At 61.5% G+C, this 48046-nt stretch carries 48 protein-coding genes; 18 read left to right on the top strand and 30 right to left on the bottom strand.

Features of this window, described 5'->3' with window-relative positions; all coding sequences use genetic code 11:
• Positions 1–228: AcvB/VirJ family lysyl-phosphatidylglycerol hydrolase (locus ACE04I_RS12950; RefSeq protein ID WP_487207163.1), on the top strand; the 228-nt coding region annotated here is incomplete at its 5' end.
• A 9-nt stretch (positions 229–237) separates the two neighbouring features.
• Here the strand turns inward: ACE04I_RS12950 and ACE04I_RS12955 are convergent.
• Entirely contained in the window at positions 238–750 is a 513-nt protein-coding gene (locus tag ACE04I_RS12955) for a GNAT family N-acetyltransferase (RefSeq protein ID WP_046792729.1), read from the bottom strand.
• A gap of 289 nt (positions 751–1039) precedes the next feature.
• Between ACE04I_RS12955 and ACE04I_RS12960 the strand changes: the two genes are divergently transcribed.
• On the top strand, positions 1040–1297 hold the full coding sequence (locus ACE04I_RS12960) for a YjhX family toxin (RefSeq protein WP_046792730.1): 258 nt from the start codon (positions 1040–1042) through the stop codon (positions 1295–1297).
• A 45-nt stretch (positions 1298–1342) separates the two neighbouring features.
• On the opposite strand, the gene ACE04I_RS12965 is transcribed toward ACE04I_RS12960, so the two are convergent.
• The 5 genes from ACE04I_RS12965 to ACE04I_RS12985 all read right to left on the bottom strand — a co-directional run bounded on the left by ACE04I_RS12965 (position 1343) and on the right by ACE04I_RS12985 (position 4864).
• Complete coding sequence (locus tag ACE04I_RS12965; protein ID WP_137326895.1) at positions 1343–1663, bottom strand: hypothetical protein; 321 nt, start codon at positions 1661–1663, stop codon at positions 1343–1345.
• Positions 1664–1763: 100 nt separating this feature from the next.
• The gene (locus ACE04I_RS12970) at positions 1764–2231 is read right to left on the bottom strand and encodes a GNAT family N-acetyltransferase (protein ID WP_046792732.1); all 468 of its coding nucleotides are present in this window, start codon (positions 2229–2231) and stop codon (positions 1764–1766) included.
• Positions 2232–2251: 20 nt separating this feature from the next.
• A complete protein-coding gene (gene gatA, locus ACE04I_RS12975) occupies positions 2252–3733 on the bottom strand; it encodes an Asp-tRNA(Asn)/Glu-tRNA(Gln) amidotransferase subunit GatA (RefSeq protein WP_046792733.1) in 1482 nt (493 codons plus the stop codon).
• Between the two features lie 61 nt (positions 3734–3794).
• The gene (gatC, locus tag ACE04I_RS12980; protein WP_046792734.1) at positions 3795–4082 is read right to left on the bottom strand and encodes an Asp-tRNA(Asn)/Glu-tRNA(Gln) amidotransferase subunit GatC; all 288 of its coding nucleotides are present in this window, start codon (positions 4080–4082) and stop codon (positions 3795–3797) included.
• Positions 4083–4159: 77 nt separating this feature from the next.
• The gene (locus tag ACE04I_RS12985) at positions 4160–4864 is read right to left on the bottom strand and encodes a metal-dependent hydrolase (protein WP_046792735.1); all 705 of its coding nucleotides are present in this window, start codon (positions 4862–4864) and stop codon (positions 4160–4162) included.
• Between the two features lie 224 nt (positions 4865–5088).
• On the opposite strand from ACE04I_RS12985, the gene ACE04I_RS12990 reads away from it, so the two are divergent.
• On the top strand, positions 5089–5394 hold the full coding sequence (locus ACE04I_RS12990) for an alkylphosphonate utilization protein (protein ID WP_046792736.1): 306 nt from the start codon (positions 5089–5091) through the stop codon (positions 5392–5394).
• 23 nt (positions 5395–5417) lie between these two features.
• Positions 5418–5915: a Holliday junction resolvase RuvX gene (ruvX, locus tag ACE04I_RS12995; protein WP_046792737.1), complete on the top strand. Its 498-nt coding sequence runs from the start codon at positions 5418–5420 to the stop codon at positions 5913–5915.
• On the opposite strand, the gene ACE04I_RS13000 is transcribed toward ruvX, so the two are convergent.
• The 4 genes from ACE04I_RS13000 to ACE04I_RS13015 form a co-directional block, all read right to left on the bottom strand.
• A complete protein-coding gene (locus ACE04I_RS13000) occupies positions 5849–6184 on the bottom strand; it encodes a DUF6105 family protein (RefSeq protein WP_046792738.1) in 336 nt (111 codons plus the stop codon). The genes ruvX and ACE04I_RS13000 overlap by 67 nt on opposite strands.
• A complete protein-coding gene (locus ACE04I_RS13005) occupies positions 6181–6351 on the bottom strand; it encodes a hypothetical protein (RefSeq protein WP_046792739.1) in 171 nt (56 codons plus the stop codon). The genes ACE04I_RS13000 and ACE04I_RS13005 overlap by 4 nt, the downstream gene beginning before the upstream one ends.
• Positions 6352–6484: 133 nt before the next feature.
• Positions 6485–7129 (bottom strand): TetR/AcrR family transcriptional regulator, encoded by a 645-nt coding sequence (locus ACE04I_RS13010; RefSeq protein WP_046792740.1) that lies wholly within the window; start codon positions 7127–7129, stop codon positions 6485–6487.
• Positions 7130–7223: 94 nt separating this feature from the next.
• Complete coding sequence (locus tag ACE04I_RS13015; protein WP_046792741.1) at positions 7224–8876, bottom strand: acyl-CoA dehydrogenase family protein; 1653 nt, start codon at positions 8874–8876, stop codon at positions 7224–7226.
• Positions 8877–8997: 121 nt separating this feature from the next.
• Between ACE04I_RS13015 and ACE04I_RS13020 the strand changes: the two genes are divergently transcribed.
• The 5 genes from ACE04I_RS13020 (at position 8998) to ACE04I_RS13040 (ending at position 13665) form a co-directional block, all read left to right on the top strand.
• Positions 8998–9939 carry an aspartate carbamoyltransferase catalytic subunit gene (locus ACE04I_RS13020; protein ID WP_046792742.1) on the top strand — a complete coding sequence of 314 codons (942 nt, stop codon included), beginning with the start codon at positions 8998–9000 and terminating at the stop codon, positions 9937–9939.
• The gene (locus ACE04I_RS13025; RefSeq protein WP_046792743.1) at positions 9936–11225 is read left to right on the top strand and encodes a dihydroorotase; all 1290 of its coding nucleotides are present in this window, start codon (positions 9936–9938) and stop codon (positions 11223–11225) included. Before ACE04I_RS13020 ends, ACE04I_RS13025 begins: the two co-directional genes overlap by 4 nt.
• A 12-nt stretch (positions 11226–11237) precedes the next feature.
• Positions 11238–11855, top strand: a complete 618-nt coding sequence (gene plsY, locus ACE04I_RS13030; RefSeq protein ID WP_046792744.1) for a glycerol-3-phosphate 1-O-acyltransferase PlsY — start codon at positions 11238–11240, stop codon at positions 11853–11855.
• Between the two features lie 3 nt (positions 11856–11858).
• Entirely contained in the window at positions 11859–13007 is a 1149-nt protein-coding gene (gene dprA / locus ACE04I_RS13035; protein WP_046792745.1) for a DNA-processing protein DprA, read from the top strand.
• 67 nt (positions 13008–13074) lie between these two features.
• Positions 13075–13665, top strand: a complete 591-nt coding sequence (locus ACE04I_RS13040) for an SCO family protein (protein WP_052760335.1) — start codon at positions 13075–13077, stop codon at positions 13663–13665.
• Positions 13666–13713: 48 nt separating this feature from the next.
• Here ACE04I_RS13040 and ACE04I_RS13045 read toward each other — a convergent pair whose 3' ends face one another.
• Complete coding sequence (locus tag ACE04I_RS13045) at positions 13714–13944, bottom strand: hypothetical protein (protein WP_046792746.1); 231 nt, start codon at positions 13942–13944, stop codon at positions 13714–13716.
• Positions 13945–14188: 244 nt separating this feature from the next.
• Here ACE04I_RS13045 and topA point away from each other — a divergent pair, with 244 nt between their 5' ends.
• The 6 genes from topA (at position 14189) to rpmG (ending at position 21782) form a co-directional block, all read left to right on the top strand.
• Complete coding sequence (gene topA, locus ACE04I_RS13050) at positions 14189–16840, top strand: type I DNA topoisomerase (RefSeq protein WP_046792747.1); 2652 nt, start codon at positions 14189–14191, stop codon at positions 16838–16840.
• Positions 16837–19185: a ribonuclease R gene (rnr, locus tag ACE04I_RS13055; protein ID WP_046792748.1), complete on the top strand. Its 2349-nt coding sequence runs from the start codon at positions 16837–16839 to the stop codon at positions 19183–19185. The genes topA and rnr overlap by 4 nt, the downstream gene beginning before the upstream one ends.
• 2 nt (positions 19186–19187) lie before the next feature.
• Positions 19188–19637, top strand: a complete 450-nt coding sequence (locus ACE04I_RS13060) for a DUF983 domain-containing protein (RefSeq protein ID WP_046792749.1) — start codon at positions 19188–19190, stop codon at positions 19635–19637.
• On the top strand, positions 19634–20326 hold the full coding sequence (locus ACE04I_RS13065) for an NUDIX hydrolase (protein ID WP_082118220.1): 693 nt from the start codon (positions 19634–19636) through the stop codon (positions 20324–20326). Before ACE04I_RS13060 ends, ACE04I_RS13065 begins: the two co-directional genes overlap by 4 nt.
• 10 nt (positions 20327–20336) lie before the next feature.
• Complete coding sequence (locus ACE04I_RS13070; RefSeq protein ID WP_046792750.1) at positions 20337–21521, top strand: MFS transporter; 1185 nt, start codon at positions 20337–20339, stop codon at positions 21519–21521.
• 93 nt (positions 21522–21614) lie between these two features.
• Positions 21615–21782, top strand: coding sequence for a 50S ribosomal protein L33 (rpmG, locus tag ACE04I_RS13075; RefSeq protein WP_046792751.1), 168 nt, complete (start codon positions 21615–21617; stop codon positions 21780–21782).
• Positions 21783–22512: 730 nt separating this feature from the next.
• Here the strand turns inward: rpmG and ACE04I_RS13080 are convergent.
• Positions 22513–23883, bottom strand: a complete 1371-nt coding sequence (locus ACE04I_RS13080) for a PleD family two-component system response regulator (protein WP_046792752.1) — start codon at positions 23881–23883, stop codon at positions 22513–22515.
• 16 nt (positions 23884–23899) lie between these two features.
• On the bottom strand, positions 23900–24271 hold the full coding sequence (locus ACE04I_RS13085; protein WP_046792753.1) for a response regulator: 372 nt from the start codon (positions 24269–24271) through the stop codon (positions 23900–23902).
• Between the two features lie 133 nt (positions 24272–24404).
• Between ACE04I_RS13085 and ACE04I_RS13090 the strand changes: the two genes are divergently transcribed.
• From ACE04I_RS13090 to ACE04I_RS13100, 3 genes are all read left to right on the top strand, one after another.
• Positions 24405–24713: a DUF3572 domain-containing protein gene (locus ACE04I_RS13090; RefSeq protein ID WP_046792754.1), complete on the top strand. Its 309-nt coding sequence runs from the start codon at positions 24405–24407 to the stop codon at positions 24711–24713.
• A 126-nt stretch (positions 24714–24839) separates the two neighbouring features.
• On the top strand, positions 24840–26132 hold the full coding sequence (locus tag ACE04I_RS13095; protein WP_487207164.1) for a DNA polymerase IV: 1293 nt from the start codon (positions 24840–24842) through the stop codon (positions 26130–26132).
• Between the two features lie 109 nt (positions 26133–26241).
• Entirely contained in the window at positions 26242–27540 is a 1299-nt protein-coding gene (locus ACE04I_RS13100) for a L,D-transpeptidase family protein (protein ID WP_046793027.1), read from the top strand.
• Positions 27541–27613: 73 nt separating this feature from the next.
• Here the strand turns inward: ACE04I_RS13100 and dnaE are convergent, their stop codons facing one another.
• The 17 genes from dnaE to ACE04I_RS13185 all read right to left on the bottom strand — a co-directional run.
• Positions 27614–31111, bottom strand: coding sequence for a DNA polymerase III subunit alpha (gene dnaE, locus ACE04I_RS13105; RefSeq protein ID WP_046792756.1), 3498 nt, complete (start codon positions 31109–31111; stop codon positions 27614–27616).
• Between the two features lie 371 nt (positions 31112–31482).
• Entirely contained in the window at positions 31483–32172 is a 690-nt protein-coding gene (locus ACE04I_RS13110; protein ID WP_487207167.1) for a phosphatase PAP2 family protein, read from the bottom strand.
• Positions 32173–32369: 197 nt separating this feature from the next.
• Positions 32370–33053 (bottom strand): ABC transporter ATP-binding protein, encoded by a 684-nt coding sequence (locus tag ACE04I_RS13115; protein ID WP_046792758.1) that lies wholly within the window; start codon positions 33051–33053, stop codon positions 32370–32372.
• Positions 33054–33062: 9 nt separating this feature from the next.
• Positions 33063–34370: a lipoprotein-releasing ABC transporter permease subunit gene (locus ACE04I_RS13120; protein WP_046792759.1), complete on the bottom strand. Its 1308-nt coding sequence runs from the start codon at positions 34368–34370 to the stop codon at positions 33063–33065.
• A 70-nt stretch (positions 34371–34440) separates the two neighbouring features.
• Positions 34441–35763, bottom strand: coding sequence for a proline--tRNA ligase (gene proS, locus ACE04I_RS13125; RefSeq protein WP_046792760.1), 1323 nt, complete (start codon positions 35761–35763; stop codon positions 34441–34443).
• A 497-nt stretch (positions 35764–36260) separates the two neighbouring features.
• Positions 36261–36530, bottom strand: a complete 270-nt coding sequence (locus ACE04I_RS13130) for a DUF1467 family protein (RefSeq protein WP_046793028.1) — start codon at positions 36528–36530, stop codon at positions 36261–36263.
• Between the two features lie 156 nt (positions 36531–36686).
• Positions 36687–37091 carry a methylmalonyl-CoA epimerase gene (gene mce, locus ACE04I_RS13135; protein ID WP_046792761.1) on the bottom strand — a complete coding sequence of 135 codons (405 nt, stop codon included), beginning with the start codon at positions 37089–37091 and terminating at the stop codon, positions 36687–36689.
• 175 nt (positions 37092–37266) lie between these two features.
• Positions 37267–38934 carry a ribonuclease J gene (locus tag ACE04I_RS13140; protein WP_046792762.1) on the bottom strand — a complete coding sequence of 556 codons (1668 nt, stop codon included), beginning with the start codon at positions 38932–38934 and terminating at the stop codon, positions 37267–37269.
• Positions 38935–38942: 8 nt separating this feature from the next.
• Positions 38943–39713: a biotin--[acetyl-CoA-carboxylase] ligase gene (locus tag ACE04I_RS13145; protein ID WP_046792763.1), complete on the bottom strand. Its 771-nt coding sequence runs from the start codon at positions 39711–39713 to the stop codon at positions 38943–38945.
• Between the two features lie 11 nt (positions 39714–39724).
• On the bottom strand, positions 39725–41167 hold the full coding sequence (nuoN, locus tag ACE04I_RS13150) for an NADH-quinone oxidoreductase subunit NuoN (RefSeq protein ID WP_046792764.1): 1443 nt from the start codon (positions 41165–41167) through the stop codon (positions 39725–39727).
• A gap of 18 nt (positions 41168–41185) precedes the next feature.
• Positions 41186–42697 (bottom strand): NADH-quinone oxidoreductase subunit M, encoded by a 1512-nt coding sequence (locus tag ACE04I_RS13155; protein ID WP_046792765.1) that lies wholly within the window; start codon positions 42695–42697, stop codon positions 41186–41188.
• A complete protein-coding gene (nuoL, locus tag ACE04I_RS13160; protein ID WP_046792766.1) occupies positions 42697–44697 on the bottom strand; it encodes an NADH-quinone oxidoreductase subunit L in 2001 nt (666 codons plus the stop codon). Before nuoL ends, ACE04I_RS13155 begins: the two co-directional genes overlap by 1 nt.
• Before the next feature lie 7 nt (positions 44698–44704).
• Complete coding sequence (gene nuoK / locus ACE04I_RS13165; RefSeq protein WP_046792767.1) at positions 44705–45013, bottom strand: NADH-quinone oxidoreductase subunit NuoK; 309 nt, start codon at positions 45011–45013, stop codon at positions 44705–44707.
• Positions 45014–45039: 26 nt separating this feature from the next.
• Positions 45040–45654: an NADH-quinone oxidoreductase subunit J gene (locus ACE04I_RS13170; RefSeq protein ID WP_046792768.1), complete on the bottom strand. Its 615-nt coding sequence runs from the start codon at positions 45652–45654 to the stop codon at positions 45040–45042.
• Positions 45655–45786: 132 nt separating this feature from the next.
• On the bottom strand, positions 45787–46278 hold the full coding sequence (gene nuoI, locus ACE04I_RS13175) for an NADH-quinone oxidoreductase subunit NuoI (RefSeq protein WP_046792769.1): 492 nt from the start codon (positions 46276–46278) through the stop codon (positions 45787–45789).
• 40 nt (positions 46279–46318) lie between these two features.
• On the bottom strand, positions 46319–47362 hold the full coding sequence (gene nuoH / locus ACE04I_RS13180) for an NADH-quinone oxidoreductase subunit NuoH (protein ID WP_046792770.1): 1044 nt from the start codon (positions 47360–47362) through the stop codon (positions 46319–46321).
• A 7-nt stretch (positions 47363–47369) separates the two neighbouring features.
• Positions 47370–48046, bottom strand: a 677-nt coding sequence (locus tag ACE04I_RS13185) for a molybdopterin-dependent oxidoreductase (RefSeq protein ID WP_487207165.1), incomplete at its 5' end; no start/stop codon positions are given.

Raw genomic sequence — 48046 nt, forward strand, 5'->3', positions numbered from 1 at the left:
GCCGGCGACGGGTCGGCGGGCGACCCGGCCAGCGATATCCGCAAGATCGATCCCGCGCTCGTCCAATGCTTTTACGGCACCGATGATGACGACGACGACGCCTGCCCCACGCTCAAGGACACACCCGTCGAGATCATTCCGGTCGATGGCGGGCACCATTTCGACGGGGACTACGAAGCTCTCGCCAAACGCATCACGGACGGATTGACGAAACGCCTGGGCCGATAGAGCATCCCTCTAAAATCCGGCCCCGTAGGCATCTTCCTCCGCCTCGACGACAAGCTGCTTCAAAAGGCCGACCGACTGAACATCATTGTCGATCTTCGGAGAGTAGGCGACCGAAAGCCAGTTCACCGTATAACCGTTCTTCTGAAAAAAGCCGATCGCCTCGGCATTCCGGGCATGGGTCGCGACGCGGGCGACTTCGAACCCCTGCTGCACGATCTGGCGCTCGATCTCCTGCAAGAGGGTTCTTCCGATCCCCCGTCCCTTGAGGGCCGGCTCGATCCAGAAATCGCTGATCAATTCATCCAGGCCTTCGCGCGCCGCCCAGCCGGCGAGGCTTCCGCCCTGCTCGACGACGGTGATGGTCAGCCAGGAGGAACGGGTGAAATTCCGGAAGGCGGCGCGGGCGTTTTCCCGCATCGCATCCGTTCCGCCGATCGGAGACATGGCCTTTTCCCAGGCCCTCAACCCGATCGTCGCCAATATCTCCGCTTCATCCCCGCGCGCGTTGCGAATGGTGATCATGACCGCCCCTACTCGCGCCCAGTACACCATCGAGTTCAAGCTTTTGCCAGCCCCGAATTCCGCGCTCCCGGAAGGGCTCGGCTTGACGATTGTGGAAAACCGCCTTAGTTGCAAGCCCGTACTCATGGAGTTTTGATGTTCTCTCTCGCTGAGACCCGGTAAGGGGCCAGCCCGCAGATTTCCTGCCGCTGGCCCAGGCAAAAACGGCAAACCCCGACGTCATGCGACGCCGGCGACGTTTTTGTATGCCCTTCCGCAAGCCGGAAGAGCTTATCCGGACATCGAAACAATGGATATTTCCCGCGCCGAACAGCGCATCCTTCACCTGCTCGCTCAGGGCGGCAGGATCGAACTTACCCGAGACGACAACAGGAAGATCGAGAAGATCCAGCTCCTCACCCGCGAAGGCTGGGCCTTCAATGGTCTCGACCTGACAACCTTCCGCAAGCTCAAGCAGAAGCGGGCGATCAAATCCTCGGGCGGCAAGCCCTACCGTATCACCGAACGGGGCCTGCAACTGGTGAGATCGCAACTGGACAACAGATGATACGAACGGCGGCGCTCGCGAGGGCGCCGCCTTTTTCCTCCGGCGCTATCTCCTGAGGTATTCCGCCGTCATTGCAAGCTCCTTGCGAAGCAGCTCGGCCGCCGAATCGTCGAACTGAACGTCTTCGCAAAGGCGAATGATCAGCTCCCTGTATTCCGGATATTTCCGCAATTCGTAGGCCGCGGCCATTTTGGAGGCTGTGGAATTGCCTTCCATTCCCAGGTGCTCGGTGATCTGGAAGAACCGTTCATAGCGCTCGTGCACGTTCCTGCTTCTGAGAGCTACAACATAAGCTGCCGCGGACCAGGCCAGGACACAGAACGGAAGCGCCAGGCCAAGATAGGCAATCCATTCCATAAAGGTCAAAGGCATCTCGTCACCACTGTTTCGCGTCGCAATCCATGGTCGTTTCAACGACCATGCGGTTCATAGCACGTGAAAGTGGGCCTTCGAAGAGGAAAGCAACCTAGCGGGACAACACCTTCTCGAGGTGTACTTTTTCGAGCTCGATGCCCATGCTTTTGGAATATTCGCGACCGCGCCAGGCGATATCGAAGCCGCAGCGTTCGTAAAGCCGAATACCACCAGCGTTACGCGCTTGCGTATCCAGCCTTGCGGTCTGGTATCCTTCAGCACGAATGTCATCGCAGAGGCTCAGCAAGAGCGCCTTGCCAATTCCTCTGCCCTGCAGGCTCGGGAGAACCCATAGATCGGAAATGTAGTTCGGCGCGCCATCGCGCGCACCCCAGCCGACCACAGCTCCATCCAGTTCGCCCACATGAACCAGCGCATTCGTTTGGCTGGCAAAGATCTCAAAAGCGTGCCGCGTGCGCTCGACCACGTCGAGAGCCAATTCGCAGCCTTTGAACGCGTCGCTGGATTTCCAGGCGGTAAAGCCAACCTCGCCGACCACATGGTGATCGGCGACGGTCATTTTCCTGATTATGAGCCCGCTTACCACCACTTGGCCGGGGTGAAGCGGCCGGCGGCCTGTTCGATGACATGGGCGGTGCGGAACAGCGTCTCCTCATCGAAGGGCTTGCCGATGAGTTGCAGGCCGAGCGGCAGCCCCTTGTGGTCGAGGCCGGCAGGAACCGCGATGCCGGGCAGGCCGGCCATGTTCACAGTCACCGTGAAGATGTCGTTCAGATACATCTTCACGGGATCGGAAGCGAGGTCCTCATCGGCGACGCCGAAGGCGGAGGACGGCGTGGCGGGCGTCAGGATTGCATCGACGCCGGCGTCGAAGACCTGCTCGAAATCGCGCTTGATGAGCGTGCGAACCTTCTGCGCCTGCAAGTAATAGGCATCGTAGTAACCGGCCGACAGCACATAGGTGCCGATCATGATACGGCGCTTGACCTCCTTGCCGAAGCCGGCAGCACGGGTCTTCTCGTACATGTCGATGATGTCCTTGCCGTCGACGCGCAGGCCGTAACGAACGCCGTCGTAACGGGCAAGGTTGGAGGAGGCTTCCGCCGGGGCCACGATGTAATAGGCCGGCAGGGCGTATTTCGTGTGCGGCAGGGAAATATCGACGATCTCGGCGCCTGCATCCTTGAGGAAGGCGATGCCCTGTTGCCAGAGCGCCTCGATTTCCTCCGGCATGCCGTCGACGCGGTATTCTTTCGGGATGCCGATCTTCATGCCCTTGACCGACTGGCCGAGGGCGGCTTCGTAATCCGGAACCGGCAGATCGACGGAGGTCGTGTCCTTGGCGTCCACGCTTGCCATGGATTTCAAGAGGATCGCGGCATCGCGCACATCGCGCGCGATCGGGCCGGCCTGATCCAGCGACGAGGCGAAGGCGACCGTGCCCCAGCGCGAGCAGCGGCCATAGGTCGGCTTGATGCCGACCGTGCCGGTGAAGGCGGCCGGCTGACGGATGGAGCCGCCGGTGTCGGTAGCGGTGGCGCCGGCGCACAGATGGGCGGCAACGGCTGCGGCCGATCCGCCGGAGGAGCCTCCCGGCACGAGCTGCTGATTGGAGCCCTTGGCCCGCCACGGATTGATGACCGCGCCGTAATGAGAGGTCTCATTGGAGGAGCCCATGGCGAACTCATCCATGTTGAGCTTGCCGAGCATCACCGCGCCGTCATCCCAGAGGTTCTGGGTAACGGTCGATTCGTATTTCGGCTTGAACCCGTCGAGGATATGCGAGCAGGCTTGGGTATGGATGTCCTGCGTGGCAAAGAGATCCTTGATGCCAAGCGGAATGCCTTCCAGCGCGCCAGCCTTGCCGGACGCGAGCCGCGCGTCGGAAGCCTTGGCCATTTCCAGCGCCTTTTCAGATGTCACCGCGATATAGGCGTTCAGCGCTCCGTTCGCCGCATCGATCGCCTTGAGATAGGCGTCCGTCAGTTCGACGGCGGAAAATTCCTTGGCCTTCAGCTTTTCGCGGGCTTCGGCAATGGTCAGGCTGGTCAATTCGGTCATGATATCGTTCTTCGAAAGAGCTTGAGGACGTGGCGGAAGGTCAGCGGCAGCCCGGAGGCGCTCACTCGACCACTTTCGGCACGAGGAAGAAATTCCGGTCGCTATTCGGCGCATTGGCGATCACGTCGTCGGCCTTGTCGCCATCGGTCACCGCATCGTGGCGCCGGCGCATCGCCATGGGCATTACGGAAGTCATCGGCTCCACGCCGGTGACGTCGACTTCGGAAAGTTGCTCGACGAAGCCGAGGATACCATTCAGTTCGCCCACCATGCGATTGGCCTCATCCTCGGAAACCGCGATGCGGGCGAGATGAGCGACGCGCTTGACGGTGGCGAGATCGACGGACATGGCATGAACTCCGGGCAAGAAATTTCCTACCGCTATAATGGCCATGTCCGCCCTTCGCAACGGGGGATGCGGTAATATCAGAAGGTGAGCGCCGCGCCAGGCGCGGGCGCTTCGACCCGCGTGCGCGTTCCTTCCATGCCCTTGACGAATTTTTCCGGCGTCTGATCGATGATCGGGAAGGAGCCGTAATGGCAGGGAATGGCGTGCTTGAAATCGAAGAAGCGCTGGCAGGCGAGCGCCGCCACGGCACCGCCCATGGTGAAACGGTCGCCGATCGGCACGAGGCCGATATCGGGTTGGTGCAATTCGTTGATGAGGCCCATGTCGGTGAAGATGTCGGTATCGCCCATGTGCAGGAGCGACGGCTCGTCATCGATATGCAGCATCAGGCCGTTGGCGCTGCCGAGCGAATGGGAAACGCCGTCCTCGGTGACCTGAGCCGAGGAATGCAGCGCCTGCGTGAACGTGACGGTGAAGCCGTCGAAGGCGACCGTGCCACCGGTATTGCCCATGTCGAGCTTTTCGACGCCCTTCGTGCCGAGCCAGGCGGCGAGATCGGCATTGCCGAAGACCACCGCGCCGGTTTCCCTGGCGAGTGCGACAGTATCGCCCACATGATCGCCATGGCCGTGCGTGAGCAGGATATGGGTAATCCCCTCGGCGGCTTCCTTGCGGTCAAGACCGGAAAAACCGGGATTGCCGGTGAAAAACGGATCAATGAGGATTTTTGCCCTTGCCGTCTCGATGCGGAAGGCGGCGTGGCCGAGCCAGGTGATCTTCATGGATAACTCCTTGGATATAAGGGTGGAAGTATAAGGGAGGCCGACGCGGTGGCAACATAGCAGGGCGACTTCCATCTCATCACATGGCCAATGCGGCAGACCTGCGGTGGAGCGGTCGAGACCAGCAGTTGCAAGCTATCATCGCCTAGGCTAAGCGACCGGAAGGGGCCGCGCGCTCAATAGAATGCGCGAAAACTTCATCCTGCTCACCCAAGGAAACCAACATGGCCGGCAATGGTGACGAATACGTCTACGACGAGGTGACGGGTGAATGGCTGCCCGCCTCCGAGATGGCCGCCAAAGCTGCGGAAGAGAATGCCGTACGCGACGCGACCGGCAACGTGCTGGCCGATGGCGACGCAGTCACGCTCATTAAGGACCTCAAGGTCAAGGGCGCCGGCCAGACTCTGAAACAGGGGACCGTTATCCGCTCGATACGTCTTACCGACAATCCCGAAGAAATCGATTGCCGCCACGATACGATCAAGGGTCTTGTACTCAGGACGGAATTCGTCCGCAAAAAGAACTGAGACCGCAACAGGGATGCTATGCCATGGCAACGCTGACCATCGAGGAACTCGCAGGTCACCTCGCCCCGAACCAGCCGATCGCCGGCCTTGACCTCGGCACCAAGACGATCGGTCTTGCCGTTTCGGATCTCGGGCGGCGTTTTGCGACACCTCGCCCCGTCATCAAGCGTGTGAAATTCACCAAGGACGCGGAGGTGCTGCTCGCCTTTGCTGAAAAGGAAAAGATCGGCGGCTTCGTCATCGGCTTGCCGATGAACATGGACGGCTCCTCAGGGCCCCGGGTGCAGGCCACCCGCGCCTTCGTGCGCACCATGGGCGAGAAGACTGCCCTGCCCTTCGTCTTCTGGGACGAACGGCTCTCGACAGTCGCGGCCGAGCGCGCGCTTCTGGAAATGGACGTGTCGCGGGCGAAGCGCGCGGAGCGGATCGATTCGGCTGCCGCGAGCTTCATCCTTCAGGGAGCGCTCGACAGGCTCTCCTCGCTTGCCAGGGCCTCGCGAGATCCGGACCGCGCAGACTGACGCCTCCGCCACCAGGCGGCGATCTGCTTGCGCTTGCGGAAAGCGATGATCGCGAAGACGATCAGGCTGTCGACGACGATGGCGCGGGCAACGAGCGGCGGGATGGTTTCGGGCGGAATGCCCAGAACCTGACCGTAGATCTGGAACACAAGATCATGGGTCTGCCTGGTCAGCATAAAGAAGCCGAAGCTCATGTCGTAGTAGGATAGCCCGTACCAGCTCGTCAGCAGCAGGACGGGACCCGCCCACAGGATCAGGAACCACTTCATGTGGTCACCCCCTTCGGTTGAGCCGGATCGAACTCCAGCAACACGATCCACCTGGCCAGAGCCATGATGCTCAGCACCATCGCAGGCACCGCGATATTGAGCGCCAGCACCGCGAAGAACATCGTCATGATGCCCAGCAATGCTCCGTTCTGGAGTGTCGTTCCCATGACCGGTGCCCGACGAAGGATCGTGGTTAATGATATGTTAACGACACACTAGCCGCGGAGGCGGCCGGCGCAATGCAAAGTCATGCCTATGGTTAACGGGCGGCCGCCGGCCTGTGGACAAACAGGAACCGGCTCAGCCGTAGATGGCGCGCACCAGGCGGCGGACCGATACGGCGACCTTCTCCCAATCTTTTTCCGTACGAAGCGGCAGGCCTGCGAACTGGCCGGTAGCGGAGGCAGAGATCACCAGATGCTGGATGGAGGCGAAGAGCAACGCATTCACGGTCGGGGCATCCACGCCCTTCGGCGGAACAAGCGAGCCGCGCATCCGGTCGAGCCATCTGGCGAGCGCCTTGGCGCGAGCTTCGGAAAGCTTGCGAACCTGCGGGGTATCCTTGGATACCTCCCAGGCGACAATCTTGCAGACCAGCGGATCGTCTCGCAGCGCTTCCATGAAGAGAAGCGCCAGCCGCTCCATAAGATCGCCATAAGTGAGCACGAACGCGCCGCCCGTATCTTCCGGAATGCGATCCTTGACCCAGTTACCCAGATCGGCGCCGATCGCCTCGATCAATCCGTCGAGCCCGCCATAGTAGCGATAGATGAGCTGCTTGTCGCAGCCCGCGCGCCTGGCGATGGCGTTGATGCCGAAGCCCTGAAACCCCTTCTCTGCAAGCAGATCGCGCGCCGCGGCGAGGATCGCCTGTTCGGTGCCCGCACGGTTTTTCACCCGTTTTTCCGGCACCGATGATCCTGTGAGTTCCTGGATTTGCAGCATGTTCCAACTTCCGGTGTTTTCAGGCGCATAGTGTGCCGCGCGACGACCGGCAAGCGGTTTCGGACAACATGCACAGGATTGGAGGTAATGCGCGTCAGCTCGCGGGCGGGTAGAGCAGGTCCACGATATAGCCGGCATCGAAGCGCGAATCGAGCATCCCGTAAGTCGAGCGCCAACCTCCGGCAAGCCGGGTTTCCAGGAAGGCGTCGGCGATCTTGCCGGCACCGAGCCGGACGAGTTCGCATGCTGCAGCCGCCAACGCGAGCTGCTCCACCAGCAGGCGGGCCGCCCCCTCGTCGCTCTCGCAGAGCGCCATGGCCGCCCGCAGCACTTCCACCGTCTTCTTGCCGGATGCGCCGAGATCCCGCTCGAACCCTTGCAGCACCGTATCGAAGAGATCCTTGCCGCGCGAAAGCACGCGCAGCACATCGAGCGCCATCACATTGCCCGAGCCTTCCCAGATCGCATTGACCGGAGCTTCCCGGTAGTGCCGCGCGATCGGGCGTTCTTCGATGTAGCCATTGCCGCCGAGGCATTCCATCGCCTCGTAGATCAGCGAAGGCGCGATCTTGCAGTTCCAATATTTGATGACCGGCGTCATGACGCGCGCGAAGGCGGCATCGGCCGGATTGCCGGCCGCACGGTCGAAGGCATCCGCCAACCGGAAGGCCAGCGCCGTCGCAGCGGCAACGTCGAGCGCCATGTCGGCAAGCACGCGGGTCATCAGCGGCTGGTCGATCAACATCTTGCCGAAGACGCTACGGCCGCGGCAATGATGCACGGCTTCCGCAAGCGAGGCGCGCATGATACCCGCCGATGCCAGGGCGCAATCGAGCCGTGTCAGCGTCACCATGTCGAGAATGGTGCGGATACCGCCGCCCGGCTGCCCGAGGAGATAGCCGAACGCAGCGGTGAACTCCACCTCGGTCGATGCGTTGGAACGGTTGCCGAGCTTGTCCTTCAGGCGCTGGAACTGCAGGCCGTTCGCCGATCCGTCCTCCAAAAGGCGCGGCACCAGGAAGCAGCCGACGCCCTCCCCCGTTTTCGCCAGCATGACGAAACCGTCGCTCATCGGCGCCGACATGAACCATTTATGGCCGGAAAGCCGATAGACGCCGTCGCTCACGCGCTCCGCCGTGGAGCGGTTGGCGCGTACGTCCGTTCCGCCCTGCTTTTCGGTCATGCCCATGCCGAGCGTGATCGCGTTCTTCTGCAACGCGGGCCGGTTGGACGAATCATATTTGCGCGAGAGTATCTTCGGCGCCCATTCCTTCTGCACCCGAGGCGAAGCCATGAGCGCGGCGATCGAGGCGCTTGTCATGGTGAGCGGGCAGAGATGTCCGCATTCGAGCTGCGCCGTCAGGTAGAAGCGCATGGCGCGCGCCATGTGCTCATGGCCCTTGGCTTCCGGGATGTTTTCCCAGATCGAGGAATGCAGCCCGGTCTGCATCGAGCGGCGCATCAGCGCATGCCAGGCGGGGTGGAACTCCACCTGATCGAGACGTTCGCCGCGCGGCCCGTGCGTCTTCAGCTTCGGCGGGTTCTCGTTCGCCATGCGCGCCAGTTCCTGCGCCTCCGGCGAGGTGACGTAACGGCCGAGGGCATCGTATTCCTCGCGAAGCGTGCGATGCAATCCGGAGGTCAGGTCCACCACGAGCGGATCGGAACGATAGGCATTGATACCGGACCAGGGATGAGGCTGGTTCAGTTCGGCAAATTTTTCTTCGGCACGCGATATCTGGTTCATGATTGGGTTCTAGCGGGTTTCTTTGGAAATTGCAGCGGGATGCGGGAAATTTCCCGTGCATTCGCTTGCCCCCCATTTCGCGAGACCTTATAGACCGCCGAACGCAAGCGGAGACGTGTCCATGGTCTTCTTCCCTCACCGCCACCTTCTCGGCATCAAGGGTCTCACCGAACAGGATATCACCTTCCTTCTCGATAAAGCCGACGAAGCGGTCAAGATCAGCCGCCAGCGCGAGAAGAAAACCTCCACCCTTCGGGGCCTCACGCAGATCAATCTGTTCTTCGAAGCCTCGACTCGCACCCAATCCTCGTTCGAGCTCGCTGGAAAACGCCTCGGCGCCGATGTGATGAACATGTCGGTCGGCAATTCCTCGGTGAAGAAGGGCGAGACGCTGATCGACACGGCGATGACGCTGAACGCCATGCGGCCGGACGTGCTGGTACTGCGCCACTCCTCGGCCGGCGCGGCCGCCCTGCTCGCGCAGAAGGTTACCTGCTCGGTGGTGAACGCCGGTGACGGCCAGCACGAGCATCCGACCCAGGCGCTGCTCGATGCGCTGACGATCCGCCGCGCCAAGGGCAAGCTCTCGCGCATCATCGTGGCGATCTGCGGCGACGTGCTGCATTCGCGCGTCGCGCGCTCCAACATCCTGCTTCTCAACGCCATGGGCGCGCGGGTCCGCGTCGTGGCGCCCGCGACGCTGCTGCCTTCCGGCATCGCGCAGATGGGCGTCGAAGTCTTCCATTCGATGGAGGAAGGCCTGAAGGACGCCGACGTGGTGATGATGCTGCGCCTGCAGCGCGAGCGCATGTCGGGCGCCTTCGTGCCTTCGGTGCGCGAGTATTTCCACTTCTACGGCCTGGATGCCGAGAAGCTGAAGGTTGCCAAAGACGATGCCCTGGTCATGCATCCCGGTCCTATGAACCGGGGTGTCGAGATCGCCTCGGACGTCGCGGACGGCCCGCAGAGCGTGATTGCCGAACAGGTGGAAATGGGGGTCGCGGTGCGCATGGCGGTGATGGAAACCCTGCTTCTCTCCCACAACCAGGGAGAACGCGCATGACCGGTCCGACAGTCCTCAAGAACCTTAGGATCATCGATCCCTCCCGCAATCTCGACGAGACCGGCACGATCGTCATCGGCGCCGACGGGCGCATTCTCGCAGCCGGCAGGCAAGCGCAGAACCAGGGTGCTCCGGAAGGGGCGACGGTGAAGGACTGCAGAGGCCTCCTCGCCGTTCCCGGCCTTGTCGATGCGCGCGTCTATGTCGGAGAACCGGGCGCCGAACATCGCGAAACGATCGAATCGGCAAGCCGCGCGGCGGCGGCCGGCGGCGTCACCTCCTTCATCATGATGCCGGATACCGATCCGGTGCTCGACGACATCGCGCTGGTGGAGTTCGTGCAGAACACCGCGCGCAACAAGGCGCTCGTCAACGTCCACCCCGCAGCGGCGCTCACCAAGGGGCTTGCCGGCGAGGAGATGACGGAGATCGGCCTGCTGCAGGAAGCCGGAGCAGTCGCCTTCACCAATGGACGAAGCGGCCTTTCCGATACGCTGATCCTACGCCGCGCGATGACCTATGCGCGCGAATTCGACACCGTCATCTCGCTGGAGCTGCGCGAAAAATACCTCGGCAACGGTGTGATGAACGAAGGCCTGTTCGCGAGCTGGCTCGGCTTGTCCGGCGTCCCCAGGGAGGCCGAGGTCATCCCGCTCGAAAGGGACCTGCGCATTGCCGGGCTGACGCGCGGCAAGTATCACGCAGCGAAGATCTCGGTGCCGGAATCGGCGGAAGCCATGCGCGTTGCCCGTTCGCGTGGCGCCAACGTCACCTGCGGCATCTCGATCAACCACCTGTCGCTCAACGAGAACGACATTGGCGAATACCGCACCTTCTTCAAGCTCTCGCCGCCGCTGCGCACCGAAGACGACCGCGTGGCCATGGTCGATGCGCTTGCCGATGGCACGATCGACATCATCGTCTCCTCGCACGATCCCCAGGACGTCGACACCAAGCGGCTCCCCTTCGCGGATGCCGCCGACGGAGCGATCGGGCTGGAGACCATGCTGGCGGCCGCCCTTCGCCTGCATCACAGCGGACAGGTGCCGCTCATGCGGCTGATCGATGCCATGTCGACACGTCCCGCACAGATATTCGGGCTTGACGCCGGCACGCTGAAACCCGGCGCGAAGGCGGATATCACGCTGATCGATCTGGACGAGCCTTGGATCGTTTCGAAGGATATGCTTCTGTCGCGCTCGAAGAACACGCCCTTCGAGGATGCTCGTTTTTCGGGCCGCGCGGTGGCGACCTACGTGGCCGGCAGGTGCGTCTACTCTGTTTAAGAGGGAAAAAGCGTGAGTGAGCTTTTCAACTGGCAGATCACCCTGCCTATCGCACTTGCAGCGCTCGTGCTGGGCTACTTGCTGGGCTCCATTCCCTTCGGCCTGATCCTCACCCGCATGGCGGGCCTCGGCGATATCCGCTCGATCGGCTCGGGCAATATCGGCGCCACCAATGTGCTTCGAACCGGCAACAGGAAGCTCGCCGCGGCGACCTTGCTGCTCGACGCCCTGAAGGCGACCGCCGCGGCGCTCATCGGTACCTACATCTGGGGCCCCGAGGGCGGATTGCTCGCCGGCTTCGCCGCCTTCCTCGGCCATCTCTTCCCCGTCTGGCTCGCTTTCAAGGGCGGAAAGGGTGTCGCCACCTATATCGGCATGCTTCTAGGCGTCGCACCGCTGATGGTCCTCGTCTTCGCCGCCGTGTGGTTGGCGGTTGCCAAGATCAGCAAGTATTCGTCGTTATCCGCCCTGGTTGCGACACTTGTCATTCCGGTTGCATTGTGGTTTGTAGACGACCATAAGGTTGCGCTCGTCATGGCAGTCATGACCGCAATCTCCTGGTGGAAACACGAAGCCAACATCAAGCGGCTGATCGCCGGCACGGAAAGCAAGATCGGCCAAAAAGGATAGGCAATGCCGGACGGCGGCGCGAGGCGGGCGGGAATTGCGCTGACGGAAAGGCAAAGGATCGCCTGGCTCAGGCTGATCCGCTCCGACAATGTCGGCCCGGTCACTTTCAGGGAACTCATCAATCACTGCGGCTCGGCCGAGAATGCCCTTGCCATGCTGCCGGAGCTATCCGCACGCGGCGGCGCATCGCGCGCCATCCGCATCGCAACGGTCGAGGAGGCCGAGCGCGAGCTGGAGAGGGCTGCCCGGCACGGCGCGCGCTTCATCGGCATCGGAGAACCGGATTATCCGCCGGCGCTCCGCCAGATCGAAGGTGCGCCGCCGCTGATTGCCGCGAAAGGCGATCTAGGCATCGCGACAAGGCCTTCGGTCGGCATCGTCGGTTCCCGCAATGCATCGATCAGCGGTTCGAAATTCGCGGCCATGATCGCGCGAGACGCAGGCCGCGCGGGCTATACGGTGACGTCAGGGCTGGCCCGAGGCATCGACACCGCGGCCCATCGCGCCAGCCTGGAGACCGGCACCATCGCGGTTCTTGCCGGCGGGCTCGACCAGCCCTACCCGCCCGAGAACGTTCCTCTTCTCGAGGAGATCACGTCAGGCGCAGGCCTCGCCGTCAGCGAAATGCCCTTCGGCTGGGAACCACGCGCCCGCGATTTCCCGCGCCGCAACCGGCTGATCGCCGGCATTTCACTAGGCGTTGTGGTCGTCGAAGCCGCCGATCGATCCGGCTCTCTCATCACGGCGCGCCTGGCAGGCGATTTCGGCCGCCTCGTCTTCGCCGTGCCGGGATCGCCACTCGATCCACGCTGCCAGGGTACCAACGGACTTTTGAAGAACGGAGCGATCGTCACCACAGGTTCGGCGGATGTGCTCGAAGCGCTGGCGCCGCTTGCTCAAATCGATCTCTTTTTCGATCCCGCCGTCGAGGAACCGCTGGGTGAAGGAGGCAGCGACATGTTGCCGCCGCCCGACGATGATGTGCGGGCGCTCATCGCTTCCGCGCTCGGTCCGACACCGGTCGAAATCGACGATATCATCCGCCATACCGGGCTTCCGGCCGCTTCCGTCTATCTGGTTCTGCTGGAATTGGACCTTGCGGGACGGCTGCACCGCCACCCCGGCGGTATGGTCTCGCTGGCGATGGGTTGAATTGCCGCATTGAGCAGCTTCCAGTCACTCGCTTAGTTGATGGTGGTCAATTCAGCGAGGAAAAACGATGTTCGCCAACCGACTTGCAACCGCTGCCACGATCGCCGCCGCGACTGTCGTTTTCGCACTTTCGGCGCTCATGATGTGGATCTATGCGAGCGAACCTCGCACCGGCAGTTTCAGCGCAAAGTTTCATCTGACCGATCATCTTGGCCGTCCGGCAGACCAGGGTCTTTTCAAGGGCCAACCTTCTCTCGTCTATTTCGGCTATACCCATTGCCCGGTCGCATGCCCCACCACGCTCTATGAAATGGCAGGATTCTTCGAAAAACTCGGCGACGAAGGAAAGAACCTCAAGGGCTATTTCTTCACCATCGACCCCGAGCGCGACAGCCAGGAGGTGGTGAATGGCTATGTAACCGCTTTCACCGATCGCATCACCGGGTTCACCGGCGAGCCCGAGGAAATGCGCAAGGTCGTCGACGGCTGGCGGGTTCACGCGGAGAAAGTGCCGGACGGCAGCGGCGGTTACAGTATGGATCATACGCTTACGCTTTTCCTCGTCGGCGCGGACGGGAGATTGAAGGGCGTCCTTCCCTATGGAACCGATCAGGACGGAGCCCTCGATAAAATTCGCACGACGCTCCTGAAGTCCTGACACCAGCCAGATGCCAGGGCGCTCCTCCTCACCGGAGCGAATTGCGGTTCATCCGGAATGGAAGCGCCCACCCGCGTGCAGATCTCCAGCTTCGACATATGCCATCTCGATGAGATAGCACAGCATGTCTTCTCCCTCTGCGAGATTCCGAAGCTGTCTCAGCATATCGCGGATATAGGTGATGTTTTCCCGCGTCCGCTCCTTACTTTCGCCTCCGTCTTCCTTATTTTCCCGCGTCTGCTCCTGGCGATAGCCCTTTTTCTTCGCGTCGGGAATCATGCCTCACTCCTCTCGGACATTGCGCGGCCGGACTCGTTACCGCTCGAGTGCGTCACAACGAGAATATTCCATTTATCCTAGATTGCAATAATCTAAAAATACACTAATAAGATGCAACTCGTTGCATCTTATAATTTGGCAAGGCCTCTTGACCGCGACGAAAACGCCCTCCATGTCGGGAGGTCAGATTTTTGCTCGGGCGCACAAGCACTTCGGGCGAGGCCTCTTTATGCAGAGAAGCAGAATGAAAGTTGTCGTCGTAGAATCCCCCGGGAAAATTAAGAGCATCAACAAGTATCTCGGCTCGGGCTACAAGGTTCTCGCCTCCTTTGGTCACGTCCGCGATCTGCCAGCCAAGGACGGCTCGGTTCTGCCCGACCAGGATTTCGAAATGTTTTGGGAGGTGGACAGCGCGTCGCAGAAGCGCATCAAGGACATTGCCGACGCAGTGAAAAGCTCAGACGGCCTTATCCTCGCAACCGACCCGGATCGCGAAGGTGAAGCTATTTCCTGGCACGTGCTCGACGTTCTCAAGAAGAAGCGCGTGCTGGGCGACAAGCCGGTGGAGCGCGTCGTCTTCAATGCCATCACCAAGAAGGCTGTGCTCGATGCGATAGCGAGCCCGCGCGATATCGACGTGCCGCTGGTCGATGCCTATCTGGCACGCCGAGCGCTGGATTATCTTGTCGGCTTCAATCTGTCGCCGGTCCTCTGGCGCAAGCTGCCGGGAGCCCGCTCCGCCGGCCGGGTGCAGTCGGTCGCGCTCAGGCTCGTCTGCGACCGCGAGTCGGAAATCGAGCGGTTCGTTTCGGAGGAATACTGGAACCTTTCCGCGCTCCTGCGCACGCCCCGCGGCGACGATTTCGAGGCCCGCCTCGTCTCGGCCGACGGCAAGCGGCTGCAGAGCCGTTCGATCAAGAACGGCGATGAAGCCAACCGCCTGAAGGCGCTGCTCGAGGGAGCCGCCTATATGGTGGAATCGGTCGAGGCGAAGCCGGTCAAGCGTAATCCCGGCCCGCCCTTCACCACATCGACCCTGCAGCAGGCGGCCTCATCCAATCTCGGCTTCAATGCCTCGCGCACCATGCAGGTGGCGCAGAAGCTCTATGAGGGCGTCGATATCGGCGGAGAGACGGTTGGTCTCATCACCTATATGCGTACCGACGGCGTGCAGATGGCGCCGGAGGCGATCGACGGCGCCCGCCATGCAATCGGCGAGCAGTTCGGCAATCGCTACCTGCCGGAAAAGGCACGCTTCTATTCCACCAAGGCGAAGAATGCCCAGGAAGCCCACGAGGCAATCCGGCCGACCGATTTCAACCGCTCGCCGGATAAGGTGCGTCGCCATCTCGACGCCGATCAGGCGCGGCTCTACGAACTCATCTGGAAGCGTGGCATCGCGAGCCAGATGGCGTCTGCCGAAATGGAGCGCACCACGGTCGAAATCCTCGCCGATAACGCCGGCCAGACGGCCGGCTTGCGGGCCGTGGGTTCGGTCATCCGCTTCGACGGTTTCCTTGCCGCCTATGTCGACAGCCGCGATGATGCCGACAAGAACGAAGACGACGAGGAAGATGGCCGCCTTCCCGAGATTAACACGCGCGAAAAACTCGACAAGCAGAAGGTCGATGCGAGCCAGCATTTCACAGAGCCGCCGCCACGCTACTCGGAAGCCTCGCTGATCAAGAAGATGGAAGAGCTCGGCATCGGCCGTCCCTCCACCTATGCCGCCACGCTGAAGACACTCAGCGACCGCGAATACGTGACGATGGAGAAGCGCAAGCTGATCCCGGAGGCGAAGGGACGGCTGGTCACGGCTTTCCTCGAAAGCTTCTTCACCAAATATGTCGAATACGACTTCACGGCCGATCTCGAGGAGAAGCTGGACAAGATTTCCGCGGGCGAGCTGGACTGGAAGCAGGTGCTTCGCGAATTCTGGCAGGATTTCTTCGCTCAGATCGAGGATACCAAGGAGCTGCGCGTCACCAACGTGCTCGATGCGCTCAACGAAGCACTGGCGCCGCTGGTTTTCCCGAAGCGCGAGGACGGCAGCGACCCGCGCATCTGCCAGGTCTGCGGCACCGGCAACCTGTCGCTCAAGCTCGGCAAGTACGGCGCCTTCGTCGGCTGCTCGAACTATCCGGAATGCAACTATACCCGCCAGCTTTCTTCGGAGGGCGGCGCGGAGGCGGAAGCAAACGGGCTCAACGAGCCGAAAGCGCTCGGCGCCGACCCGCATACGGGCGAGCAGCTTACCCTGCGCTCCGGGCGCTTCGGCCCCTATATCCAGCGCGGCGAAGGCAAGGATGCCAAGCGCTCGTCGCTGCCCAAGGGCTGGAAGCCGGAAGATATCGACCACGAGAAGGCGTTGGCGTTGATCAACCTGCCGCGCGACGTCGGCAAGCATCCGGAAAGCGGCAAGATGATCTCTGCCGGGCTGGGCCGGTATGGCCCGTTCCTGCTGCATGACGGCACCTATGCCAATCTCGAAAGCATCGAAGACGTCTTTTCCATCGGCCTCAACCGTGCCGTGACCGTGCTTGCCGAAAAGCTGAGCAAAGGTCCGGGTGGCCGTACACGCGGAACGCCGGCCGCGCTCAAGGAGTTGGGCGACCATCCGGACGGCGGCACCATCACCGTTCGAGACGGGCGATACGGCCCCTATGTCAACTGGGGCAAGGTCAACGCCACGCTGCCGAAAGGCATGGACCCGCAATCGGTGACGATGGAGCAGGCGCTTGCCCTGATTGTCGAAAAGGGCGGCAAGGCCTCCTCCGGTAAGGCCAAGCCGAAGAAGGCGGCCGCGAAGGCCGGTAGCGACACCAAGAAAGCCGCGGCCAAGCCCAAGACCGCAGCGAAGAAAACCACGGCCAAGGCAAAGAAGACAGGAACGTGAGAGAACCGCGCGAGAGAACAAAACCGACAGACAGGCGCGGGAAGAACGCTCCTCCCGCAGAAAAGCCCGTCATCATCCATGGCGCCGTTCCACCGCGTGAAGTCCTCCTCGAGTTCATCGCCGACAATCCGGATCGGGCTTCCAAGCGCGAGATCGCCAAGGCCTTCGGCCTGAAAGGTGAAGCGCGCGTGGAGCTGAAAGATCTCCTACGTACGCTGGAAGGTGAAGGACTTCTCACCAAAAGCCGCAAATCGCTCGCCCGGCCGGGCGCCCTTCCCCCTGTGGCCGTGCTCGACATCACCACCCGCGACAAGGATGGCGAACTGATCGGGCGGCCGGCGGAATGGCCGGAAGATCAGGGTGCGGCACCGGCCGTCCTTATCCGCCAATCCTCGGAGAACCGGGGCAAGGGCAAGACGCCTGCCGCCGGTCTCAACGACCGGATCCTTGCGAAGATATTCACGAACAAGGACCGGACAGGCCCCGCCTATACAGCGCGGGTCATCAAGATCATCGATCGCCGCCGCGGCGCTTCGCTGGGCGTGGTGCGCAAGCTCGAACACGAAATCCGGCTGCTTCCCATCGATCGCCGTGGCGAGGAGATGGTAATCGAAGCGGATGGACTGGGCGAAGCCAAGGACGGCGATCTCGTCGAGGCGGAAACCATCCGCTCCAGCCGTTACGGCCTGCAGCGCGCACGCGTACTTTCGGTTATCGGCTCGGTCGCCTCGGAGAAGGCGATCTCGATGATCGCGATCTACGCCCACGGCATTCCGCATGTCTTCCCGAAGGCGGTGCTCGACGAGGCGGAGGCAGCAAAGCCGGCCAGCATGTCCAAGCGCGAGGACTGGCGCGACCTGCCGCTCATCACCATCGATCCGGCGGATGCCAAGGATCATGACGACGCGGTCTATGCGGAGCTCGACCCCTCGCCCGACAATCCGGACGGTGTGATCGTCACGGTCGCCATTGCCGATGTCTCCTGGTATATCCGGCCCGGAGCCCCCCTCGACCGCGAGGCGCTGAAGCGCGGCAATTCCGTCTATTTCCCCGATCGCGTCGTGCCGATGCTGCCGGAGCGCATATCGAACGACCTCTGCTCGCTGCGCGAAGGCGAGGACCGCCCGGCGCTCGCCGTGCGCATGGTCTTCTCGAAGGACGGGCGCAAGGCCGGCCACACTTTCCATCGCGTGATGATGAAGAGCGCGGCCAAGCTTTCCTATCAACAGGCCCAGGCGGCGATCGACGGCAAGCCGGACGACAAGGCGGGGCCTCTGCTCGAGCCTATCCTGAAGCCGCTATGGCACGCCTATTCCGTTCTCAAGCGCGGCCGCGACCGACGCCAGCCGCTCGAACTCGACATGCCGGAGCGCAAGATCATCCTGAAGCCGGACGGCACGGTCGACCGGGTCCACATTCCGGAGCGGCTCGACGCCCACAAGCTCATCGAAGAGATGATGATCCAGGCGAACGTGGCGGCCGCCGAGACGCTGGAGAAGAAGCGCCAGCCACTGGTCTACCGCGTGCATGACGCGCCGGCGCTTTCCAAGCAGGAAACGCTGCGCGAATTCCTCGCCACCATCGGAATTCCCATGGTGAAGGGCGGACAGCTTCGCGCCAATTCCTTCAACGGGATTCTTGCCAAGGCGCTCGATACGCCGCACCAGACCATGGTCAACGAGATGGTGCTCCGCTCCCAGAGCCAGGCGATCTACAGTCCCGAGAATATCGGGCATTTCGGCCTCAACCTGATGAAGTACGCGCACTTCACTTCGCCCATTCGCCGTTATGCCGACCTGATCGTGCACCGCGCGCTCGTCGGTTCGCTCGGTCTCGGCGAAGGCGGCATCACGCCGGACGAGGAAGCGGCGCTCGACGACATAGCGGCGGAAATCTCCACCTTCGAGCGCAGGGCCATGGCCGCCGAGCGGGACACCATCAACCGGCTGATCGCCCATCATCTTTCCGAACGGATCGGGGAAGAGTTCGAGGGCCGCGTGTCGGGTGTCACGAAGGCCGGCCTTTTTGTCACATTGCCGGTCTATGGTGCCGATGGCTTCGTGCCCATCTCCACGCTCGGACAGGATTATTTCATTTATGACGAAGCCCATCAGGCTCTATCCGGCGAAAAAACCGGCCTGGGCTACCAGCTCGGAGACAGCGTCGATGTCAGGCTGGCGGAGGCCGTGCCGCTTGCCGGCGCGCTGCGCTTCGAAATGCTGAGCGAGGGCCGCAAGATGCCGACGGCGACGCGCTCCTTCCACAAGTCCGGCAGGCGCGACCGTTCCAGGGGCCGGCCGTCGCAACCCGGCACGCGGCCGCCACGCCGCGGCCGCGGGAGATAGGAATGCAGGGACAGCGCCAGCAGCCGATACGCTATGGCGGAACGCAGGCAAGCGATCGGCCTCTCGGACGCTCGATCAAGCGGGGCCTGCTGAACACCTGTCCGAATTGCGGGACAGGCAAGCTTTTCCGCGCCTTCCTCAAGCCCGTGGACCGTTGCGCGGCATGCGGAGAAGAACTCCACCATCAGCGCGCCGACGACCTGCCGCCCTATCTCGTCATCTTCGTCGTCGGCCATGTGCTGCTCGGCGGCTACATGATGACCGACCTCATATTCCCTCTCTCCATGTGGCTTCACCTCGCCATATGGGCACCGCTTTCCGTGCTTGCCGCGCTCGCCACCATCCAGCCGATCAAGGGTGGCGTCATCGGTCTGCAATGGGCACTCCGGATGCACGGCTTCGGCGGTGAGGACGACAGCGCCGATCCCGGCCGCGGCGGACCGATTGCATGAAGACTTCGCAGGAGGAAGCCACGGTTTTCGCAGCGACGCGGAAAGAAAGCGCGCATGTTGCCGGGGTTCGTCCGCGTGACGCGGCATCGATTCTTCTGATCGACCGCTCATCCAATACGCCGAAAGTGCTGATGGGACGGCGCGGCAGGGGCCATGTCTTCATGCCCGATCTCTACGTCTTTCCCGGCGGGCGGCGCGATCCGCGCGACCATGCCCTGCCCTATCGCCGCGACCTGCATCCGCTGGTCATCGAAAAGCTGATGGCCGGCAGCCGCAGCGGCATGGGCGTCAAAGGCGCAAGGGCTCTGGCGCTCGCCGCTATCCGCGAACTTTGCGAGGAGACGGGTGCCGCGATCATCGATGCGCCGGCGGCTGACCTTTCCACGCTTCGCTATGTCGCCCGCGCGATCACACCGCCCGGAAACGTGCGGCGTTTCGATACCCGCTTTTTTCTCGGCTTTTGCGACGAGATGTCCCTCGATCTTTCCAATCTGGGGGCTTCCAGCGAACTCGTGGACCTGCGCTGGCTTGACATGACCGATCTTTCCAGCCTGAACATGCCGCTGATCACGCGCACGGTGCTAAGCGAGGTGAAGGAATTGATGGCGGCAAATCCCTCACCATCGTTTGGCAGCCCAGTGCCCTTCTATTCCGCGCGGCATGGGCAACTCGTCCGCACCCGATTGTAAGGATTTCTGAATGTCCCAGCCGACGACCGACGCCAACGGCCATGTCGAGGAAATCCATTGGCCTTCGCTGATCGCCGCGATTTCGGCCATCAGCGCCGTCGGTATAGCGATCGGCCTGGGCCTGCCCCTTCTCAGCATCATTCTCGAAAAGCGCGGCATACCCTCGACCTTGATCGGCCTGAACGCCGCGATGGCCGGCGTAGCTTCAATGGTGGCGGCGCCGATCACGACCAAGCTCGCGCATGACCACGGCGTCGCCAAGATCATGATGCTCGCCGTTGTTCTGGCGGCGTTGAGCGCGCTCGGCTTCTATTACGCCGAAGCCTTCTGGATGTGGTTTCCGCTGCGTTTCGCATTCCACGGCGCAACGACCACCCTTTTCATCTTGTCGGAGTTCTGGATCAACGACGCCGCGCCACCGCGGCGCAGGGGCCTGGTGCTCGGCATCTATGCCACGGTGCTCGCCATCGGCTTTGCGGTCGGGCCCCTCCTCTTCTCACTCCTCGGCAGCGAGGGCATTCTTCCCTTCCTGGTGGGTGCCGGCGTCATCTTGCTCGCCATCATTCCGATCTTCATCGCCAGGCACGAAAGCCCGGTGCTGAACACGAAACCCGAACGGCATTTCCTACACTACATATTCCTCGTTCCGACGGCGACGGCCGCTGTTTTCGCCTTCGGAGCCGTTTCTGCGGGCGGTCTCTCCCTGTTTCCGATCTATGCCCTGCGTTCGGCGCTCAGCGAATCGCATGCAGCGCTGCTGCTGACCGTCATGGGTGTCGGGAACATGGCCTTTCAGATCCCGCTCGGCATGTATTCCGACCGGCTGCGCGACCGCCGACCGCTTCTGACCGCCATGGCGGCGCTGGGGCTGGTCGGTTCGCTTGCCCTGCCCTTCCTGATCGAGAACTGGCTTTTGATGGCGGTGGTCCTGTTCTTCTGGGGCGGCTGCGTCTCCGGGCTCTATACGGTCGGGCTTGCCCATCTCGGATCGAGACTCACCGGCCCGGACCTGGTGGCGGCGAACGCAGCCTTCATCTTCTGCTATGCGGTGGGCACGGTCGCCGGTCCGCAGGCCATCGGGGCGGCGATCGATGTCACCGGAAAAGACGGTTTTGCCTGGACATTGGCCGCTTTCTTCGGCTTCTATGTGCTTGTTTCCGTTGGCCGGGCGATTTTAAGGCCAAAACGGAGTTGACTTTTCGGGCGCGATTTGTAATTTCGCGCCAGATTTTGCCGTGGACACCATCCGGCCGTCCGCGGCTTCATTTTTCTTAAAGGCAGAACGACCATGGCGAAAGCTACGACCATCAAGATCAAGCTGCTGTCGACGGCCGATACAGGTTTCTTCTACGTCACGACGAAGAACAGCCGTACGATGACGGACAAGATGACGAAGACCAAGTACGACCCGATCGTCAAGAAGCACGTCGAGTTCAAGGAAACCAAGATCAAGTAATCATTGATCTTGGGCATACCTCGGGCGCAGGCTGCAAGGCCGGGCGCCCTTTCTTTTGCCGTCAGGGCGGAGCCTTCGGGCGACAGTCTTCTGCAGGAAGTCCCTCAAAAGAAAAGCGCCGCTCCTTGAGGAAGCGGCGCTTTGATCGGGGGTCGACCGGCATGCAATCACGGCACGAGGAACCGCTTTTATTATGCCTGCCAGTCGACCGACCCCACGACCCAGGAGATGCGGCGGACCTGAGCATCATGGGGTATGGCTGACCCTGTTTGGGTACCATTTTTGCGTTGCGGCCAAAATTGCTCAGAAATGGAAGAAAATCAACACATTCTTAATGCGGAGGGCGATTTGCCTCCAGAGTTGGTTAAAATTGGGGCTAATGACTAGCCGCATTTCCATCTTGCTTTGCCGGAAGACCTAAGTAGCTTTGGCGATAGTGTAGTTTTACTACGATAGAATTTTCCAGCCCAATTCCAATTCGAAAGAAAATTCGGAAAAAATATTCAGCTTAAGGCTACTATCGACAGAAAAAGCGAGGAATCCAGAATATATCTGCAGTTAAAATTTGTATTTATTTCGTATTTACTGAGAAATTCTTAGAAAAATTGTCAATTATAGAAATCTCGAACGACAATCGGAATAAAACATCGCGCTTTTATTCGTTATCACAATCGTTACCAAATTCGTACGATCGCACCGCAACATGCCTTATCCACAGGCTTGCCGAAAGTCAGGCGGCGGCGGCAACGACTCTATTGCGGCCGCTGGTCTTCGCCTCGTACAGCGCGCGGTCGGCCTGCTTCAGCAGCCACTCCGGCGTCTCGGCGCCCGATGTGTTGCATGCCACCCCGACGGAAGCGGTAATGTTCAGCACCGCGCCGGAGCTGCGCAGAACGAAGGGCTCGTTCTCGATGATATGACGCAGACGCTCGGCGATGATCGCCGCAGCGGCAGCGTCGGTATCCGGCATCACGACAACGAATTCCTCGCCGCCGTAGCGGCAGGCCAGGTCAGCGCCGCGCACGGTCGAGCGCAGGCGTGAAGCGAATTCCCTCAGCACCTCGTCGCCCGCATCGTGGCCGAAGGTGTCATTGACGTGCTTGAACCGGTCTATATCGGTGATGCACACCGAAAGCGGCCTCGCCCGCGCCACGGCCCGGTTGAACACGACCTTCAGATGATTATCGAGATAGCGGCGGTTGGCGAGGCCCGTCAGCCCGTCGGTGACGGCGAGTTCTATGGTCTGGCGCACGCTCTGGCGCAGGCGGTCGTTGTAACGCTTGCGCCTGATCTGCGTGACGGTGCGCGCCAGGAGCTCGTTCGGATCGACCGGCCGAACGATATAGTCGTTGACGCCGAGATCGAGCGCGCGGGCAATCATATCCTCGGCGCCGAGATCGGTGACCAGCAGGACGGGAAGGAAGCGCGTGCGCTCGAGTAAGCGGAGCTGAGAGCAAAGCCGCAGCGGATCGTAGTCTTCGAAATTGGCGTTGACGATGACCAGATCGACCGGGTTCTCTGCAGCCTCGAACAACGCGGCCTGGGGATCGGACATGGCCATGACGTTCGCCACCGGCTTCAACGCCTTGATGATGCGCTCCTGGGAACTGGCGCGGCCATCCACCAACAGTACCTGGCCGGGCTCGTCCCGCCCGTCGCCTGCTTTCAGCATCTCTTCCATGCCCATGTTCTGCGCCGTTTCGGCGCGAACACGCAGCTCGTCGCTGAGCGTCTTGAGGCGCACCAGGCTCTTCACGCGGGAGACAAGCTGAAGATCGTTGACCGGTTTGGTCAGGAAGTCGTCGGCGCCTGCCTTCAGTCCTCGAACGCGATCCGAGGGCTGGTCGAGCGCAGTCACCATCACGACCGGAATGTGTGCGGTGCGGGCATTGTTCTTCAGCCGTTCGCAGACCTCGAAACCGCTGATGCCCGGCATCATGATATCCAAGAGGACGAGATCGACATGGGTATTCTCGCAGATATCGAGCGCCTTCTGTCCATCGGCCGCAGTCAGCACATCGAAATATTCAGCGAGCAGCCGGGCTTCCAGAAGCTTCACGTTTGCGGGAACATCATCGACCACCAATATTCGCGCCGTCATGCCCTACGCCCCGATCTCACGCGTCGCCCAGATAGGTTTTGATAGTCTCGATGAATTTCGGCACCGAAATCGGCTTGGAGACATAGGCTTCACAGCCCCCCTGCCGAATGCGTTCCTCATCGCCCTTCATGGCGAAGGCGGTGACCGCGATCACCGGAATGAGGTGAAGCTCGTCGTCTTCCTTGAGCCACTTGGTCACCTCCAGGCCCGAGACCTCGGGGAGCTGGATATCCATGAGGATAAGATCCGGACGATGCTTGCGCGCAAGGTCGAGCGCTTCCATGCCGTTGCGGGTCTGGATCGTGTCGTATCCCGACGCTTCGATCAGATCGCGGAAGAGCTTCATGTTCAGCTCGTTGTCCTCGACAATCATGACCCGTTTGGGCATGGCGATCCGTTCCTTAAATCCAGCCTTGCACGCCTGCATTCAGCATATATGGTCGCGCGAGGCCGATTCCATATGTCCTGTCGCGGACAGATTAACGCCATTTGGTTGAAAAAGAGGTAATTCGATCAAGGCAATGCAAAGCGATTCCGGAAACACCCGAAGCAATGCGGCCGGCGCGGAGGCAACGGCGGCGGCGATACTTGGCTGGCTCGCCGGCGAACCGGAGATGCTCGGGCGCTTCCTTGCGCTTTCCGGCCTGCTGGCGACGCAATTGCGCACCGCGGTGAACGATCCCGGTTTTCTCAGCGGCTTGATCGACTTCGTGATGAGCCACGAGCCGACGCTGCTTGCGTTCTGCGAGGCGACCGGCACCAAGCCCGAGGCGGTCGCCGCCGCCTGGCGGCATTATTCGCGACCGGGGCTCGATTCGGGAGAATATTGAGATTTCGACGACCGCCGATTTCGGCCTGCCCATTAGCAAGTGATATCCCCAGCACATGGCTGCCGCCGCCCTTGAGACTTGCGGGCTTTGGGCGTAACGTGCCGACGTTCAACCTTTGTTCCCCGTATGACGAGCGCGCCCGACAAGACACCCGGCTTCTGTCGCGACTGCCTTGCCGAGCAGAAGGCGGAGGCGCGCCGCTGCCGCACATGCGGCAGCCCTCGCCTCGTCTATCATCGCGAACTCTACGAGCTCAGCCTCGCCCATATCGATTGCGATGCCTTCTATGCGACGATCGAAAAACGCGACGATCCGACGCTTGCCGACAAACCGGTGATTATCGGCGGCGGAAAGCGTGGGGTGGTTTCCACGGCATGCTATATCGCACGCATCAACGGCGTGCGATCGGCCATGCCGATGTTCAAGGCGCTGGAGCTGTGCCCGGACGCTGTCGTCATCCGGCCCAATATGGAAAAATACGTGAAAGTCGGGCGCGAGGTGCGCGCGATGATGCAGGACCTGACCCCGCTCGTACAGCCGCTTTCGATCGATGAAGCCTTTCTGGATCTTTCCGGCACCGAACGCTTTCACCACGATCCGCCGGCGCGCATTCTCGCGAAGTTCGCAAAGCGTGTGGAAAACGAAGTGGGAATCACCATTTCGGCGGGGCTCTCCTACTGCAAGTTCCTGGCGAAAGTCGCTTCCGACCTCATGAAACCGCGCGGTTTTTCCGTCGTCGGCAAGGCCGAGGCGCTCGAATTTCTCGCGCCACGCCCGGTGACCACCATCTGGGGCGTCGGCCGCGCCTTCAACGCGACGCTCGAAGCGGACGGCATCCGTACCATCGGGCAGTTGCAGACGATGGAAGAGAGTGACCTCATGCGCCGCTACGGCTCCATGGGCCAGCGCCTCTTCCGCCTCTCCCGCGGAATCGATGATCGCGACGTGCATCCCAACGAGGCCGCGAAAAGCGTTTCGGCCGAGACGACCTTTTTCGAGGACATCTCCCGCTATGACGACCTCGTGCCCATTCTGCGCGGCCTTTCGGAAAAAGTCTCGACGCGGCTGAAGAAGCACTCGATCGCCGGCCAGACGGTCGTGCTGAAGCTCAAGAGCGCCGATTTCAAGTCTCGCACGCGCAACCGCCGCCTCGAAGATCCCACTCAGCTCGCAGACCGGATATTCCGCACGGGGCTCGCCCTTCTGGAACGGGAGACCGATGGCACGAAGTTCCGACTGATCGGCATCGGCGTCACCGATCTCGGCGACCCTGTCCGCGCCGATCCTCCGGACCTCGTGGATCGGCAGGCAGGACGTCGGGCCGCTGCGGAAGCCGTCATGGACAAGCTGCGCGACAAATTCGGGAAGGCGGCGGTGGAGACCGGATACACATTCGGCAAGCATCGGCGCGATCAATGAAATGTGATGGGAAACCTCACCACCCGCTGATTTTGATCACCTGTCGGAAAACATTCCTTTAACCAGATCAGCTAATATACACGCAAAAGTTTTGATCTGGGTGTGGGACATGTTGCGTCAAATCGCCTTCGGGATAGGCCTCCTTTCGGCGGCCATGTTGCCACATGCGGCGTGGGCGGAAGGCGCCCGCACGCTGCAGATCATCATTTCCAAGAACACGCAGTCGATGACCGTCTATGACGGGGACATGGTCGTGGCGACGTCACGCGTTTCCACCGGAAAGAACGGACATGAGACGCCCGGCGGCATCTTCTCCATTCTCGAGAAGCGCAAATATCACGAATCCAACATCTATTCGAACGCCCCGATGCCCTTCATGCAGAGGCTGACCTGGTCCGGAATCGCACTACACGAATCCGACTCGGTCCCCTCCTACCCCGCCTCGCATGGCTGCATCCGCATGCCGGGCATGTTCGCCAAGTCGCTTTACAAAATGACTCGGCGCGGCGTGCATGTCATCGTTTCCGATGCCCCGGTTACGCCAGCCCGCATCGATCATCCGGCACTCTTTGCGCCGCGCAAGCCGCTGCCGGATGGCGCGCTTGTTTCCGATCTCGAATTGCGGCCAACGAGGATCGACGATCCATCCAGGCCGGTAGAGGTCGCGATGCACGTCATGCCGCCCTCTCCCAGCAAGCAAGCAAAGCAGGCTGAAACCAAGGGGGAAAACGCTCCGTTGCGCATCCTCATTCATCGCCGTGGCGAAAAGGAAATCCTGCGCGACGCGCAAGCTCTGCTGACGGAACTCGGTTTCGATGCGGGCATACCGGACGGCGTTGCCGGGCCTAAAACGCGTTCCGCGATTGCGGGTTTCAAGCGCTGGAAGGAACTGCCGCAAAAGGATCCGCTTCTGTCGCCGGTATTCCTGGCGGCCCTCTATCGATCCGCAGGCAAGGCCGAGCCACCTTCGGGACAGCTCATGGTGCGGCAGAATTTCAAGCCGCTCTTCGAGGCTCCGATCGGCATTCGGCAGCCGGAACGTGCGCTCGGCACGCATTTCCTCATCGCCGACAAAGTGGACCGCGAAACGGAAAGCGCCGAATGGCGGGCGGTTACACTGGCCAATAGCATGGCGCCGCGGACGATGAAGCGGCTCGGCGTCACCGCCGAAGCCGATCCATATGATCCGAATGCGGCAGCCCGCGCGCTCGACCGGATCGATATCCCCGAGGACGTACGCGAGCGGATCGATGCGCTTTTGAGCGACGGCACCTCGCTGACGATCACCGACGACGGCTATAGCCCCGAGACCGGTAAGGGGACGGATTTCATCACCATAACCCAGCCTGCGACCACGGCGACGACCGATCCAAAACCCGTCAAACAAAGCGGAAAACGGAAAGGCTGAGGGCTGCGGCCAAGCACCGCTCTCAAAAAGATTCACCGAACGCGGCCAAGCGCTTGTTGCACCTGGTGTTTTCCTAAACCAGCTCTACGTCCAAAACGCCGGGCGCTGCTCGCAGAGCGGCGGCGATCTCCGGCGAGATGCGATACTTCTCGGTCAGTTCAACCTCGATCTCGCGCCGCCCGTCATCCTTGATGACCACGAAAGAGACGAGCCCATCCCCCTTCGCATTCAGATGCCGCGCAACCGTCTTGAGAGGGCCTGAATCCCGGACATAGACGCGCAGCGCCTTCTGCATGCGGACCGATTGCTCTTCCAGCGATTGCGCCGTTTGAATCCGAAGCCCGATGCCCTCCGGGCGTTCATCCGCCTGCACGGTGATGACCAGCGACTTGCCCGGCTCCAGGAGATCGCGATACTGCGCGAGCGCCTCGGAAAACAGCACCGCCTCGAACTGGCCCGACGCGTCGGAAAACGTCACGATGCCCATCTTGTTGCCGGTGCGCGTCTTGCGCTCCTGGCGCCCGGTAACGGTCCCCGCGAGGCGGCCCACGGTCGCGCCCTGCTTTACCGCCGCCGAGAAATCCGCAAAATTCTGAACCCGCATCTTGGCAAGCACTTCCGCATAGGAATCCAGCGGATGGGCTGAAAGGTAGAAGCCGAGGACCTGATACTCGCGCATCAGCATTTCGGATGGCATCCACGGCATGAACGGGGGCAGGATCAGCTTTTCAGGACCGGTGGCAGCCGACGAGCCGAAGAAATCCGACTGGCCGCTGACCTTCTCCTCCTGGGCGCGCTGGGCATAACCGATGACGCGGTCGAGACCGCCGATCAGCTCCGCCCTGTCCTTACCGAAACAATCGAAGGCCCCGGCGGAAATGAGGCTTTCCAGAACCCGCCGGTTGACCTGCTTCGGATCGATCCGCAGGCAGAAATCCTCAAGGCTCGCGAACGGGCGATCCCCCCTCACCTCGACGATGTGATCGGCAGCCGATTCGCCGACGCCCTTGATCGCGGCCAATGCGTAATAGATCCGGTTCTCGCCCGTCTCGAAACGTCGGAACGAGGTCTGCACCGAAGGCGGGATCACCGAAATGCCGAGCCGGCCGGCATCCTGCCGGAAGTCGTTCAGCTTTTCGCTGTTCGCCATATCGTAAGTCATCGAGGCGGCGAGGAATTCGACCGGATAGTGCGCCTTCATATAGGCGGTCTGGTAGGAGACGATCGCGTAAGCCGCTGCGTGGGACTTGTTGAAGCCGTAGTTCGCGAACTTGGCGAGCAGTTCGAAAATGTTTTTCGCCTGCGGCTTGGAGACGCCGTTCTTGACGGCGCCGTCGACGAAGCGCTCGCTCTGCTTGTCCATCTCCTCCTTGATCTTCTTGCCCATGGCGCGGCGCAAAAGATCGGCTTCACCAAGGGAGTAACCGGACAGGACCTGGGCGATCTGCATCACCTGCTCCTGGTAGACGATGACGCCCTGCGTTTCCTTCAATAGGTAATCGATGGACGGATGAACCGACTCGATCTCCTCCTCGCCGTGCTTGCGGGCGTTGTAGGTCGGAATGTTCTCCATCGGTCCGGGACGATAGAGCGCCACGAGCGCGATAATGTCCTCGATACAGTCCGGCCGCATGCCGATCAGCGCCTTGCGCATGCCGGCACTTTCCACCTGGAACACGCCGACCGTCTCGCCGCGCGAGAGCATCTCGTAGGTCTTGGTGTCGTCCAGCGGGATCTTGGAGAGATCGATCTCGATGCCGCGCTTTCGGCAGAAATCGACGGCGGTCTTCAGCACCGTCAGCGTCTTCAGGCCGAGGAAGTCGAACTTCACCAGGCCCGCCTGCTCCACCCATTTCATGTTGAACTGGGTGACCGGCATGTCCGAGCGCGGGTCGCGATACATCGGCACGAGCTTCGACAGCGGACGGTCGCCGATGACGATGCCGGCGGCGTGGGTCGAGGCGTGGCGGTAGAGGCCTTCGATCTTCTGGGCTATATCGAGAAGGCGGGCGACGACCGGTTCCTTGTCGGCCTCCTCCTGGAATTTCGGATCCTCCTCGATGGCCTTCGAAAGCGGTGTTGGATTGGCCGGGTTGTTCGGCACGAGCTTGCAGATGCGGTCCACCTGGCCATAGGGCATTTCGAGCACGCGACCGACGTCGCGCAGCGCCGCGCGGGCCTGCAGCGAACCGAAGGTGATGATCTGCGCCACCTGTTCGCGGCCGTATTTCTGCTGCACGTAGCGGATCACCTCTTCGCGGCGATCCTGGCAGAAGTCGATATCGAAGTCGGGCATCGAGACGCGATCCGGGTTGAGGAAGCGTTCGAAGAGCAGCGAAAAACGCAGCGGATCGACGTCGGTGATCGTCAGCGCATAGGCAACCAGCGAGCCCGCACCGGAACCGCGGCCGGGGCCAACCGGGATATTCTGCTGCTTCGCCCATTTGATGAAGTCCGCAACGATCAGGAAGTATCCCGGGAACTTCATCTTCTCGATAACGCTGAGCTCGAAGTCCAGCCGCTCACGGTAATCCTGTTCGGTATAGCCCCGCGTCAAGCCGAGCGTGGCGATGCGGTGCTCCAACCCCTCGATCGACTGGCGGCGAAGCTCCGCCGCTTCCGCCCGCTCGGCTTCTTCCGCATCGTCGGTCGCGCCGGTGAAGCGCGGCAGGATCGGATTGCGCGTCTTGAGGATGAAGGAACAGCGCCGCGCGATCTCGACCGTGTTTTCCAGCGCCTCCGGCAGATCGGCGAAAAGCTCCGCCATCTCCGCCCGGCTTTTCAGGTAATGATCGGGGGTCAGTCGGAACCGGTTGTCGTCCGAGACGATGGCGTTATGAGCGACGGCCATCAGCGCGTCGTGGGCATCGTAATCGCTCTTGGAAGGGAAAAAGGCTTCGTTGGTGGCCACCAGCGGCAGGTCGTGATCATAGGCAAGCGCGATCACCTTCTGCTCATGGCGACGGTCGTAGGAGCCGTGACGCTGCAGTTCCACATAGAGCCTGTCGCCAAAAACTTGCCTGAGCTTCAGGAGGCGCGACTCGGCTTGCGCCGCATTGCCCTCTTTCAGAGCGATGTCGACCGGGCCGCCGCCGGCTCCCGTCAGCGCGAGCAATCCTTCTGTACCGCCCTCCTCCAGCCAGGAGCGGCGGACATGCACCGCCTGGTGTCCCTCACCGCCGAGATAGGCCCGGCTGATAAGATCGACGAGCCGCTCATAGCCGACGGCATTGGCTGCGAGAACGACGATGGCAGGCAGCTTGGCAAGCTGGTGGTGATTGCCGCGCCGCTCTTCCGTCTGATCTTCCATATCGATCGAAAGCTGGCAGCCGATGATCGGCTGTATCCCCTCGCCGATCGCCTTCTGAGCAAACTCCAGCGCCACGAAAAGGTTGTTCGTATCGGTGATGGCGATCGCCGGCTGGTTGTCGGCCCCAGCCTTCGACAGGATCTTCTTGAGCGGCAGGGCGCCCTCAAGAAGCGAATAGGCGGAATGGACGCGCAAATGCACGAATTGGGGTGATGCCCCCGGCATGTCCGCTCCCGTCCTGGTTTCCGTCTGATCAGCCATCTTCCGCGCTATCCACCAAATGAATCAGGTGATTTTCCGGCGCGGCGCGACGAGAGTCCAGCCGAGAGTCTCTTCCTCAACGGAATTCCGGATGCCGGGAGCGGAAATCACATAGCCATCATGAACATCGAGAGGCTTGCCACGAAGGTGGCGATGGAAGCGAATGCTGCAACGTCGCGAAGCATGTCAGTCATTGTCATCTCCTGTCCTGTTATGTTTTTATTTTGTTCCAATTTTGTTCACGAGTCAACAAGAGAACAAAACAAGAAACAGATAGAGGAGATTATGGTTAAGATAAACTGGCCGTAGCCACGCCGAGATCACCGCGGCGCCTCCGGGCCCGCGCACCAAGCGCTTGAATTCCGCGCCCTTCAGCCCGCTGCGGGGGAGAGGAAACGTCGCGCGATCATCCAGCAGCCGAGAGCCCAGGTGGCGCCTGCGCACCAGCCCCCGAGAACATCGGTCGGGAAATGCACACCGAGATAGATACGGCTCAGCCCCACGATGAAGGTGAGGAAGATCGCCGCCGCGATGAGGAATATCCGCGTCGAGCGATATTGCTGCGCACGGGAGAGGAGCGCGCCGAGCGTCAGATAGGTCACCGCCGAGAGCATGGCGTGCCCGCTCGGGAAACTGAGATCGCTTACTTGGACGAGATGCGGCACGATATCCGGCCGCGGGCGCGCCACGCCGAGTTTCAGCGCGGCGCTGATGATCCAGCCGCCGGCGATGCACAGGAACATGAACAGCGCAATCGCCCTCTGCCGCGCCAAGAGGAGATAGATCGTTGCGAGCACCGTCATCAGCGACAGCACGGTGGTTCCTCCAAGCGCGGTGATGTCATCCACGGCATGGGTCAACCAATACGGGCCGATGGGCAGGGAAAGGTCGCCCGGCTCGCGCAGGCTGAGCAGTATCCGCTCGTCAAAGGCGTGCGTATCGCCGTCGATCACCCCACCCGTGAGGCTCAGGAAGAGAAACAGGCCGCCGGCCAGAGAGGCGAACATCATCAGGCCGATCGGCTCGAAGGTCATGAATTTCTCGACGACCATCTGTCTCATCCGGTGGTGAAAGACCATACTTCCCTTCTCGCGCTTGCAATTGTGGAACACGTCGAGCCTGGCCGCAGGCTCGATGAAACGGCGCCTGCCGTTTTTTGTTCCAGCACACGCCCGCCCACTAGATGGGAGAGGCCGGCCCGGCAATCAATGCTGGCAGCGAGCCGCCGGAGCCTATGTAACGCGACCGAAAGCCGCGCTCACATCGCCACGATCTTGCCGCCCTCGATCGTCACGCGGCGATCCATGCGCCCGGCAAGCTCGTGATTATGGGTCGCGATCAGCGCCGCGAGACCCGATTGCCGCACCAGCGCCTCGAGCGCATCGAACACGTAGGATGCCGTCTTCGGATCGAGATTTCCGGTCGGCTCGTCCGCCAGCAAAACCCGCGGAGCGTTGGCGACCGCGCGGGCGATCGCGACACGCTGCTGCTCCCCGCCGGAAAGCTCCGCCGGCCGGTGATCGGCCCGGTGGCCAATGCGCATGTAATCCAAAAGCTGGGCTGCCCGCTCCCGCGCCTCGGCATGTGGCAGCCCGGCGATGAGCTGCGGCATCATGATGTTTTCGAGCGCGGAGAATTCCGGCAGGAGATGGTGGAACTGGTAGACGAAGCCGATATCGCTGCGACGGATCGACGTGCGGCGCTCATCCGAGAGACCGTTGCAGGCTTCCCCGCCGATGAAGACCTCGCCTGCATCGGGATGTTCGAGCAGGCCGGCAAGATGAAGCAGGGTCGACTTGCCGGTGCCGGAAGGCGCCACCAGAGCGACGATCTCGCCGCTCTTCAGATCGAAATCGGCACCTTTCAGGATCGAGAGAACGGTTTCGCCCTGACCGTAATGGCGTTCGACGCCCGAGAGCTGCAAAACGGTTTTGCGTACCATGAAGGAGGCCTATTCGTATCGGAGGGCCTGGACCGGATCGAGCTTCGAGGCCCGCCAGGCCGGGAAGATCGTCGCCAGGAAGGAGAGCGCCAGCGCCATGATGACCACGGAAAGGGTCTCGCTGAAGCTCATTTCAGCGGGCAATTGGCTGAGGAAGTAAAGCTCCGGATCGAAAAGCACCGTGCCTGAAAGCCAGGAGAAGAACTGCCGGATCGACTCGATATTGAGGCAGACGATGACCCCGAGGACAACGCCCGCGAGAGTGCCGACGATGCCGATCGCCGCTCCGGTCATGAAGAAGATGCGCATGATCGAGCCGGCGCTCGCGCCCATGGTGCGCAGGATCGCGATATCGCTGCCCTTGTCCTTCACCAGCATGATGAGGCCGGAAATGATGTTGAGCGCCGCCACGAGCACGATCAGCGTCAGGATCATGAACATCACGTTGCGCTCCACCTGGAGAGCCGAGAAGAAGGTCTGGTTGCGTTGACGCCAGTCGGTGATGTGAACCTGCCGGCCGGCCGCGGCTTCCACCAGGGGCCGTATGCCGTCGACGGCGTCCGGATTGTCGACGAAGAGTTCGATCGATTGAACAAGGCCGTCGGCATTGAAGTAGAGCTGGGCCTCCTCCAGCGGCATATAGATGATCGTCGCATCATATTCCGACATGCCGATCTCGAAGACACCGGAGACCGGATAGGATTTGACGCGAGGATTGACGCCCATCGGCGTCACGTCGCCTTCCGGGGAAACCAGCGTTATGTCGTCTCCGGCGGTGATACCGAGCGTGGAGGCCAGCCGCGAACCGACAAGCACGCCCTCGCCCGAGGCGAAGCCGACCATGTCGCCGAACTTGACGTTGGAGGAGACCTCCGTCAGCTTCTCGAGATCTTCCGGACGAATGCCGCGCACCAGCGCGCCCGAGCCCGCGCCGGCGCGGCCGGATGCGAGCGTCTGCCCCTCGACGAGCGGCAGGGCCATGCGCACGCCCGGCACCGCAGCAAACTTCTGCGTGAGGTCCGCGTAATCCGTGAAAGGACCATCGATCGGCTGAACGATCATATGGCCGTTAATGCCGAGAATGCGGGAAATCAGCTCGGTGCGGAAGCCGTTCATCACCGCCATGACGATGATGAGGGTCGCAACCCCCAGCATGATGCCGATGAAAGAAAACCCGGCGATGACGGAAATGAAGGCTTCCCTGCGGCGCGAGCGCAGATAGCGCCAGGCCACCATACGCTCGAAAGCCGAGAACGGGCCGGCTGCCGGAGCCTTGGCCGTCTTTTCCGCTTCACGATCTGCCGCAACGCTTGCCATTCCCTTCCCTTCACCTGCCGCTTCGCGGCCAATCCCGCTTGCGCGCCTATCTTGCCGGATGCGCTGTGGCTCAGCCGGCAAACCTGTTCATGACCGCCTCGACCGTCAGCACTTCACGCGCACCGGTCTTGCGGTCCTTGACCTCAACTTCGCCGCTTGCGGCGGAGCGGGGCCCGACGATCACCTGAACCGGCACGCCGATCAGATCGGCGGTGGCGAACTTGGTGCCGGCGCGCTCGTCCGTGTCGTCGTAGAGCACGTCCCTGCCCGCCTTTCCGAGACCGGCATAGAGATTGTCGCAGATGCGATCACAGGCCTCGTCGCCCGGCTTCATGTTGATGAGCACCACGTCGAAGGGAGCGACCGAAGCCGGCCAGATGATTCCGTTCTCGTCATGCGATGCTTCGATGATGGCGGGAACAAGGCGGGTCGGGCCGATACCATAAGAACCCATGTGGACAAGGTGTTCCTTGCCATCCGGCCCCTGAACCTTGGCTCCCATCGGCTCGGAATATTTCGTGCCGAAATAGAAGATATGGCCTACCTCGATGCCGCGCGCAGACAGGCGGTCGGCTTCCGGGATCGCATCGAAGGCCGCTTCGTCGTGCATTTCCGAGGTCGCGGCATAGACGGAGGTCCATTTGTCGAAAATGGCCTTGAGACCCGCCACGTCGTCGAAATCGGTATCTTCAGCCGGAATTTCGAAATTCACGAAATCCTTGTGAGAAAAGACTTCGGATTCCCCGGTATCCGCCAGGATGATGAATTCGTGGGAGAGATTGCCGCCGATCGGGCCCGTATCGGCGCGCATCGGAATGGCCCGCAGCCCCAGCCGCGAGAAGGTTCTGAGATAGGCAGCGAACATCTTCCGGTAGGAATGCTCGGCGTCTTCCTTGGTCAGGTCGAAGGAATAGGCATCCTTCATCAGGAATTCGCGCGAGCGCATGGTGCCGAAACGCGGACGGATCTCGTCACGGAACTTGAGCTGGATGTGATAGAGATTGAGCGGCAGGCTCTTGTAGGACCTGACATAGCCCCGGAAGATATCCGTGACCATTTCCTCATTGGTGGGGCCGTAGAGCATCGGCCGATCCTGCCGATCCTTGATGCGCAGCATCTCCTTGCCATAGGCATCGTAGCGGCCGCTCTCCTGCCATAGCTCGGCGGACTGCAGCGTCGGCATGAGAAGTTCGATGGCGCCAGAGCGGTTCTGCTCCTCGCGGATAATGGCGTTGACCTTGTCGAGAATCCGCTTGCCGAGTGGCAGCCAGGAATAGATCCCCTGGCTCTGCTGGCGGATCATGCCCGCACGCAGCATCAGCCGGTGCGAGACGATCTCCGCTTCCTTGGGATTTTCCTTCAGGATCGGCATGAAATAGCGGGACAGGCGCATTGAGGTTTCCGAGGGTTCTGCCGGCCCGTCCCAGACTATGGGAATCGGCCGTTTCAAGATGACGATTGCGAGCGTTCATAGCCCTTCTGCCGCATGAAGGAAACCCGTTTCGGGAGCGGCGGCAAAACGGGAAACATCCCCGTGGCCAGCAGGAACATATCAGGAAAAAGGCAGGATTTTGCAGGCCGGGTGCGACATTTTTGTCAACAGAAAAAAATTGGCTCACTGTAACAAAAATGCAAAAATTTGAGATGACAAAGCTCATCCTTTGAGCTAGGGTCAGCTCATAAAAGAGGCAAGGAGTTCAAATTCTTGCCATTTCGCGGTCAAGTCTTGGGAGGATCAGATCTTAGGCGCGCTTGTTCGCTGCCCCGGCAACGGTTAAGGATCACGCGAAACTAAAAAACAAGGCTTAACTGCCTTGTTTTTTTTTGCTTTCTTGCGCCTTACTTTCTATGCCCCAAAAATATGACAAGGGGATGACGGTGCATTTGTCCTCAGTCGAAGCTCGGCACGATGCGTGGCAAGGTCGCCATGCTGAAGCCGAAATAAGTCGAAGCGACATACCAGGCTCCATAGACGATCGCCGAGATCAGCGTGGTCAGCAGCACCACTCGACCGCCGCGAAAACGGGCCGGCGCGCTCTCCACCGTGCCGAGCGTCACCTCCCCCTCTTCATGCTGTGACCGCATGCCGAGAGGCAGGACCGTGAAGAGCACGATCCACCAGATGACGAAGTAAACGGCGAAGGCCGAAAGAAACTGCATGGTTGCAACCCGCTTCAGATCGAATGGCTTATAGTTCGAAAGCTGCAGCGGTTCAAACAAAAGGCGGGGGCGGAGTGTCACACCTTCTCAGGAAGATTTAAGCTGACGCCGGCAAGCCCCTGTTTTTGAATTCCTTCCCCACAGCCGCTACGCCGGTCACACCTGCTCGAGTTCGACCAGCGTGCCGTTGAAATCCTTGGGATGCAGGAAAAGCACCGGCTTCCCATGGGCCCCGATACGCGGCTCGCCGTCTCCCAGCACCCGCGCGCCGCCGGCTTTCAGCCTGTCCCGCGCCGCGATGATATCGTCCACCTCGTAGCAGATATGGTGCATGCCGCCCAAGGGACTCTTTGCAAGGAAGGCGGCTATCGGCGAGTTTTCGCCAAGCGGCTCCAGCAGTTCGACCTTGGTGTTGGGAAGCTCCACGAAAACCACGGTGACGCCATGCTCTGGCAAAGCCTGCGCCTGTGAAACTCTGGCGCCTAGCGTGTCACGATAGATCGCGGTGGCAGCAGCAAGGTCCGGCACGGCGATCGCTATGTGGTTTACCCGTCCGAGCATGTTTGACCTCCCATATCCTCTTTCGCGGGGAATCGCATGTGGATTTGCCCCTCACCCTAACCCTCTCCCCGCACGCGGGGAGAGGGAACTGGGAGTTCGCGGCATGCGTCCTTCTCCCCGTCAGAACGGGGAGAAGGTGCCCGGTAGGGCGGATGAGGGGCAGTTCCGAATGCGTTTAGAGCCTGGTCACGAACACCGTTACGATCGGCTTCTTGCCCCATGCCTCGTTCGCCGCGGCCCGCACTGCGCGGCGCACCGCCTCACGCAGCATGTCGAGGTCCTTGCGGCGCGCGCGCGGAATGCTTTCGATCGCGCCGAGCACGGCATCATAGAGCGAATCCTCCATATCCTCGCCCTCGTCGTCGAACTGCGGCAGGCCGAAGGAAACGACGTCCGGATCGGTCACGAAATCGTACCGGTTGTCCAGCAGCACATTGACCGAGACATGGCCGACATAGGCGAGCTTGCGCCGTTCGCCGATGCCCATCTCGTCGAAATCGCCGATCAGCTTGCCGTCCTTGAAGATGCGGCCGTGCGGCGCTTCGTCGATGACTTCGGCGGGGCCCGGCGCGAGACGGAGGACATCCCCGTTGCGGACGCGCGGAATGCTCTTGATGCCGGCGGATGCGCCGAGCTCGGCCTGGGCCGTCAGGTGCGCGGCTTCGCCGTGGACGGGCACGAGGATCTGCGGGCGGGTCCACTCATACATCTGCACCAGTTCGCTGCGGCGCGGGTGGCCGGAAACGTGGACGAGCGCGTCACTGTCGGTGACGATCTTGATGCCCTGCTCTATCAGGCCGTTCTTGATCTCAAGGATCGCCTTCTCGTTGCCGGGAATCGTGCGGGAGGAAAAGACGACCGTATCTCCGGCCGAAAGCGCCACATTGCGCATCTCGTCGCGTGAGATCTTGGCAAGTGCTGCGCGCGGTTCGCCCTGGCTGCCGGTCAGGATGACCACGACCTTGTCGCGGGGAATGTAGCCGTATTCGTCCTCGGCGATGAAAGGCTTCAACCCTTCCATGATCCCGATGTCGCGCGCGACATCGACCACGCGCTTCAACGAACTGCCGAGCAGCAGCACTTCGCGACCCGCGGCCTCCGCGGCCTGGGCGATCGAGCGGATGCGGCCGACATTGGAGGAGAAGGTGGTGATGGCCACCCTGCCCTCGGCCGCCTCGATGATCTTGCGCAGGCCTTCCGAGACTTCTTCCTCGGAAGGCGAAACGCCATCGCGCATGGCATTGGTGCTGTCGCACATGACAGCCAGAACGCCCTCGTCGCCGAGCGCGCGGAAACGTGCTTCGTCCGTCAGAGGCCCAAGCGACGGCGCGTGATCGATCTTCCAGTCACCGGTATGGATGACGTTGCCGAGCGGCGTGCGGATGACCAGCGACATCGGCTCGGGAATGGAGTGGTTGACGCCGACGGCCTCGATCTCGAAGGGGCCGACATTGATCCGGTCGCCGGCCTTGAAGATCGTCACCGGGATGTCGGCGCGCGACCCTTCGTAGTCGCGCTTGGCCTCCAGCATTCCGGCGGTGAACGGCGAGGCATAGACGGGTACGTTGAGGCCCGGCCAGAGCTCATTCAGCGCGCCGTAGTGATCCTCATGCGCATGGGTGATGATGATGCCCTTGAGATTTTGGCGTTCAGCGGCGAGATAGCGGATATCCGGCAGGACGAGATCGACGCCCGGCAGCTCCGGCCCCGGAAAGGTGACGCCGCAATCCACCATGATCCACTGGCGTTTTCCCGGCGTACCAAAGCCGTAGAGAGCGAGGTTCATCCCGATCTCGCCCACGCCGCCAAGCGGCAGAAATACCAGTTCGTCCTGTTTTGCCATTATTTCTCTTAGTCCATTCTCGCAAAAAATACATCACCGGCAGCTATCGGCATAATCCTGCCAAATCCGGTATCGAGCAGCAGCAGACCTCCTTCATCGATACCCGCGAAAGTTCCCTCAAGCGAGCGGTCCGGAAGATTTACCGTGATTTTTTCACCGATGCCGCAGGCGACCTCGCGCCAGCGCCGGCTGATCTCCGCAATGCCGCGCCCTTCGTCCCATGATTCCAGAACCTCCGCCATCGTTCTGAAAAGATGGGCGAAAAGCTCCTCGGGAGAGACGTTCGCGCCATGGTCGGCAAGGCGCGTCACGCCGTAAGGCGCGCTGTCGGGTTTATGGCGGATATTGATGCCGATGCCGATCACCAGCGCCCGGCGGCCGTCGGCAAGCCCCTCGCCCTCAAGAAGGATGCCGCAGGTTTTCTTGCGCCCGATCAGGATGTCGTTCGGCCATTTCACCTCCAGCGGCTCGCCACCGGTCGGCAGGACGGCGCGGATGGCCGAATGAACCGCGACGGCAATCGCCAGGGGAAGCGACCCCATCAACTGCGGCTCGGCCGGATCGATCAATAGGAGGGATGCGTAAAGATTGCCCGGCTCGGAAGTCCAGGCGCGACCCCGCCGGCCTCTGCCGGAAGTCTGGCGCGCGGCGGTGATCCAGAGCTTTCCGGGATCGCCCGCCCGCGCACGGGCGAGGCATTCGCTGTTGGTGGAGCCGATTTCACTCAGCGCTTCGTGACGAAAGTCATCGAGTGAAAAACGGCTCCCCGGGGCTGCCATCTACGCCGGTCTCAGAAGAACGACTTGGCCGCTGCATTCGCAGCCGAGCCAACCGGTCCACCGAACAGCACATAAGCCGTGACGAAGAGACCGGAGAGGCCGAAGACCAGCCGCAGTTCTCCGGAAATGCGTGCGAATTCGCCCTTGGCTTCATCGAACCACATCAGCTTGACGATGCGCAGGTAATAATAGGCGCCGACGACCGAGGACAGAACGCCGATGATCGCCAGCGCATAGAGCTTGGCTTCGATCGCCGCCACGAAGACGAAATACTTGGCGAAGAAGCCCGCGAGCGGCGGAATGCCCGCCATGGAGAACATCAGCGCGGTCAGCACCACAGCCATGAAGGGCTTGGTGGAGGAAAGCCCGGCGAGATCGTCGACATTCTCGACATTCTCGCCCTCCTTGCGGCGCATCGCCATGATGCAGGCGAAGACGCCGAGCGTCATGACCATGTAGATGGTCATGTAGAGAACGACGCCGGAGATGCCCGTCTCGGTGCCGGCGGCAACGCCGACAAGCGCGAAGCCCATATGGCCGATCGAGGAATAGGCCATCAGCCGCTTGATGTTGCGCTGGCCGATCGCCGCGAACGAGCCGAGCAGCATCGAGGCGATAGCCACGAAGACGATGATCTGGCGCCAGTCGGCTAGGATCGGCATGAAAGCTTCGGAGACGAGGCGAACCAGGATCGCCATGGCGGCAACCTTCGGTCCGGCCGCGAAGAAGGCGGTGACCGGCGTCGGCGCGCCTTCATAGACGTCCGGCGTCCACATATGGAACGGCACGGCCGAGATCTTGAAGCAGGCGCCGGCCATCACGAAGACCATGCCGAAGATGAGGCCGAGATTGCGCGGTTCGGAGGAGAGCACTCCGGCGATCTCGTCAAAGCCCGTATTGCCGGTGAAGCCGTAGATCAGCGACATGCCGTAAAGCATCATGCCCGAGGAGAGCGCGCCGAGCACGAAATACTTCAGGCCCGCTTCGGTGGAACGCAGGCTGTCGCGGTTGATGGCCGCGACGACATAGAGCGACAGCGACATCAGCTCCAGGCCAAGATAGAGGGCGATGAGATCGTTGGCCGAAATCAGCACCATCATGCCGAGGGTTGCGAGAACCAGGAGAACCGGGAACTCGAAACGGTCGAGCTGCTCGGAACGGGCATGGCCGACGGCCATGATCATCGCCGTGATCGAGCCGATCAGCGCGAGCACCTTCATGAAGCGCGCGAAGGGGTCCAGAAGGAAGGCGCCTCCGAAGGCCTCGCCCTCGCCGGGCGAGAAGATCAGCCAGAGCCCGGCGATGACGAGCAGCGCCACCGCAAGACCGGTCACCGTCGGCGCGGACTTGTCGCCGGAGAAGACGCCGATCATCAGAAGAGCGAGCGCGCCCACCGCCAGAATGACTTCCGGCATTGCGAGCTGCAGGCTTAGAGAGAGTAGTTCAGCGGTCATATCCAGTCGTGTCCCGTCTCAGTGCACGGTCAGTGCAAGGTCTTGCGCCGCGCGCAGGGCTGCGGAGTAGTTATTTACCAGGAGGTCTACCGAGGCTGCCGTCGCATCGAAGATCGGTGCCGGATAGACGCCATAGAAGATGGTGAGCGCGATCATCGGGTAGAGGATCACCTTCTCGCGGGTCGAAAGATCGAGCAGACCCTTGAGGCTCTCCTTCTCGAGCGCGCCGAAGATCACCCGGCGATAGAGCCAAAGCGCGTAGGATGCCGAAAGGATGATGCCTGTCGCCGCAAAGAGCGCGACCCAGGTGTTGACCCGGAAGACGCCGATGATCGTCAGGAATTCGCCGACGAAGCCGGACGTGCCCGGCAGGCCTACGTTCGCCATGGTGAAGACCATGAAGGCGACGGCATATTTCGGCATGTTGTTGACGAGGCCGCCATAGGCCGTGATCTCGCGGGTATGCAGCCGGTCGTAGATGACGCCGACGCAAAGGAAGAGCGCGCCCGAGACGATGCCGTGCGACAGCATCTGGAAGATCGCACCCTGCACGCCCTGCACGTTGGCAGCGAAGATACCCATGGTCACGTAACCCATGTGGGCGACGGAGGAATAGGCGATCAGCTTCTTGATGTCGTCCTGCATCATCGCCACCAGCGAGGTGTAGATGATCGCCAGAACCGACAGCGTGAAGATGAACGGCGCGAAATAGTCGGACGCCAGCGGGAACATCTGCAGCGAGAAGCGGATGAAACCATAGCCGCCGAGCTTCAGCAGGACACCTGCCAGGATGACGGAGCCCGCGGTCGGCGCCTGGACGTGCGCGTCCGGAAGCCAGGTGTGGACCGGCCACATCGGCATCTTCACCGAGAAGGCCGCGAAGCAGGCGAGCCATAGCCAGGTCTGCATGCCGGCCGGGAAGCCGTATTTCACCAGCTCTGTCATGTCGGTCGTGCCGGCCTGCCAGTAGATCGCCATGATGGCGAGCATCAGCAGCACCGAGCCCGTCAGCGTGTAGAGGAAGAACTTGTAGCTCGCGTAGATGCGATCCTTGCCGCCCCATACGCCGATGATGACGAACATCGGGATGAGCGTCGCTTCGAAGAAGACGTAGAAGAGGACGATATCCAGCGAGACGAAGACGCCGACCATGACCACTTCCAGAAGCAGGAAGGCGATCATGTATTCCTTGAGGCGCTTCTCGACCGATTCCCAGCTCGCCAGCACGCAGAACGGCATCAGGAAGGTCGTCAGGATGACGAACAGCATGGAAATGCCGTCGACGCCGAGGTGATAGGCGATGCCCGTTCCGAGCCAGGCATGTTTCTCCACCATCTGAAAGCCCGGGTTCGAATTGTCGAAGCCGATCCAGATGAACAGCGAAACGATGAAGGTGAACACCGTCGTGAACAGGGAGACGTTCAGGATGTTGCGGCGGCCATAGGGGCCGTCCTCCCGCGTCAGAAGCAGCAGAAGGACGCCGACCAGCGGCAGGAAGGTGACCGTCGAGAGAATGGGCCAGTCGGTCATTACAGAGTGCTCCCGAGCATCATCCAGGTGACGAGGGCGGCGATGCCGATCAGCATCGCAAACGCATAGTGATAGAGATAGCCGGACTGCAGGCGCACGACGCGGCTGGTGACGTCCACGACACGCGCGGCAACGCCGTTCGGACCGTAGGTGTCGATGACGCCGATGTCACCCTTCTTCCAGAGGAAGCGACCGAGCGCCTTGGCGGAACGGACGAAGAGGAAATCGTAGATCTCGTCGAAGTACCACTTGTTCAGCAGGAACTCGTAGAGGACCTTCTGGGACTCGGCGAGACGACGCGGCGTCGAGGGCGACTTGATATACATGTACCAGGCCGTGACGAAGCCGAGAGCCATGGCGGCGAAGGGGCTCCACTTCACCCAGAGCGGCACGTGGTGGAACTCTTCCAGAATCTCGTTTTCCGGAAGCGTGAACAGCGCGCCCTTCCAGAACTCGGCATATTCATGGCCGAAGAAGTGGCCTTCGAACACAACGCCAGCGAGAACCGCGCCGATGGCGAGAAGGAAGAGCGGCGCCAGCATGACCATCGGCGATTCATGCACATGGTGCATGACGTCGGCGGAGGCGCGCGGCTTGCCGAAGAAGGTCATGAAGGCCAGACGCCAGGAATAGAAGCTCGTGAAGAGCGCCGCCACCACCAGGAGCGTGAAGGCGAAGCCCGCCGCTGCCGAATGTGAGGCGAAAGCGCTCTCGATGATCACGTCCTTGGAGAAGAAGCCGGCGAAGCCGAGCATGGTGCCGGGAATGCCGACGCCGGTCAGCGCCAGCGTGCCGATCGTCATCATCCAGAAGGTCCACGGAATATGCTTCCGGAGACCGCCCATGTAACGCATGTCCTGCTCGCCATCGACGGCATGGATCACCGAACCCGCGCCAAGGAAGAGCAGAGCCTTGAAGAAGGCGTGTGTAAACAGGTGGAAGATCGCCGCGCCATAGGCCCCTACCCCGAGTGCCACGAACATGTAACCGAGCTGCGAGCAGGTGGAATAGGCGATGACGCGCTTGATGTCGTTCTGCACGAGGCCAACGGTCGCCGCGAAGAAGGCGGTGATCGCACCGATGATCGTCACAACGAGCAGGGCATCGTGCGAAAGCTCGAAGAGCGGCGACATGCGGGCGACGAGGAAGACGCCGGCGGTCACCATGGTCGCGGCATGGATGAGGGCCGAGACCGGGGTCGGGCCTTCCATGGCGTCCGGCAGCCAGGTGTGAAGCAGGAACTGCGCCGACTTGCCCATCGCGCCCATGAAGAGCAGCAGGCAGACGACGGTCAGCGCACCGGCCTTGGAAAGCTCCATGCCGAAGATGTTGATAAAGGGTTCGGCGGCTTCCGCTGCACCTTCCGCCGGCAGATAGCTTCCCGCAGCCGCAAAGATCGTCTCGAAGTTGATCGAACCGAACAGCACGAAGACGCCGGCGATGCCCAGCACGAAACCGAAGTCGCCGACGCGGTTGACGATGAAAGCCTTCATGGCGGCGGCCGATGCCGAAGGCTTCTTGTACCAGAAGCCGATGAGCAGATAGGACGCCAGGCCCACGCCTTCCCAGCCGAAGAACATCTGCGCCAGGTTGTCGGCGGTCACCAGCATCAGCATGGCGAAGGTGAAGAGCGACAGATAGGCGAAGAAGCGCGGCCGATGCGGATCGTGGTGCATGTAGCCGATCGAATAGATGTGCACCAGCGACGACACGGTGTTGACGACCACGAACATGACCGCCGTCAGCGTATCGATGCGGAAGGCCCATTCGATATCGATGCCGCCGGACTGTATCCAGCGCAGCACATCGACCTTGATGACCTCGCCTGCTTCGCCATGGTGAAGCGCGACATTGAAGAAGACGATCCAGGAGAGAACGGCGGCGATGACCATCAGGCCGCTGGTGACATATTCCGATGCCTTGGCGCCGATCGACCGGCCGAACAGGCCGGCGATCAGGAAGCCGATCAGGGGAAGGAAGACGATAGCCTTGTAGATCATGACCCGATCAGCCCTTCATCATGTTGACGTCTTCGACCGCGATCGAGCCGCGGTTGCGGTAGAAGACGACGAGAATTGCAAGACCGATAGCAGCCTCGGCGGCCGCGACGGTGAGAATGAACAGCGCGAAGACCTGGCCGACGATGTCGTTCAGGAAGGAGGAGAAGGCCACCATGTTGAGGTTGACCGAGAGCAGGATGAGCTCGATCGACATCAGAATGATGATGACGTTCTTGCGGTTCAGGAAGATGCCGAACACGCCGAGCGTAAAGAGGATGGCGCTGACCGTCAGGTAGTGGGAAAGACCTATTTCCATATTTTTCGTTCCTTTTTCCCGCTCACTCAGACGCCCTGGCCCGGCTTGACCTTGACCACCTCGACGGCGGTCTCCGGCGTACGGGCCACCTGGGTCGGTATGTCCTGCCGCTTGATGTTGGTGCGGTGACGCAGCGTCAGCACGATTGCGCCGATCATCGCCACCAGAAGCACCAGGCCGGCGATCTGGAAGAAGTAGACATAATTCGTATAGAGCACGTCGCCGAGCGCGGCCGTATTGGTCCGTTCGGCCGGGTTCGGGATCGGCATGGTGATCGCCCGCGCGGCCTGCGGCGTCAGCACGCTGCCGCCGATCACGATGATCAGTTCGGCCGCGACGATCAGACCGACCATGATGCCGACCGGCGCATATTGCAGCATGCCGGAGCGCAGCTCGGCAAAGTCGATGTCGAGCATCATGACGACGAAGAGGAAGAGGACCGCCACGGCGCCGATATAGACGACGAGCAGGATCATGGCGAGGAACTCGGCGCCCGTCAGCAGGAAGAGCCCGGCCGAATTGAAGAACACCAGGATCAGGAACAGTACCGAATGTACCGGGTTCCTGGCCGAAATGACCATGAACGCCGACGCCACCGCGACGAACGCGAAAAGATAGAAGAAAACAGCCTGCAGACCCATCGTGGTGCCTTTTCGTCCTCACCGGGAAGTTCCGAAAGGATTCCTTCTTCCCGTCAGAAATCCGGAGGTCCTTTGACCTCCGCATTCATTGTTTGCTTGTGGCGCCGGCGGCGCCGGTCCGATGGCCCGCCCTCAGCGGTAGGGCGCATCCATTGCGATATTGCGGGCGATCTCGCGCTCCCAGCGGTCTCCGTTTTCGAGAAGTCTCGCCTTGTCGAAATAGAGCTCTTCGCGGGTTTCGGTCGAAAACTCGAAGTTCGGGCCTTCGACGATCGCGTCGACCGGACATGCCTCCTGGCAGAAGCCGCAATAGATGCACTTCACCATGTCGATGTCGTAGCGCACCGTGCGGCGGGTGCCGTCATTGCGGCGCGGTCCGGCTTCGATGGTGATCGCCTGGGCAGGACAGATCGCTTCGCAGAGCTTGCAGGCGATGCAGCGCTCCTCACCGTTAGGATAACGGCGAAGCGCATGCTCGCCGCGGAAGCGCGGAGAGACCGGGCCCTTTTCGAAGGGATAGTTGATCGTGGCCTTCTGCTTGAAGAAGTAGCGCATCGACAGGAAGAAAGCGCCGACGAACTCTTTCAGAAACAGCGAACTGACGGCTTGCGAAAGACTTGCCATCCTTATTCTCCAATGATGCCGAAACCGGGACCGGTCATGGTTATGCCCATCCCATCAGTTTCAGCACGAATGCGGTGATGATGACCATGGCGAGCGAGATCGGAAGGAAGACCTTCCAGCCGAGACGCATGAGCTGGTCATAGCGGTAGCGCGGTACGAAGGCCTTCACCATGGCGAACATGAAGAAAACCATGGACGCCTTCAGGACGAACCAGATGATGCCGGGAACCCAGTTCAGGAACCAGACGTCGACCGGCGGCAGCCATCCGCCGAGGAAGAGGATCGTCGTCAGCGAGCAGATCAGCAGGATCGCGGCATATTCGCCGAGCATCAGCATCATGTACGGCGCGGAGGAATATTCCACCATGTAGCCGGCGACGAGCTCCGATTCCGCTTCCGGAAGATCGAAGGGCGGACGGTTGGTTTCGGCCAGTCCCGAGATGAAGAAGATCACGAACATCGGGAAGAGCGACAGCCAGTGCCAGTCCAGGAAGGAGTTCGGCAGGCCGACCATGGTGCCGAGACCATCGCGCTGGGCATAGACGATATCGGTGAGGTTCAGCGAGCCGACGCAAAGCAGGACGGTGACGATGACGAAGCCGATCGAGACTTCGTAGGACACCATCTGCGCGGCGGAGCGCAGCGCGCCGAGGAACGGATATTTCGAGTTCGACGCCCAGCCCGACATGATGACGCCGTAGACTTCGAGCGAGGAGATCGCGAAGACATAGAGGATGCCGACATTGATATTGGCGATCACCCAGTTGTCGTTCAGCGGAATGACCGCCCAGGCGGCTAGCGCAAGCGTCACCGAGACCAGCGGAGCGATCAGGAAGACGCCCTTGTTAGCGCCCGACGGAATGATCGGCTCCTTGAAGACGAACTTCAAAAGGTCGGCGAAGGACTGGAACAGGCCGAAGGGACCGACGACGTTCGGGCCGCGGCGAAGCTGCACGGCAGCCCAGATCTTGCGGTCGGCCAGCAGGATGTAAGCAATGAAGACCAAGAGGCAGACGAGGAGCAGCAGGGACTGTCCGATCATGACGATCGCCGGCCAAGCATAGGTCGAGAAGAATGAATCCATGGTCCTGTTACTCCGCCGCTGCCTTGAAGTTGTTACGGGCCAGAGCCGAGCATTCGGCCATGACCGCGGAGGCGCGGGCGATTGGGTTCGTCAAATAGAAGTCTTTGATCGGAGACGCAAACGCAGACTTCGTCATCTCACCGGCTTTTTGCCCGAGTGCGGCGATTTCGTTCACGTCACCGGCCGCGATCTCATCAAGCGCGGCGAAATGCGGATAGGCTTCATAGAGCTTCGCCCGCAGCGCGGAGAGCGAATCGAACGGCAGTTTCTTGCCGAGCACGTCGGAAAGTGCGCGCAGGATCGCCCAGTCCTCTCGAGCCTCGCCCGGTGCGAAACCGGCGCGGTTGCCCATCTGCGGGCGGCCTTCGGTGTTGACCCAGGTGCCGGACTTCTCCGTATAGGCTGCGCCGGGCAAGATGACATCGGCGTTATGAGCGCCCGCATCGCCGTGGCTGCCGATATAGACGGTAAACTTGGCGTGCTTGGTCGAGAACTCCATTTCGTCCGCACCGAGCAGGAAGAGTACGTCCATCGAGCGCAGCATGGTCGCCGCATTGGCTCCCTTCGGACCCGGCACGAAGCCGAGATCGAGGCCACCGACGCGGGAGGCCGCGGTGTGAAGCACGGCAAAGCCGTTCCACTCGTCGGTGAGCGCGCCCACAGAGCCGGCGAGCTGGGCGGCGG

Source organism: Rhizobium moroccans (assembly GCF_057559155.1).

What these genes read in the sequence shown, in the direction of transcription:
- proS (WP_046792760.1), bottom strand. Translation starts at nt 35,763, where the DNA reads ATGCGCCTGTCCCGCTATTTCATGCCGATCCTGAAGGAAAATCCCAAG.
- ACE04I_RS12955 (WP_046792729.1), bottom strand. Translation starts at nt 750, where the DNA reads ATGATCACCATTCGCAACGCGCGCGGGGATGAAGCGGAGATATTGGCG.
- ruvX (WP_046792737.1), top strand. Translation starts at nt 5,418, where the DNA reads ATGGCAACGCTGACCATCGAGGAACTCGCAGGTCACCTCGCCCCGAAC.
- ACE04I_RS13070 (WP_046792750.1), top strand. Translation starts at nt 20,337, where the DNA reads ATGTCCCAGCCGACGACCGACGCCAACGGCCATGTCGAGGAAATCCAT.
- ACE04I_RS13000 (WP_046792738.1), bottom strand. Translation starts at nt 6,184, where the DNA reads ATGAAGTGGTTCCTGATCCTGTGGGCGGGTCCCGTCCTGCTGCTGACG.
- gatA (WP_046792733.1), bottom strand. Translation starts at nt 3,733, where the DNA reads ATGACCGAATTGACCAGCCTGACCATTGCCGAAGCCCGCGAAAAGCTG.
- ACE04I_RS13045 (WP_046792746.1), bottom strand. Translation starts at nt 13,944, where the DNA reads ATGATTCCCGACGCGAAGAAAAAGGGCTATCGCCAGGAGCAGACGCGG.
- ACE04I_RS13140 (WP_046792762.1), bottom strand. Translation starts at nt 38,934, where the DNA reads ATGGCAAAACAGGACGAACTGGTATTTCTGCCGCTTGGCGGCGTGGGC.
- ACE04I_RS13095 (WP_487207164.1), top strand. Translation starts at nt 24,840, where the DNA reads ATGACGAGCGCGCCCGACAAGACACCCGGCTTCTGTCGCGACTGCCTT.
- ACE04I_RS13120 (WP_046792759.1), bottom strand. Translation starts at nt 34,370, where the DNA reads ATGGCAAGCGTTGCGGCAGATCGTGAAGCGGAAAAGACGGCCAAGGCT.
- ACE04I_RS12960 (WP_046792730.1), top strand. Translation starts at nt 1,040, where the DNA reads ATGGATATTTCCCGCGCCGAACAGCGCATCCTTCACCTGCTCGCTCAG.
- ACE04I_RS13115 (WP_046792758.1), bottom strand. Translation starts at nt 33,053, where the DNA reads ATGGTACGCAAAACCGTTTTGCAGCTCTCGGGCGTCGAACGCCATTAC.
- ACE04I_RS13090 (WP_046792754.1), top strand. Translation starts at nt 24,405, where the DNA reads ATGCAAAGCGATTCCGGAAACACCCGAAGCAATGCGGCCGGCGCGGAG.
- mce (WP_046792761.1), bottom strand. Translation starts at nt 37,091, where the DNA reads ATGCTCGGACGGGTAAACCACATAGCGATCGCCGTGCCGGACCTTGCT.
- ACE04I_RS13170 (WP_046792768.1), bottom strand. Translation starts at nt 45,654, where the DNA reads ATGGGTCTGCAGGCTGTTTTCTTCTATCTTTTCGCGTTCGTCGCGGTG.
- ACE04I_RS13100 (WP_046793027.1), top strand. Translation starts at nt 26,242, where the DNA reads ATGTTGCGTCAAATCGCCTTCGGGATAGGCCTCCTTTCGGCGGCCATG.
- nuoL (WP_046792766.1), bottom strand. Translation starts at nt 44,697, where the DNA reads ATGATCTACAAGGCTATCGTCTTCCTTCCCCTGATCGGCTTCCTGATC.
- rpmG (WP_046792751.1), top strand. Translation starts at nt 21,615, where the DNA reads ATGGCGAAAGCTACGACCATCAAGATCAAGCTGCTGTCGACGGCCGAT.
- gatC (WP_046792734.1), bottom strand. Translation starts at nt 4,082, where the DNA reads ATGTCCGTCGATCTCGCCACCGTCAAGCGCGTCGCTCATCTCGCCCGC.
- ACE04I_RS13155 (WP_046792765.1), bottom strand. Translation starts at nt 42,697, where the DNA reads ATGACCGACTGGCCCATTCTCTCGACGGTCACCTTCCTGCCGCTGGTC.
- ACE04I_RS13130 (WP_046793028.1), bottom strand. Translation starts at nt 36,530, where the DNA reads ATGCAGTTTCTTTCGGCCTTCGCCGTTTACTTCGTCATCTGGTGGATC.
- ACE04I_RS12985 (WP_046792735.1), bottom strand. Translation starts at nt 4,864, where the DNA reads ATGAAGATCACCTGGCTCGGCCACGCCGCCTTCCGCATCGAGACGGCA.
- dprA (WP_046792745.1), top strand. Translation starts at nt 11,859, where the DNA reads ATGCCGGACGGCGGCGCGAGGCGGGCGGGAATTGCGCTGACGGAAAGG.
- nuoH (WP_046792770.1), bottom strand. Translation starts at nt 47,362, where the DNA reads ATGGATTCATTCTTCTCGACCTATGCTTGGCCGGCGATCGTCATGATC.
- ACE04I_RS13025 (WP_046792743.1), top strand. Translation starts at nt 9,936, where the DNA reads ATGACCGGTCCGACAGTCCTCAAGAACCTTAGGATCATCGATCCCTCC.
- dnaE (WP_046792756.1), bottom strand. Translation starts at nt 31,111, where the DNA reads ATGGCTGATCAGACGGAAACCAGGACGGGAGCGGACATGCCGGGGGCA.
- ACE04I_RS12990 (WP_046792736.1), top strand. Translation starts at nt 5,089, where the DNA reads ATGGCCGGCAATGGTGACGAATACGTCTACGACGAGGTGACGGGTGAA.
- nuoN (WP_046792764.1), bottom strand. Translation starts at nt 41,167, where the DNA reads ATGACCGCTGAACTACTCTCTCTAAGCCTGCAGCTCGCAATGCCGGAA.
- ACE04I_RS13080 (WP_046792752.1), bottom strand. Translation starts at nt 23,883, where the DNA reads ATGACGGCGCGAATATTGGTGGTCGATGATGTTCCCGCAAACGTGAAG.
- ACE04I_RS13085 (WP_046792753.1), bottom strand. Translation starts at nt 24,271, where the DNA reads ATGCCCAAACGGGTCATGATTGTCGAGGACAACGAGCTGAACATGAAG.
- ACE04I_RS13065 (WP_082118220.1), top strand. Translation starts at nt 19,634, where the DNA reads ATGAAGACTTCGCAGGAGGAAGCCACGGTTTTCGCAGCGACGCGGAAA.
- ACE04I_RS13060 (WP_046792749.1), top strand. Translation starts at nt 19,188, where the DNA reads ATGCAGGGACAGCGCCAGCAGCCGATACGCTATGGCGGAACGCAGGCA.
- topA (WP_046792747.1), top strand. Translation starts at nt 14,189, where the DNA reads ATGAAAGTTGTCGTCGTAGAATCCCCCGGGAAAATTAAGAGCATCAAC.
- nuoK (WP_046792767.1), bottom strand. Translation starts at nt 45,013, where the DNA reads ATGGAAATAGGTCTTTCCCACTACCTGACGGTCAGCGCCATCCTCTTT.
- ACE04I_RS13020 (WP_046792742.1), top strand. Translation starts at nt 8,998, where the DNA reads ATGGTCTTCTTCCCTCACCGCCACCTTCTCGGCATCAAGGGTCTCACC.
- ACE04I_RS12970 (WP_046792732.1), bottom strand. Translation starts at nt 2,231, where the DNA reads ATGACCGTCGCCGATCACCATGTGGTCGGCGAGGTTGGCTTTACCGCC.
- ACE04I_RS13010 (WP_046792740.1), bottom strand. Translation starts at nt 7,129, where the DNA reads ATGCTGCAAATCCAGGAACTCACAGGATCATCGGTGCCGGAAAAACGG.
- ACE04I_RS13015 (WP_046792741.1), bottom strand. Translation starts at nt 8,876, where the DNA reads ATGAACCAGATATCGCGTGCCGAAGAAAAATTTGCCGAACTGAACCAG.
- ACE04I_RS13040 (WP_052760335.1), top strand. Translation starts at nt 13,075, where the DNA reads ATGTTCGCCAACCGACTTGCAACCGCTGCCACGATCGCCGCCGCGACT.
- nuoI (WP_046792769.1), bottom strand. Translation starts at nt 46,278, where the DNA reads ATGGCAAGTCTTTCGCAAGCCGTCAGTTCGCTGTTTCTGAAAGAGTTC.
- ACE04I_RS13110 (WP_487207167.1), bottom strand. Translation starts at nt 32,172, where the DNA reads ATGAGACAGATGGTCGTCGAGAAATTCATGACCTTCGAGCCGATCGGC.
- ACE04I_RS13005 (WP_046792739.1), bottom strand. Translation starts at nt 6,351, where the DNA reads ATGGGAACGACACTCCAGAACGGAGCATTGCTGGGCATCATGACGATG.
- ACE04I_RS13145 (WP_046792763.1), bottom strand. Translation starts at nt 39,713, where the DNA reads ATGGCAGCCCCGGGGAGCCGTTTTTCACTCGATGACTTTCGTCACGAA.